Origin of the sequence: Mariniphaga sp., assembly GCF_041687215.1 — a bacterium.
Classification (GTDB): Bacteria; Bacteroidota; Bacteroidia; order Bacteroidales; family Prolixibacteraceae; genus Mariniphaga.
In genome coordinates this window covers 1-57,671 of record NZ_JAWLCI010000008.1, presented here as the reverse complement: position 1 = coordinate 57,671, position 57,671 = coordinate 1, and the positions used below count along the sequence as shown (strand labels likewise).

The window sequence follows — 57,671 nt, the reverse complement described above, 5'->3', positions numbered from 1 at the left end:
TTTTTCTACAAGAATAGATTGTAACTTCGAATCTGTAAAATAGGAATTGACAATTAATACATCCAAAATATGGAAAAGTTTATTAAAAGTTTTATGAGCTGTATTACAGGCTGTAATCTCGAAACCGGTGATTTTCCTGGTCCGGTTGTTACCATTTCAAGGCAGTCGGGTTGTTCTGCCCAGCGAATTGCTATCAAACTCTCAAAAATCCTTACCGGATACAGTTACATGATGGACACTAAAACCGATGCAGAATGGAAATGGGTGGATAAAGATATTATTGAAGAAGTGGTGAACGATATGATCGAAGAAGCCAAGTCGGGTGATTACGATGATACCGAAGAAGCTTTCAAAATGCTGAGACAAGTGGCCAAGGCATTTTCCAATGAAACCATTTACGATATTTCAGATGACCGAATTATTGATACGTTTAAAGGAGTAATTTGCAGGCTGGCATGCAAAGGCCGCGCCATCATAGTAGGACGTTCCGCAGGAGTTATTCTCAGAGAAGTACCCAACAAACTAAACGTCAGGCTCGAAGCCCCAATGGAATGGAGAATTAACCGTATTATGCAGCTACGTGATTTTACGCAGGCAGAAGCAGTGAAGTATGTAAAGGAGATGGATACCAAACGTGACACTTTTATTGAAAGGATTATTGGCAGGAAAGCTACTAACGACGATTTCGATGTCATTTTTAATTATGCCTCTATGCATGACGATGAAATTATTGACGCCATTGTGAATATTTTGAAAAATAAAAAAATAATTGCTTATTACGAGGATTACTAACCTGATATTTTTATTTTTGAAATTTACTTAATTACAAACTAAATTCTCTCACCTTGCAAAAGCTGCTCTGATTCAGGGCAGCTTTTTTTACAACTTTTTAAACCACGCATCGGCTTCCCGGAGTTCAGAGATTTCAGATGTTTTCACTGCGTAATCGAAACCCGGTTGCAGGCAGGCAGCACCAATTTCGCCAGATTTGCTGATGGCAATATAACCAATCTGGTGTTGTTCGTAATCGGGAATTTTTTTGGTAATCCGTTCAATGGCAGCGTTACATGCATCGGTTGGCGACAATCCGTTTCGCATAAACTCCACCACCAAAAACGAACCCAGCGTTTTCATCACCAGTTCGCCAGAGCCGGTTGCGGCAGCACCGCCAACTTCACCATCCACAAACAAGCCTGCGCCAATAATGGGCGAGTCTCCAACCCTGCCGTGCATTTTAAACGCCATCCCGCTGGTGGTACAGGCTCCGCATAAACGCCCGGCGTTATCGATGGCCAACATGCTGATGGTGTCGTGGTTTTCCTCCAACTGGTTTTCAATATTTATTTTCGTACTGAACTCCCTTTCTTCTTTTTTCCACTGTTTCCAGTGTTTCCGCATTTTTTTTGTCCGTAGTTTTTCTTTTTTAAAGCCGTTTTCCAGCGCAAACTTTTGAGCGCCTGTTCCGCTAAGCATCACATGCGGTGTTTTTTCCATCACCAATCGGGCAACGGAAACAGGGTGTTTAATACATTGCAGGTAAGCCACACTGCCTGCATTTCCTTTTTCGTCCATAATGCAGGCGTCGAGCGTTACTTTTCCCCTGGCATCGGGAATTCCGCCATAACCGACAGTAATCACATCAGGATCGGCCTCGGCAACTTTCACTCCGGCTTCCACAGCATCAAGCGAATAACCTCCTTTTGACAGGATTTCCCAGGCCGCTTCGTTGGCAGGCAGTCCGTGCTGCCAGGTGGAAATTACAACCGGGAAACTTTCAGTGCCGGATAAAAATCCGGCATGGGTGTATTTTGATAAACCAACACCGGCAATGCCCAATGTAGCTTTTGCAATAAACGAACGACGAGAATTTGAATTCACGGTAACAAAATTTTAATTATTCAATTGCAAAGAAATTAATTAAAGGCAAAATACCTTTCTTAATCGTGTGAAAAATCCTGCACTGTTTTTCGGTATTTGGAGAAGGCAACGGCACGTGAAATGAACCCAAGGTATTTTCCATTATCAATAACCGCCAGGTTGTAACGGCCCGAAGTTTCAAATTTTTCGACAACCTTTTCCATACTGTCGTCGGGTGCAATATAAGATTCCGGCATATACATCAAATCTTTAACCAACACCTTATCGTAAAGGTCATGTTCGAAAATGAGTGAACGCACATCGGAAAGCTTCACCATTCCAAGCAACGTATTGTTATCATCCACCACAGGATAAAGGTTGCGGTGCGAAACAGAAATTGCTTTTACCAAATCACGTAACGTTGCATCAGGCCGAAGAACCTCGAAGTCAGTTTCAATCAACTTACGCACGTTCATCATGCGAAGGGCCACTTTGTCTTTGTGGTGAGTAAGCAGGTCGCCTGCATGAGCAAGGCGCTTGGTGTAAATCGAGTAAGGTTCGGCTTTCATTATGGTTACATACGCCACCGTGGCTGTTATCATTAGCGGTACAAATAAATCGTAGCCCTGTGTAAGTTCGGCAGCTAAAAAAATACCGGTTAGCGGTGCATGCATCACAGCAGCCATCATACCAGCCATGCCGGCCAGAGCAAAATTATCTCCCGGCAGTTCCACTCCTGTTATTTTTGTTACCAGCACTGAAAAAAAGAAACCAGCAATGGCACCCATAAATAAAGTCGGTGCAAAAATACCTCCCACACCTCCCGAACCTGTGGTAGCCACCATGGCAATTACTTTAAATATGAGGATTCCAACTAAAAAAATCAGCAGTAAATACTCATTGGTTTTCCAGTTATAAAACAAGGAATTATTCAGTAATTCGGTTCCTTTTCCGTTAAAAATGAGGGCAATTTCCCGGTAGCCTTCTCCCCAAAGCGGTGGAAAAATAAACACCAGCAAGCCCATTATCAATCCTCCGATTAAAAGCCTTATCCCCCATCCTTTAATTTTTTTAAATCCGGCCTCCAAAAACAACGTCATTCGGGTAAACCAAATTCCTACAAACCCGGTAAAAATCCCCAGTAAAATGTAAAACCAGACTGTTTCGAGCGTAAAAGGATGTACTTGCATAAACTGCAGTAAAACATCTTCACCCATAAAAAAATGGGTTAACATGGTTGCTGTAACAGCCGAAATAAGCAAAGGTATAAGGTACGCCATGGTGAGGTCGAGCATCAGCACTTCGAGGGTGAAAACAATACCGGCAACGGGTGCATTAAAAATTCCGGCAATGGCACCGGCTACCCCACATCCAACCATCAGGGTAACATATTTATAATTCAGCTTAAAAATCTGCGCCAGATTAGAACCAATAGAAGCCCCGGTAAGTACAATAGGCGCTTCGGCTCCCACCGAGCCACCCATTCCGATGGTTAACGAACTGGCTACCATCGACGACCAGGTGTTGTGTGGTTTTATACGGCTGCTCTGCCGCGAAATGGAATAAAGAATTTTGGAAACCCCGTGCCCGATATCGTCTTTAATAACAAACCGAACAAAAAGTACAGTAAGCAAAATTCCCCCAAGCGGATAAACCAAAAAAAGGTAACTGATTGAATCCACTTCAATCCAATCGGTGAGTTGTCCTGCTACCAAATGAATAAGGTTTTTAAGTGTCAGCGCTGCCAATCCGCTGAATATTCCAACCACCAAACTGAGTATATAAAGAAACTGCCGTTCGGGAATACGCGCAATTCGCCACAAAACAAGCTGGTGCAACCACTGCCGCGTGTTTCTTTGCCATATAATACGAATTTTTCGGAACATCCAGTTTTATTTACAACTTGCAAAATTAACAAAACAAAGGTGTTTGGCGGTGAATGGCCGGTAACTTTTCTGTTTTTTGAATGAACCTTCCTAAATTAAATCAAAAAGTTAACAATAACCATTCCTGCCGGTTAGTTTATTTTTTAACCACAGAAAGTTACAAATCAGAAATATTCTCGTAAAAATGCAGGATATAATTGTTAAATTACAAAAAAATTACTGACATGATTATTAAAATGACCGGTGCATCCGGTTACCTGGGAAATATAATAACTGCTGAACTGAAAAGGAAGGGACATAAAATTTCGCCCATTCAGCGGGAATTGCTTTACGGGCCGGCAGAAATTCTGGCCGGCGAACTCAAAAACACCGATGTATTGATAAACCTGGCCGGCGCACCTGTTTTGCAACGCTGGACAACCAAAAACAAAAAAGAAATATACGACAGCCGTGTTTTAACGGTTGAAAACCTGGTTAAGGCTTTTCAAATCCTGTTTCCGGAAGAAAGGCCTGCAAAAGTCATTTCTGCATCGGCCATTGGAATTTATGAAGAAGGAAAAACACACACCGAAGAGAGTTTCAATTTTGACCGGGGATTTTTGGGCGAAGTGGTAAAAGACTGGGAAAAGTCGTGGAAAGGCCTGCCAAAGGAAGTCGGACTCACCATTTTCCGTATTGCCGTGGTATTGGGGAAAGAGTCGGCTACCATACAAAAACTGCTGCCTCCGTTTAAATTGGGTATTGGCGGGAAAATTGGCAATGGCAAACAACCTTTTCCGTTTATACACGAAACCGATGTGGCACGCGCTTTTACATGGGCCGCTGAAAACAAAAAAGCCAAAGGAGTTTTCAACATGGCTGCCCCGCAGGAAATTACAAATGCCGGTTTTACCCGTGCACTGGCTAAAAAATTAAACCGTCCGGCATTTATTCCTGTACCGCCATTTGCTCTGAAGCTTGTGTTTGGGAAAGCATCTTCCATGCTCACCAAAAGCCCGGCGGTATTGCCTCACAAAATTACAGAAGCCGGGTTTGAATTTAAATATCCCACCATTGAAGAAACGCTGGAGGAGATTTTTGGGGAACAAACTGAAAATTCCAAATAACAATTTTCAAAAATCAAATAAATACCAAAGAGTGAAATACAAATCCCAAAAACAAAAAAGGCTGTTTGCACTTGCTTTTTAAGCCTGCAATTTCTACTTTAGTTTCCTTAAAATTTTGACAACCAGTAAAAAATCAAAAGACTATGTTGAAATCAGAACAAAGCAAACCACAACAGATTCCTTCCATCCTCAACTTCTTTTTCCAATTTAAAGAAGAAGCGCGATGAATTTTTAAATTATAAAGGTTGTTTTTATTTCTGGTGGATGGAAATATTGTATGATTTTGGATTACAGACAATAGAGTTATGCCAATGGATATAATTAAAAGGAAAAATTAGAATTACAAATAATATAATACATTAAATTTTAACTCTCTACAAAAATGGATGTATTTAAAGAAATAAAGAACAGAGATGCTTGGAGCGTTATTAGAGGATTTGTTTATCAAGTCGACACAACTATCTTACGCTGGTTAAGTCTTGTTGATAACGAATTATTAGAACTGGAAAAAGGGGAAGATATTGATATCATTACAAGAGATATTGAAAGTAATGAATTAACTAGAGAATTAGAGCAAGTAAAATATCGGGATACTAAAATTACCCTAAATAATGATCTTTCAATAGAATTACTATTTAATTTTTTTTTACATCGAAATAATAATCCTGAACATAAATTGTATTTCAAATTTGTTACAAATACTAATTATGGTATTGAAAGACCTGCATTATTTATAGACGGTAGAGGTTGTATTGAAGTTTGGATTGAATTATTTAATTCAATAAAAATAGACAAGAATGACCAACGTTTTTTAACAATAAAAACACAACTCCTTAAAAAAATAAAAGAAAAAATAATAGACGACTCAATAGTTAAAAGAGAAGAAAAAAATAAAAATGATGAATGGAAGTTATTTTACGCTCATATAGAAAATGATAATAATTTAATCCAAATAATTTTAGATTTTGAATGGAGTTTTGGAAATGAAGACCATATTAACCTGAGCAAAACAATTAAAAGCAAGTTGATCGAATTGGGTATCTTATCAGATTTCAATTCTGCAAATATTATATATACTAGATTGTTCTTATTTGTTTTTAAATTATTGTCTAGTAAGTCACAAAAAACATTAGACAAAAAAGAACTTCAAAAACAAATTGTTATATCAGGATTAAGTCCTTCAGATGAACGACTACTTAATTTAATTGATACTCTTCTCAACGGTTTAGATAATAAAATAAATTATTTAGAGGAGAAAATAAGTTTTAATTCGACTCAAATTTCTCAACTGATTGATGATGTAAATTTAATTAATAACGCTGATACAATATTTGATCTCAGGTTAAAAAGTATTTCTGTAACTCCACCTTCCCTAATAAAAGGAGGTTCACAAAGAAAGGAAAAAGTAATTGAAGTTAATAACATATTTTTAAAGTATGGTTGGATTCATTTCCAGGGAATTAATGGTACTGGAAAAACTCAACTTGCCGCATTAATTTGTCATAAATTTAAAAATTTTTGGTGGCTAGATTTAAGGTCATATAATCAGGATATTGAAAAGACAACTTTATTGATCCAAGCTTTCCTATCAAAAATTTCTAATTGTCCTATATCAGAAGATCTTGAAATATGGATTAAATCAGTTTTGAATTCCCTGCCAAAGAATGCTTTAATAATATTGAATGATTTGCCAAGATTGGATAAAAACTCATTTTTGAGTGAAATGCTTATTTCTTTAGGTAACAATATCACTAATACTGGGAATAGACTTTTAACAACATCTAATTATAAAATATTGAGCGATTTAAAATCATTTCTCAATGAGCAGGTATTTTATGAATATTATGACTTTAATTTATCAGACAAAGAAATCCTTGAAATGCTTGTCAATAATGGCGCTACAGAATCCGACCCGAATTTTATAAATCTAATTAGTGCATTTTCTCAAAGAAATCCGAGACTTGTTAATACTATTATTCAACGACTAAAAACTATTAATTGGGGTAGTAATTCGGAGGACATAATTGAAGTTCTATTGAAAAATGAGTTTAATGCTGAGCTATTGGAAGATGCACAGTTAATGATTAGTAAATATATACCAAAAGTAAATTCCCGAGAACTTTTATACAGATTGAGTTTAATTCATTGGAGTTTTAGAAACAACGAAATTTTGGCAGTAAGTAATGTTGAAGAACGAATAAAACATCCAAATGAAAAACTTCAAGATTTGCTCTATACTTGGATACAAGTTAATGAGAATTTATACCAAGTTTCTCCTATTATTAAAGATATCGGTATAAATAATCTATCTCAAAAAACTATTCAAAATATTTATTTAGCAGTTGCAAGATCATTATTATCTTCAAAAAAGGTTGATCAAATTGAAGCATCAAGAATTATCACTTCTTTCATTAAAGGAAAAGACTACAATAATGCAGGTCTTGTTCTTCTAAATCTTTTTCTATCAGTAAAACTAAAAGAGGAGATTACAATATTAGATAGCTGGGGATACTTAGATTATTGGAAAGACATAGATATTCCCAAAGAAATGAATATTATATTAAGATCATTTATCCGAAAGGAACAAATAAGATTAAGTCAAATATTAAATAAAGATTTTTCAGTTTTTGAAAGTAGATTAGAGGAATATGTAAAAGAAGAATCAACTTCTAATGCAGACCTTTTCATTATACATTTTATTATTCTCATTAATTTTAATGTAATTAAATTATCAAAATTTTGGGATCATTTAAATTATGTTTTTACAAATTGGGAAAAGGTTGATACTCCATTTAAAGAAACGATAGATCTTAAAATGTATTCAACCATCCTTTGGTCACCAATTCAAAATTTGTCAAATGAGCATGATATCGTCACTTGGCTTAACAAAATTGAATTTCTTAAATCAAAATATGGAATTAATATTTTTAACGAAGAAATAGCACAAGTAGCAGTAGCCATAATTTGTGAAAATATTGCAAACGTTGAATCACAACAAAAACAAGTTAGTTGGGATATTATTGTTTCAAATTTAAAAATTCTCATTACATATTTTAGAAAGCATAATCTTGAGATATTAGAAATAGTCGTATTGAAACAAATAATTTCTTTAGAATTTAAAGTTTTCAAAAATCAAAAGAAGGCACTAGAATTAACAAAATCATCTTTGTCAAAAGTGAAACTAAACGAATCAAAATTCTTATTAAATGAAAATATAGGAAAATTATATTTTGATAGTGAGCAGAAAGAAAAAAGCAGAGATTGGATATTGAATGCAATTAATTATGATTGTATCCATCAATCAACTTATATAGACACCTTATTACTAGGAGCCTCTATTATCTCTAACAAAAATAGTAATTTGGCAGTCCAATATTGTAAAAAAGCTGTGTCAATCGCGAATAATGACAAAAACTATCTTGAATTAAACTATATACAACTATTAGGAGAACTTGCAATAGCTTATTGGATTAATAAAGACTATATTAATAGTTTAGAAAACTTTGAGGATTTTATTAGTAGACTATTTAAAACCAAAGAAGAAAACTTTGGTCAAAATTGGATTAGATTACTTCTTTGGTGTGGTCACTCCTTAGGATATATATCTGCAGAAGTTGCAAAAGATCGTGTTCCACAATTCATTAGTTCTGGAGAAGAATATTTTAAACCATATCAAGGAATATTTACACTCAATAATAAAGATCTATCTGATTATTATAATCCTAATAATGAACCCATTATTTTTGCACATTTAGCGATATTTTCTGATGGAATAAATAACATTGCCAAGGCATACGAATGGTCAGTTAAAGCATTTGACCTTGCTCGAAAGAATGGGGACCAAAAGATATTTTTGTTAATCTCGAGTGTTTGTAGTCAATATTCAATTATTAATTTTAAGATTGAAGAGGCGTTTGAATCTTTTCTTCTGTTTTCAGCCATTACAGGACATTTAGAAGGTACCCCTAATGAAAAAATGGGAATTATGGGAAAGGTTAAAATTTCAGATCTTCTGACAAGTAAACCAAATGAAAAGTGGGATAAAGCGGAAGACGCTTCTGTAGAATTTGTTATAATACCAGTATTCATAATGATACTTACATCTTACTTGGTAAACTCAGAGTCAAATTTGGATTATGTAGAAAAATTTAAAAAGATGCTCAGTGATTATTCTCTTATTGCATCCAATAAATTATTATGGGAACTAGTTTCCGAGTTGACTTCGCGTATTTTGTCAGGTTCTATATCTGAAAAAGAATTAATTAATAGAAGTAACACTTTTGGGGAGCAACAACGAAAGAACCTTCAAATAATTTGTATCCTTGGAATTATTTATCTAAGCAAGAATGGTGAAACCAAATTAACTCAAATAATAAATATAATTCCATATCTAACAAAAATATATAAGGTTGCAAACAGTTTGATAAAATTCTCTTTAATACCTTTCGTAAAAGTCAATTGTATTATTATTCTTGAGGAGGATTTTATAGGAACTAAAATTGAGTATGAGAATTTGTTACATAAAATTATTAGTGTTGACATGTTGACGAAAAATGCAATCCAAAAAATGCTATTAATAGTAGTTAATGAATTTGAAATAGAAATTTTAGAAAATAGGAAAGCTTGGCTCTATGAGTTTAAAGAGATCGAATAACTCTTTTTATAAAAAAAAAAATTCTAAACAGTCATAACAAATAGAAGTTTAAAATAATATTGATAATTACTTAGCTAAATATTTTCAATGTAAAGGCAATAATAGAATAGATGACCAGTGAGCTAAAGACTCATTAGAGCACCTCTCACAACACTTGGCATTCGGGTCTTTTATTCTACGAATAAAAAAAAGAAACTATGGAATACCGAATTGAAAAAGACACCATGGGCGAGGTAAAAGTACCTACCGAAAAATACTGGGGCGCACAAACCGAACGTTCGCGCAACAATTTTAAAATTGGTCCGGCGGCCTCCATGCCTAAAGAAATTATATCCGGGTTTGCCATTCTGAAAAAAGCCGCAGCTTATGCCAATTGCGAGTTGGGAGTTTTGTCCGAAGAAAAAAGGGATTTGATTGCACAGGTGTGTGATGAAATCCTGGAAGGGAAGCTGGACGACCAGTTTCCGCTGGTGATTTGGCAAACCGGATCGGGCACACAGAGCAACATGAACGTGAATGAAGTGATTGCCAACCGGGCGCAGGTAATCGCCGGAAAAACACTGGACGAAGGCGCAAAAGTACTGCAGGCCAACGACGATGTAAACAAGTCGCAGTCGTCTAACGACACTTTCCCAACAGCCATGCACATTGCGGCATATAAAACCGTGGTGGAAAAAACCATTCCGGGCATCGAAAAACTGCGCGATACGTTGCAGCAAAAATCTGAGGCGTTTAAAAATGTTGTAAAAATTGGCCGCACGCACCTGATGGACGCCACTCCCCTCACCCTTGGCCAGGAATTTTCAGGATACACGGCGCAACTCAACCACGGATTGAAAGCGCTAAGAAATACGCTGGATCATCTTTCGGAACTGGCCCTGGGCGGCACTGCCGTAGGAACCGGACTGAACACTCCGGCAGGATACGATGTGTTGGTGGCGAAAAAAATCGCTGAACTTACAGGGCTTCCGTTCGTGACCGCACCCAATAAATTTGAGGCGCTGGCGGCTCACGATGCCATTGTGGAATCGCATGGCGCGTTAAAACAACTGGCCGTTTCGCTCAATAAAATATCCAACGACATCCGGTTACTGGCTTCAGGTCCGCGCTCGGGAATTGGCGAACTGATTCTGCCGGCCAACGAACCCGGTTCTTCCATTATGCCCGGAAAGGTGAATCCCACACAAAGTGAGGCCCTCACCATGGTTTGCGCCCAGGTGATGGGTAACGATGTGGCCATTTCGGTGGGTGGTATGCAAGGCCATTTCGAATTGAATGTGTTTAAACCCTTGATGGCTGCCAACTTTCTGCAAAGCGCCCAACTGCTGGGCGATGCCTGTGTTTCGTTTAACGACAACTGCGCCGTTGGCATCGAACCCAATTACCCGGTGATTGAAAAACTGGTGAATATTTCGCTCATGCTGGTTACGGCGTTGAACACCAAAATTGGCTATTACAAAGCAACGGAAATTGCCCAGGCAGCCCATAAAAACGGCACTACTCTAAAAGAAGAAGCTGTTCGGCTGGGCTATGTTACACCGGAACAATACGACGAATGGGTGCGACCGGAAAAGATGACCAGAACCGACTGAAACTTCAAGCTGGATGGCTGCATTTTAATTCCGCTGATAAATGCTAATTTTGTCCTCTTCTGATTGGTACAAGATAAAATTTTATGAACTGGACAAAAAAGCAGATTTCCATTTTAGGTATTGTTGCCATAACCTCGTTTATGGGAACTTTTCTAATATCATCGGTAAACATTGCATTGCCGGCCATCGAAAAAAGTTTTGGACTTAACGCGGTGGAGTTGAGCTGGGTAATTACTTCTTTTTTACTGGCCACTGCTATGTTTTTGTTGCCAGTGGGCCGTTGGGGCGATTTAACCGGAATCCGGCGCGTTTTTAAAACCGGCATCACCATTTTTACCATTTCATCTATCGTTTGCGGCTTTGCACCTTCCGGTTTCTGGCTTATTCTGTTCCGGTTCATTCAGGGAATTGGTGCAGCGTTTTCCAGCACCACCGGACCGGCCATTCTGGTTTCTGCATTTTTGCCTCAGAACCGCGGCAGAGTATTGGGTATGTCGGTTTCAGCGGTTTATCTCGGCCTGGCATTCGGTCCGTTTGCCGGTGGATTTTTAACTCAGTATTTGGGCTGGCGTTCCATCTTTTTTGTCTCTTCTGCTTTGGGAATACTCACCATTATTGTTGCTTTCCTGTTTTTAGGAAAAGACAACCATGGTGATTTTTCAACGAAAAAACCAGACCTGAAAGGAACCCTGTTTTATATGGCTGGTTTGGTGGCTATGGTTTACGGATCTTCGCGTATTCCTGCCATTTCAGGCTGGTTGCTGATGGGTGGAGGTTCTCTGGCACTGGTTCTTTTCTGGTATATTGAAAGCCGGTCAGTTATGCCTGTTTTGGAAACAAAACTGTTTACCCGTAACCGACTGTTTGCTTTTTCCAACCTGGCTGCGCTTATCAATTACAGCGCAACTTTTGCTATTGTGTTTTTGCTGAGTTTGTATTTGCAGAAAGTTCAGGGTTTATCGCCCCGAAATGCCGGTATTATTCTGGTTGCCCAGCCAGCCATGATGGCCATTTTTTCGCCTGTTGCAGGCAGGCTTTCCGACCGTATTCAACCCCGCTACCTGGCTACTTTAGGCATGACCATGTGTACTATTGGACTGGCAGCTTTTGCTTTTCTTACAGGCACTACATCTTTGTGGTTGATTGTAGCTTTGCTGTTTTGGGTGGGCCTGGGATTCGCCTTTTTCTCTTCGCCCAACATGAATACCATTATGAGTTCTGTGCAAAAAACCCAGCTCGGGCTTGCATCAGGTTCGGCAGCAACCATGCGGGTTGTGGGGCAAATTGTTAGTATGACTATTGCCACCCTTTTCTTTGCCGGAATGATGGGAAACCAGGCCATTGAAACAGTTCCCGACCATTTGTTTTTGAAAGCTATGAAATGGGGATTTATAAGCTTTTCATTTATTAGTATGGCCGGAATTTACTTTTCATATAACCGCGGTAAAATAAACCGGTAAATCATTTTGTTAATTATAAAAGTTAAAAAAAAGGCTCCGCCAATTCTGACGAAGCCTTTCGGTATTATGATTTTGTTTTGATATTATCCAAGTTGCGGACCAGCAGCAACCAGTGCTTTACCTTCCTGGTTATCGGTGTATTTTTCGAAGTTTTTAATAAAACGGCTGGCCAAATCTTTGGCTTTTTCTTCCCATTCTTTCGGATCGGCATAAGTGTCTCGGGGATCAAGAATATTCGGATCAACATCGTGCAATGCAGTGGGAGCTTCGAGGTTAAAAACCGGAATTATTTTGGTTTCAGCTTTTTCGATTGAACCATCCAGAATGGCATCGATAATAGCACGCGTATCTTTAATGGAAACTCGCTTACCTGTTCCGTTCCAGCCAGTGTTCACTAAATAGGCAACCGCACCGTGTTCTTCCATTTTTTTCACCAGTTCCTCGCCATATTTGGTTGGGTGAAGCGAAAGAAATGCAGCGCCAAAACATGCCGAAAAAGTAGGTTGCGGTGTGGTTACACCACGCTCGGTACCGGCCAGTTTTGCTGTAAATCCTGAAAGGAAGTGGTATTTGGTTTGTTCCGGAGTCAGTTTCGATACGGGCGGCATTACTCCAAATGCATCAGCAGTAAGGAAAATCACCTTGTTGGCGTGCCCTGCTTTTGAAACCGGTTTTACAATATTTTCGATGTGATAAATGGGATAGGAAACACGGGTATTTTGAGTAACAGAACCATCGCTGAAGTCTATTTTTCCATTTTCATCAACAGTAACGTTTTCAAGCAATGCATCACGTTTGATGGCGCGGTAAATATCCGGTTCAGCTTCCGGATCGAGGTTGATGGTTTTGGCGTAGCAACCTCCTTCAAAATTGAAAATCCCATTATCATCCCAGCCATGCTCGTCGTCGCCAATCAATTTGCGTTTCGGGTCGGTTGATAGAGTCGTTTTTCCGGTACCTGAAAGACCGAAGAAAATAGCCACATCATCTTTCTCTCCCACGTTTGCAGAACAGTGCATAGATGCCATTCCGTTCAAAGGAAGATAATAATTCATCATGGCAAACATTCCTTTTTTCATTTCACCACCGTACCAGCTTCCGCCAACAACGTGCATTTTTTCAGTCAGGTTGAAAACGGTATAAACTTCGGAATTTAGCCCCTGCTCTTTCCAGTTCGGATTGGTTGTTTTTGAAGCATTTAACGAAACGAAATCTGGTTCGCCGTAGTTTTCAAGTTCTTCCTCTGTTGGTCTGATAAACATATTTTTTACAAAATGTGCCTGCCATGCCACTTCCATAATAAACCTTACTTTCAGTCTTGAATCGGGGTTTGCACCGCAAAAAGTATCCATAACAAACAACCTTTTACCGGAAAGCTGTTTTACCGTTAATGCTTTTAATTCATTCCATACATCGGTTGTAACTGGTTTGTTGTCGTTTGGCGATTCCGGGGTTGTCCACCAGATTGTGTTTTTGGTTGTGTCATCTTTTACAATGAATTTGTCTTTGGGCGAACGACCGGTAAACACTCCGGTCATTACATTTACTGCACCCAGTTCGGTTAGCTGGCCTTTTTCGAAACCTTCGAGTCCGGGATTCATTTCCTCCTCAAAAAGTTGTTCGTAAGAGGGGTTGTAAACAATCTCCTGTACGTTTTGAATGCCGTACTTCGATAAATTTAAATTTTTCATAACTACCTAATAATTAACTTGATATAACTGATAATCTCAACGAATTCTGTTTACAAAAATAGAATATTTTTCTGCTAAAGGCAGGGAATTGGAATGTTTCAACCTTATTTAGCAGCCAATTAAACATTATCTTAACAAATTCAAAAAAAGCATAAGCACAAAAAAGGGCTGAATTTTCAGCCCTAAAAATATATTATGTTTAACACTACGACCTTGGATGAAATTGGTGAATTGTATTTTTAAGATAATCCCTATCCAGATGCGTATAAATCTCTGTAGTTAAAATAGATTCATGCCCCAGCATTTCCTGCACAGCACGCAAATCTGCTCCACCATTAATTAAATGAGTAGCAAAAGAATGTCTGAACGTATGGGGACTGATTTTTTTGTTCAGTTCAATTTTCTGAGCCAGGTTTTTAATAATGGTAAAAACCATTACACGGCTCAGTTTTTTACCCCTTCTGTTCAAAAAAAGAATATTTTCACTGTCTTTGTGAATTTTAAGACTTTTGCGATAGCCATTCAGGTATTTATTAATTTCTGTTACGGCCCGTTTACTAACAGGCACCAGCCTTTCTTTTCCAGCCTTTCCTTCTATTTTAACAAATCCCTGTTCAAAAAATAAATTGGTAATTTTCAGGTTTACCAACTCCGAAACCCTTAAACCGCAACTGTACAAAGTTTCAAGCATGGCTTTATTTCTTTGCCCTTCCGGTTTTTCCAAATCTACTGCGTCAATTAGTTGATCGATTTCTTCCATTGACAAAATATCCGGAAGTTTTCGGCCAATTTTAGGCGATTCAAGCAATGCTGTGGGATCGCTTGAAATTTTCCCTTCAATTAACAGGTATTTGTAAAACGATTTGATGCCTGAAATAGTCCGGGCCTGAGTTCGGGGACTTACTCCCCGCTCGTTCAACCATTCCACAAATTTTTTTAAATGATTTAGTTTGACCTTTTCCGGACTGGTTTTTTTAAAATTTTTGCCCAGAAATTCAATCAGCTTGTTAATGTCGTTAATATAAGCTGCAATGGAATTTTGCGATAACGACTTTTCCAGTGTAAGGTAGTTCTCAAAACCTTTTTTGCTTTCCTCCCATTTCATAACTTTCAATTTTTATTTTTTAAATCCGATGATTTAAATACTTTTGAAAAAACTAATACGAATTAATATTTTAATTATTATGATATCAATTACGTTTTAATGACTTTAAAGTTACTATAAAATATATTAAAATCGAAATAAAATGAATATATTGATTATCAACGGCCCAAATTTGAACTTACTGGGGAAAAGGGAAAAAAGCATTTACGGTTCGGAAAGTTATGAAGATTATTATGAAAAGTTAAAATCTGTTTTCCCAGAAGTTAAATTCACTTACTTTCAATCGAATATTGAAGGCGAACTGGTTGATAAAATTCATGAATTTGGTTTTTCTTCTGATGGCATCATCATCAATGCAGGAGCTTACACTCACACGTCAATTGCCATTCGTGATGCCATTGCTGGTGTTACTACTCCGGTTACCGAAGTGCATATTTCCAATACACTTACACGGGAAGATTTCAGGCACAAATCTGTTATCGGGCCTGTTTGTAAAGGCTGTATAATGGGTTTCGGGCTCGATTCTTACAGGCTGGCTGTATTAAGTTATCTTACCTGAAATCAATGATTTCAACATCGCCATAATCGCCGGTCTTAAACACAAAATAAGAATCAGGCAGTTCGGTTTGGGTATCCATCTTTTTTATTTCAATGCCATACAAATTTCCGTCTGTTCCGTAAAGCAAAGCTGATTTTATCATTTTATCTGATTTACCAATTGAAAGCAGAATTTTCGAAACTTCATGTTCATCTGTATCAGGATAAAGTTCTATTTGGTGCACCATTGCGTTTCCGATAGTTTTTTCACCTGCATATTTAGATTGAAACCCTTTTTCGTAAATTGTAAAAACCGATGACGGGTCCATGAGTTCACTGCCTCCGTCTTCCAAATTCGAAATAGTTACCTGGTTGCCATCTTCCATATAATTCCAAAGTGTTTTTCCGTCAGAAAAAACTTTCACTCCAATGTCCGGCAAGTCAACCACATATTTTTGTCCCTTCAGCTTAATAGTACCTTCGTTTCGTTCATTTATATCCATTTCTTTGTTTTCCATGGAAAAAACAAACTCTGCAGAAATGGTTTTAAACGACCGTGTATTTTCGCTCACTTCGTCAAGAATCTGTTTGGCTTTTGGGTCTTGCTGTGCAGAAGCAAAAAAAACAGACGCTAAAAAAATTCCTAAAAGAAAAATATGTTTCATTATAATATTTTAGTTAAAGCTTTTCAATAATTGTTCCAAACTGTAATCATCCTGAATAAGCACCTGCCGTGCCTTGCTTCCCTCGCTCGGACCAACCACTCCGGCTGCCTCAAGTTGATCCATAATGCGGCCGGCCCGGTTGTACCCGATTGAAAATTTACGCTGAATCATGGAAGTTGAACCCATCTGGTTCATAACCACAACCCGGGCAGCATCGTCAAACAATTCATCGCGGTTATTTAAATCCACTTCTCCGGGTCCTGCCTCATCATCCCCAACATATTCAGGCAACATAAACGCACTGGGATACCCCTGCTGTTCTGAAATATACGAACATATTAGTTCCACTTCGGGTGTATCGATAAACGCACACTGAACACGGGTCATGTTGCTACCTTGTGCAATGAGCATATCACCCTTGCCGATGAGCTGATTAGCACCCGGTGTATCGAGAATGGTGCGTGAGTCAATCATGGAAGCCACTTTAAACGCAATACGCGCCGGGAAGTTCGCTTTAATTACACCTGTAATAATATTGGTGGAAGGACGCTGTGTGGCAATAATCATGTGAATACCCACGGCTCTTGCCAATTGTGCAATTCGGGCAATCGGAAGTTCAATTTCCTTACCGGCAGTCATTATCAGGTCGGCAAATTCGTCAATAACCACCACAATATACGGCATAAACCGATGCCCTTTTTCAGGGTTCAACCTCCTGCTGATAAACTTTTTATTGTATTCCTTCACATTACGGGCGTGAGCCTTTTTCAGCAGATCGTAGCGCTGGTCCATCTCCACATTAAGTGAATTCAGCGTATATTTTACTTTTTGAATATCGGTAATAACTGGTTCATCTTCGTTGGGCAGTTTGGCCAGATAATGATTTTCCAGCACTGAATATAGGTTCAGTTCCACCTTTTTGGGGTCGATAAAAACAAATTTCAGTTGCGACGGATGTTTTTTATAAAGCAGCGAAGCTATGATTACGTTGATTCCCACCGATTTTCCCTGCCCCGTAGCACCTGCAACCAAAATATGAGGCATTTTGGTGAGATCGAACATATAAGTTTCGTTGGAAATAGTTTTTCCCAAAGCGATGGGCAAATCGGCCGTACTTTCCTGAAATTTGCGCGAGCTCAGAATAGACCGCATGGAAACTACTTCCGGATTTTGATTTGGCACCTCTATGCCAATAGTTCCTCGTCCGGGGATTGGAGCAATTATTCGAATTCCGAGAGCAGCCAGGCTCAGGGCAATGTCATCCTCCAGGTTTTTAATTTTGGCAATGCGAATTCCAGGCGCCGGAACAATTTCATACAATGTTATTGTTGGCCCAATGGTTGCCCTTATTTTGGTAATTTCAATTTTATAGTGGCGAAGCGTTTCTACAATTTTATTTTTGTTGGCAATCAATTCCTCGTTACTCACTTCAGCATTACCAGAATTGTGGTCTTCAAGCATTTCAAGCGTAGGAAATTTATATTTCGACAGTTCAAGTGTTGGATCGTAATCTTCCATTCCTTCACCAGTATAATCTTCATCAACCTCCTCTTCTTTTTTCTTATGGACAGTTAATTCCAGGTCATCCTCATCTTCTTTTTCCCCGTTTTTTTGAGTTTCAGGCTGAATCTCATCTTCAGCCCGTTTAATTTCCATTTGTTCTTCTTCTTCATCCGGTTCAAAAATAGCCTGAATGTTGTCATCTTCGTCAATCACTTTTGATATGGAATCGTCAGAAACCAACTGGTCTGCAAGTTCCCCGGAAACAATATTGTTTTCCTCTTCCGTTTTTTCTTTTTTCCTGAATAGGTTTTTAAATAAGGCGTATGCTTTTTCAAACCGAATAATCAAAATGGATAAAATGAAAATAAACAATATTATAACCAGCCCTGCTTTGCCCACCAGAGAACTCAACCAGTTGCTTAGTACAAAACCGTATTGTCCACCGGGATAAATGAAGGAAGTTGAATTCGTTTTCGGAAAAACAAAACCTAATGTTACTGAAATCCAAAGTATTAATAGTAGGCTAAAAACCAATGCGCGCCGGTATTTCACAAGATTTCGCCCTAAAATTTTTAAACCGGTGATTACCAGCAAATAAACAAACAGAAACGAAGCAATTCCAAAACCACGGTTCATAATGTGTTCCGAAAGAAACGCACCGGTTTTCCCAGCCTTATTATCCACCTTAATACCTGATTTTAAAACCAGATCTTTCCAGGGTAAATCGAGTTTGCTTTGGTCGGCTGCGCCATAAAATAAATAGGAAACAAATGCGATAAGCAAATAGGCCGATACCAGTAATACAAAAATCCCTAAAATGAACCTGAATTTCTCATTCAGAAAAAAATGCTGTGTTGATTTTTTCTTTTTTGTTTTCGAACCTCCGGGCTTTTTTGCTTTGAATGCCATGTTGCTTCGCTTGTTTTTTAATAATCGGCAAATTTAACCAAAAAAATGAGGTTAACGGGGTCTTCTTCTTTCAAAAAAAATACGATTTCAAAATAAAAATGAAAATTCCATACCACCTTTTCTTTCGGTTTAAAACTAAAACACACCACTTTATTTTCAGTTTTTACTATTCTGATAAAATATTGTTTTATAACAATATATGAAGATTTAAAGATGTCTTAAATTCATTTCTTTTTTTCATCGTTTTTTTTATGTTTGTTGCCTTTTCAAATTTGAAACTATGGAAAAACTGGCAGTGGTAGCTTTGGGCGGAAATGCCCTGCTGCGCGACAATGAGGAAGGAACCATTGAACAACAGGAACAAAATGCAACCGACACGGTCGAAAACCTGATTCACCTGATTAAAGACGGTTACGAACTGGTGATTACCCACGGCAACGGCCCGCAGGTGGGAAACATTCTGATGCGAAACGATGCCGGCGAAAAAATGTACAACATTGCCCCCATGCCGCTGGATATTTGTGTGGCCGACTCGCAGGGAGGAATCGGGTACATGATTGAACGCATCATTCGCAACGTGCTGAACAAACACGGTATTAAAAAAAATGTGATTACTATGGTTACTTTAGTTGAAGTGGACCAAAACGATCCGGCCTTCCAAAATCCGTCCAAACGAATCGGAAAAAGTTACACCAGGGTAGAAGCCGACAAACTCAGCAAGGAAAAGAACTGGGTTTTCAAATCATCATCCAAAACAACAGACGGTTACCGCCGGGTAGTTCCCTCGCCTGCTCCAATAGATATTATTAATAAAGAAACCATTGAATTGCTGGTGAATAACGGCAATATTGTGATTGCAACCGGCGGCGGTGGAATTCCTGTTTATTACGATGATGAAGGCAATGTGCGTACAATTGATGCAGTTATTGATAAAGACCGGGCTTCGGGGTTGCTGGCCAAAAACATTGGTGCCGATGAGCTATATATTTTAACCGACGTGCCATTTATTTACAAAGATTTCGGCTTGCCTACCCAGCAAAAACTGGAATTTTTGAACTATGCCGATACCGTAAAATACCTCGAAATGGGTACTTTTGCCGAAGGATCCATGGAACCGAAAATCAGGGCCTGCCTCGAATTTATAAAAAGCGGTGGCAAAAAAAGTGTAATTACAGAGGCCAAAAAACTGGAAGACAAATCATTCGGTTCGAAAATTACTATGGAATACGATGAAAGTGACAGAAGCAGGAAGTAGGAAGCAGGAAGCAGGAAGTGGGAAGACAGATGACCGGTGACAGGTGACAAGTGACAGATGACCGGTGACAAGTGACAGATGACCGGTGACAGGTGACAAGTGACAAGTGACAGATGACCGGTGACAGGTGACCGGTGACCGGTGACCGGTGAATAGCAAGTAAAACTTTACAAAAAACTAATAAATTAAAATAATATAATAAACTGAATGATATGGCTTTCAATTTAAAAAACCGGAATTTTTTAAAGTTGCTGGATTTCTCAACACAGGAAATTAAATATTTGCTTGAATTGTCAGAAACATTAAAAAAAGCAAAATATGCCGGCACCGAACAACAAATGCTGAAGGGCAAAAATATTGCCCTGATTTTTGAAAAAGCCTCTACACGCACCAGGTGTGCTTTCGAGGTGGCTGCTTTCGACCAGGGTACGCACGTAACTTATCTCGGTCCGTCGGGTTCGCAAATCGGGCAAAAGGAAACCATGAAAGACACCGCGCGTGTGCTGGGCCTTATGTACGATGGCATTGAATACCGCGGCTTCGGGCAGAAAATTGTGGAAGAACTGGCCAAATATGCCGGAGTGCCGGTTTGGAATGGTTTGACAAACGAGTTCCATCCAACTCAGATTCTGGCTGATTTCCTCACTATGAAGGAGCATTCGGACAAGCCTTTGTCGCAAATTAAATTCTGCTACTTGGGCGATGCCCGCAATAACATGGGCAACTCGCTCATGGTGGGCGCAGCCAAACTGGGCATGGATTTCAGGGCTGCTGCTCCAAAACAGTGCCAACCCTCTGATGAATTGCAGCAAAAGTGCAGGGAAATTGCCAAAAAATCGGGAGCAAAAATTTTAATTACCGAAGATGTGGCTGAGGCAGTGAAAGACTGCGACTTTCTTTACACCGATGTTTGGGTTTCCATGGGCGAACCGGACGAAGTTTGGGCCGAACGCATTGAATTGCTGAAACCTTACCAGGTAAATGCAGAAGCAATGAAACTCACCGGCAATCCCAATGTGAAATTTTTACACTGCCTTCCGGCATTCCATAACCGCGACACCAAAGTTGGCGAAGAAATTTATCAGAAATTTGGCCTTGAAGCGATGGAAGTTACCGATGAAGTTTTTGAAAGCGAAGCTTCGGTGGTATTCGACCAGGCTGAAAACCGGCTGCACACTATTAAAGCGGTGATGGTTGCTACGCTGGGTTAATCCGCGCCTCATCCATCGCTTTCAGATTTTCGGGCGGTGTTAAAACGGTAATTTCGCAACCGGCAGACAGGATAAACCGTTCGTTTTTGTGTTTTTCCACCAGGCTGCGGCATAGACTGAAAACCTCGTCGCGGGATTTGTCCTGCACCAAAACCGGATTGATGTTGCCGGCAAGAATTACAGTATCGCCCAGCACAGATCGGGCATGGCTGATATCCACCTGCCAGTCGAGATCGAGAACATCGAGGTTCAAATCTTTGTAATGCGGCAACAGGTGATTCGTGTCGCCGCATATGTGCAGTTTGATTTTTCCACCCAAACTATGAATGAATTCAATCAGTTCTTTATGGCGTTCCTTTATAAATGTTTCATAGGTTTCTGCATCAATTTGGGAGCAAACCGCATCGCCCATTCCAATAATTTCGCAACCGGCTTCAATTTGGGCTTTGGCAAAATCTTTTGCAGTAACCATACATCTGTCCATCAGCCGGTTGGCAAAATCGGGTTCCATCATCAACTGCATCATTATGTTTTGCACGCCGGCCAAATCGCACGCTTCGGCAAGCGGGCCTTCAATCCAGCCGATAATGGGAACGTTCCCCTGTGTTTTCTTCGAAAGAACTTCGCCAGCCTTGATTCGGTCACGTGTTCGTTCAGCTTTATAGACATCCGGATTTTTCAGGTTTGTCACATCATCCATACTTTCCACCATGTAATTCAGACAACGCGGCACACCATCAGGAATGTATTGAATTTTGGCGCCAAACGCACTGGTTTCCCGGTATGGATCGGAAATCAGACCTACCATATCGAGGTCGAATTCGTCCATACAACGCAAATTAGCTTCCACCAAAACATGGTAATCGGAGGCGAATTCGCCATAGGTTTTCCCGATAAACCGGGCAGCAAAATACATTAAAATGGGCCTGAAAAGTACTTTTTCTGGCAATGTTCCATGTTGCAGAAGCGAGCGGAATTGTTCGGTTTTTGTCATCGGCTGTTTTTAATTTCTAAAAATAAACAATTTTTAATGAATTTTTCGCTATGCTTTTTATCCCGAATAATCCAAGAATTATTCCTGTCTCCGACAGCGACTAAGATTACGTAAAAACTTTTTTCAAAAGTTTAATTCCATCTAAGTCGGGATTAACCTGCATTTCATTCATCACAAACAAAATTTATGAATAAATGCAGGTTACAAAACAAAATGCCCCGCCGAAAATGACGGGGCATCTGTGTATGAATACATTCATTTCCTTATTCCGGTTCTTCTTCAGTTTCATCCGGTGGGCAGCACCGGTATTCCTGAGATTTCTCTAAAAGCTCAATTTGCTTTTTAAGCATTTCGTTTTCAAGCTTTTTGCGTTCCAAATTCAGTTCAATTTCCTGTTGAAGTGCCGGTTCGCAGGTTTCACATTCATCAAGACAACCCCTGACAATTATTCCTGGTGTTGGCAAAACTTCAGTCCGTTCCCACGATAATTCAGCAATAATTTTTTCCGTGGGTTTTCCCGATTGTCTGTCGAGTAATCCGGCTTTTACAAGATCCTGATCTACGGCTTGCAATGCAGCATTCCGAACGGCATCACTATAAGTGGGTTCACTTCTTTCCAAAACCAAATTAGCAGTTTTGTAAGATGTAGTGGCAGAAAATGCCCTGGCCGAAAGCCCGGAACTAACAAAATTTGCCTGTTGCCGTTCGGCAGCGCTTGTCCGCGCCATACGTTCAATATCCAAACGGTTCTTGCTGGTAGCTGCAACTGCTTTTGGTACCACTGCAACACGACCGGTAGTATCAACCGGAACCCGTTGGGTTGCACCTGTGGGCACCTTGAGATCTGCAATCCGGCGTTCAATAGCAACAAGTTTTAACCGAACGGTTTGCATCTTGTTAATTTTATGAAACAAATAGGTTACCGCTCTGCACTTGTTGGGATTACTGAACATACGGGAAGATGATTCATAATGAGCCTCTGATTCGCCTTCCTGATGTGTTCGCTGCTCAACTTCACCAATTGAAGTAGAACTTTTTGCCCGTACGCTGGCAGCAACATATCTTGATGCAGATTCGGCATGTTGCGATAAACTGCGGCTAAATTCACTTGCCGATTGTGCATCGTAGCTACCGCCACCACCACCGCCACCAATTTCTACAATACCAAAAAGTGAGACACTTGCACCGCCTCCGCCTTCTGCCCATGATTCTTCATAATTTGAACTTGAAGAACCACTTTCATTAATTGTTAAATCGCTCATTGCCTGTGCCATACCAGCCGTATAAAACGATTCTTCAGAAGTCGTTTCATGGCGGTAGGACAAATTTGATTCACTGTCGTATGACCAACGACTGTGGCGATCACTTGTAAACAACCGAACTTTTTCACCAGGAAGAAGCGTGGTAGAATAAATTGGATCGCCTACTACCAGCGGGCCTGTACACCGTTCAAGCCGGAAATGCAATTCCACTTCAACTGGAACCTGCTGACGGTTATCTCCAACCCTTGGCCGAAATGGCAGCCGGTAACGGAAATTTAGCGTGTCACAAACAGGTACTTGTGCTAATTCAGGACAGCATCCTAAATCCGGAATTTTAACTTTCTCTGGTAATTTCTCTTTTACTTTTAATTTTTCATTCATTTTTTTACCTCCTGCATTTTATTGAATTTATTTATTAAAAAATAGTGATTTGAATCCAAATTGATGCATCCAATATTTATTCAAGGTAAGTTATATCTTAATAAATATCAATAAATTAGCAGACCAATCTAACATGCTCGCCTGGTATTCAAAAACTGGCAGATTCTATAATTTATGCTTGTTTGGGATGCAAATACAGACAGTACCTGCATTTGAACAGCAGTTAACTTGCAACATATACACTTAATTACCAGAAAAATATAAATATTTTTTATCTGAAAATTAAAAGGGATATTTTGGTATTTTTTTGTACATTGTATGCAATATTTATTTACCAAATGGATGTTTTATAAATAATCTCTTAAAAAATGCTTAAAGATTCTGAAATTATGAACCGGGTTGAAAACGTTATCCGGCACAAACAATACAGTAATAAAACAGAAACAGCTTATACCGACTGGATTTACAGATTTATTACATTTACCGGCCGCAAAAATCCAAATAATTTAGGTGAACAGGAAATTAAAAACTTTCTTAGATTCCTTGCTGTTGAAAAGGGAGTTTCAGAATCAACCCAAAACCAGGCATTAAATGCCATAGTGTTTTTCTATAAATACATACTTCAAATTTCAATAAAAAGCAGTGAATTGATGAATATTCATTCCGGGAAAAAATTGCCTTTGGTTTTGGAACGCGATAAAATTCAAAAAATATTAGACCAGTTAAACGGTGAAAAAAGATTGATGGTTTCCCTTTTATACGGAAGTGGATTACGTTTAATGGAATGTCTGAATTTGCGGATAAGAGACATTGATTTTAAATTGAATAAATTAATTATTCGCGATGAAAAAGAAAATACGGAAAGAAAAACCATTCTTCCGAATATATTGAAACCGGCTTTAAAAAGACAGGTTGAAAAAGCAAAAATAAAGTTTGAAGAGAACAACACGCTCAAAGAATTTTCGGGAGCACCAGTATCTGAAAGCAATAAAAAAAAATACCCAAAAGCCTGTAAAAATTGCGATTGGCAGTTTATTTTTCCCTCGGTAAAACTTAGGGAAAATCCATTTACTAAAAAACTGGTACAATACCATAAACATGCAAGCTATTTGCAAAAAGCAATAAAAACTGCAGTGAAAAAATCAAAAATTAACAGGAATGTTTCCTGCAATACTTTTCGTCACTCTTTTGCAGCTCATTTACTTGAGGATGGTTATGATGTGCATGCAGTTCAGGAATTACTTGGGCACAAAGATGTTCGTACTACAATGAAATACAACCAGATACTTAACAAAAACAGGTTAAACGTACACAGTCCGCTCGATTTTTAAAATTGTTCTATTGAATTTTAGCGCCAATCGCGCTGATTTCGAGATATGGGTTGGAAATCAGACCCAGCATATCGAGGCCGAATGAGTCCATACACTGCAAGTTGGCTTCCACCCAAACGTTGTAACAGGAGGCAAATTCGCCATACGTTTTTTCGATAAAATTAGCAGCAAAATACATTAAAATGGGCCGGAAAAGGATTTAATTCTGAACCGAACCCTTTTGCAAAAACTCGCGGAATTGTTCGGTTTTTGTCATCGTTTTTTGATTTTACCCCAAGAATAACAAAATATATGTCAGTTAAATTGCAATCCGGTCAAAATTCAAATTCCCGGCTTTCGTCTTCGAATAAAAGAACCTCTTCGCATGAAAGCGATGCTTTACTTTTACATTTTCCTGCATTCACTCCCTGAATTTTTCCCTGACCGATTTTAAGCACTACACCTTTCAAAATCAATTCAAGATGAACATCGAAATCAATGGTGGCCAAATGCATTTCGCCTAAATTAACTTCAATTTTCGGATGATGTTCTGAAACAACGGTGTGTTCCACCAGCGGAATCAGAAAGGTATTTTCGTCTCCGTATTTTTCCATGTCAAGGTATTGACTTACTTCTTCATACTTTTCCCAGGCTTTCTCCAGGATAGTTTTCAAGGGAACATTCAAAAGTTTTGTGCAGTTTTCAGAAATTTCATCCTGTATTTTCTGCCACTGAAAAATTTTTTCCTTCCGTTTGATTTCCTGTTTAAGGTTATCAAATTTTGCATTTTTTTCCAATGCAGAGAATTTTTCAGAAAATATGTTATTCTCCCCGAGAAGATGGTTGATGGTTATTTCTTCGTATTTCATTTTTTACGGCTTTAATATGGTTGACGAACCTAAATCCTGAATGTATTTAATCCGAAGTGATGAATCAGCAAGTTTGTTTCCATGCACGTTCAAAATTTGCCTGCCCGCTTCCCAAACAGGCTTATACGTCACAAGATTTTTCTCCGGCAAGCGATTTCTTCCGGTTTTTGTTTTTTTTAACCGGTAGCCGACAAAACCCCCAAAAATTGCAATAGCGAGGAATCCGCCAAAAAATAGCAAAAGCGAAAATTGTTTTTTCCGGGAAACGATTAGGAAAACCACGTCACCCTCATTTACGCGGGTTCCGGGAGGCGGCTCCTGCTTAATTACAGTATTTTCGGGTCGGCCTGAATTTTCATAATTCAGCTCATAATTTAACCTGTTTTCTTTTAACACACGAATTGCTTTTTCCATCTTCATGGAAATTAAGTCAGGGACCGTTACCCTAAAATCACGAATTGAAACAACCAAATCTACTCCGGTGTTTTCCATGACCACTGTTCCGGCCTGAGGCGATTGTTCCAGTACGGTGCCAGGTTCCCTTTCATCAGCCAACCGCTCGGAAATTTGTCCGGTTCCTAAATTTGATTCTCTCAATATTGCCTCGGCTTCCGCGATATTCATTCCGGTTACATTTGGTACTTCCACCCTTCGCCGGGGCGGAGGACCAAGGGAAACTTCCAGGTTAATTTGCGTACCCGGATCTACCAGCATTTCCGCTTCGGGAAACTGACCAACAACCATTCCCGGGGAATCATCAGAGTAAACTTCATTTATTTGGCCCGGAGCGAGCCTGTCGTTAGGCATGCGCGAAACAGCGCGATCCAATTGCATTCCAACGTACTGAGGCACGGAAACCAATTCAGGCTGATAAACGATTTCAGCAGAAATAAACTGATTAGTATTACCAGAGGAATAGTAAAATGAGAAACAAGCAAAAAGAAAAAAAAACGGGACTAGTTTTAATAAAACTGGCCATGGAGTTGGTTTTCCGGCTTTATATTCAGCCTTCATTATAAACCAAATTTAACAACAATACAATTTCGGGAAAAAATTTATTCCAGCCGCATCATTTTCCCTTCTTTTTCATATTCTTTCTGAATGCCTTTCAGAAGGTCTTCCTGCGAAATGGTTTTCGATTTCTTTTGCAATGTTTGCAACCCGGCAAACTGAATGACATTTACGATGTTGGCGCCGGTTAAATGATATTTTCGGGCTATTTCATCCATGTTCACTTTTTTGTCGAGTTTTGCAATAGAAGGAAGGTAATTTCTCCAGAGTTGAAGTCGTTCGGAAGTATCGGGATTATCGAATTCAATGACGGAATTGAACCTGCGGGTAAATGAGGCATCAATATTCGACTTCATGTTGGAAGCCAAAATGACCAACCCAGCGTGCGATTCAATACGCTGCAGCAAATAGGAAACCTCCTGGTTGGCATATTTATCGTGGGCATCCCGAACGTTGGTGCGTTTTCCAAAAATGGAATCTGCCTCGTCGAAAAACAAAATCCAGTCTTTGTTGGCGGCTTTATCAAAAAGTTTCGAAAGGTTTTTTTCGGTTTCGCCAATGTACTTTGAAACTACCATTGACAGGTCTATTCGGAACACATCGCGCCCTGTGTATTTTCCCAGAAGGGAGGCAGTTAAAGTTTTTCCTGTACCCGGGGGACCATGGAACAATACACGGAATCCTGGCTTGATTTTCCCACGCATTTTCCATTCATTCAGCAATTTATCATTAAATTTCAGCCAGGTTTCAATCTCTTTTATTCCGTCCATAGTTTTTTCTTGCAGAACCAAATCGGCCCAATTGAGATCCGTTGTAATGCGTTCGGCAGGAAAATCATTGCTTAACCGGGGTTTTGAAATTTTGCCATTGATAAATAAATCTACATATTCCTCATCCATTATCAGGCGTCCGCTCATTTTGGGCTCTCCGTGTCCGGCAGGCTCAATGGATAATACACTTTTTTTGGCAAACAAATGAACTTCTTCAAAATAACGGGAAATTTCTGTGCGTTTTTCCACATCATTCCCGGCCAGGATAAATAGTACAGTTTCACCGGTTGGCAATATGCCACGGTGGTTTTTGCCTTTAACACCGCCAAACTCGGGAAAATCGCCGCCATTAGGCAGGTAATAAGAAATTACCGAGCGAAAAAAACCGGGATCGAAATGTGGTACAAGCGCCAGCAAAAGGATAATTATTTCCTGAGTGGAAAGATTGTATTCCCTGATAAACTCATTCAATCTGGTATTGCCTGAATTTTCGAACCTGAATTCAGGAATTTGGGATTTGTTGCCTTTCAATTCTGTTTCAAGCCGGGCATTAATTACATTACGTAAAAAATGAAGCGCTTCAGAGTTACTCATTTATTTTCTATTGAAATCATTCTTATTTTTTATTTGGCTGATTCACGCGTTGTATTTATATTCTTAATCGACCTTTTGATTAAAAATGATTTTACTTTGGTGAGATCATTTGTAACTTCCATTTGTTGTAAATCTTTGGTTTGCGGATTCACCATCAACTTTGCCGTATCATTTCCAGTCTGGGGGATGGCTGTAACTGCTGGCGAATCTGTAATTGTATTTGCCTGATTATAAGGAATTGCGGATAAATTTGTTTCTTCCCTTGCCGGAGTGGCTTCTTTCTCTACCGGCGCAGCATTTTCCAGTACCGGTTTATTCTTTATGCTTTCCTGAACTCTTGCCATCTGTTTAATATTGAGCGCTGCTGTGCTGGTCTTATCCTTTTCCAATGCTTTATCGGCTAAATTTTCAGCCTTTTCATTGTTTCCCAACAACAAATTCGAGGTACTTACCTGAACCAGGTCTTCAGTTGTGGAAGCCCTTTTTTCCAATTTTGTAGTTAATTCTTGCATTTTCTGAACCGCCACAGAATCTTCAGGATCATCTAGTACCTGATTTTGCCACTTTGTCAATTCAATTTTATCGTTTGATATGGTGATTTGCGTAATGCTAGGGTAACCAATCATTACAATTGGAATAAAAAAGAAAAAAAGCAGTTTTGCAATCTGTTCTTTTTTAATGATGTAATACAGCAATCCGATACTCAAAATCAGAAATAAAATTACACCAAGGATGAGGAGGGTTATTTCGTACAATAGTAGTCCGTCTAATAAATTTTCCATTGTTATAATATTTTATATTTCAATTAATTAATAAAAAATGAAATTTTATGTATCATTTTAATACCACAATCTGACAATCTCCTGATTTAATTTATATTATTTCCGACAAAACAAACAAAACACTGGTTCTCAAAATGGTAATTTATTCTTCTCCTGAAAAAGCAGATACCAAATCATTCAAAATGTATTTTGATCTTGAATCACCTGTTTTTTGATAACCCCAAAAAAACAGGCCGCCGTTTGAACTTGTTATTGAATTTTCTTTTTGTGCAGCTTTATTATTTTTTAATAGTTTTAGCGCAGTTTCATGTTGTTTTTGATTTTCATAAATATAAATTGTACAAAGAACATCTTCATCTATGACTTCATAACCAATAGCATACAAAGCAGACATTTCAGTTGCAGAAGGTATTGCTTTAATTTCTTTTAGAGGTTTGGAGAAGCTTCTCATTAAGTGTTTCACTTTCTCTTTTTCATGTTCTAAATAGTTTGACATTTTATTTGAATTTAATTTATTAGGTTCCGTATTCCCCTTTATCTTTTGTGAACAACTAATAAGCAATAAGCTGATCATAAAGCAAAATCCAATTTTTTTATAAGTATCCATCAGCTGCAGCCCAGTCTTTGTTTTTTGTTTCTGTTATAAAATCAGTCCAATCGGAAGCACTTTTAGCAGCAACAAATGTGTTTTCCAGTGTTTCCATATCGCCATCGAAATAAGCACCTGCTACTACAGCTTCTCCGACTAAAGTAACAAGTTTTGTAACAGTTGTCCAATTATTTTGATAGTTTGTTCGTCCTGCAATATTTATCCCATCTGCATTACAAACAAGTCGCGTAAAGTATTCTGTAACTCCTTCGTTTAAAGGTTGACTAACACCTATTAATTGATCAGAAGAATATTTATGTGTTGCTTCGTGTACCATAGTACCCGGGTTACCACTATTTTGTTCAATCCAAACACGACCTGCACTATCTACAAAACCATTTATACTTTTTGTTGCCCAAACAGTAGCTCCATAATGATGTTCTCCGGCAATATTCCAATTTGTTGTATCAACAACAGCAACAAATCCTTCAATTTTTCGGCCGGCTGCAACCCCACCACTTACATAAGCCGAGAGATGAGCCTGAATTGCAGCATCTGCATCTAAAGCTGAGGTATGTGATACGGTGCCAACAAATAACATTCTCAGCTTAACAATTACCCATAAATAGTAATCATCTCCCACTTCTGAACGCAGCGTATTTAAGTATGCAGCATCATTCCAAACTACATCCCTATCGGCCTGTGTTGCCAATTCGATAACCTGTTTAACCTCTTCTAAACCTGCTTCGGTTCGAACCCACTCAATTTTAGTTTTCAGATCAAATTGCAAATCATTTACGGCTTCTATGATTGTAACATTTGTACAAACATTGATAAAAAATTCTTTCCAGGTTTCTGTTTTTAATGCATCTCTTTCAGTTTGTGTTGTATTTGCATGAATTATCCAGGGCTTTATTGTTGGGTAACTAAGTTCCCAACTGGTAATCGTCATTTCTGCATTTAACCACGTAAGCTTGGTGATTAGATCAAATTGAAGATCATCGAGAGCAGTTACCATAGTAGCGTTTGTGCAAACGTCAACAAAAAAATCCATGCCTACAATGGTATTCGTTTTTAGTGAATCCCTTTCAGTTTGTGTCGTATTGGCATGAATTATCCAGGGCTGTATTGTTGAGTAACTAAGCTCCCAACTTGTAATCGTCATTTCTGCCTTCAACCATATGAGTTTGGTAATGAGATCAAATTGAAGATCATCGAGAGCAGTTACCATGGTAGCGTTTGTGCATACATCAACAAAAAAATCTCTCCCTACAATAGTATTGGTTTTTAATGAATCCCTTTCAGTTTGTGTTGTATTGGCATGAATTATCCAGGGCTGTATTGTTTCGTAACTAAGTTCCAAACTGGTGATAGTCATTTCTGCCTTTAACCAAATGAGCTTGGTAATTAGATCAAATTGAAGATCATTTAAAGCTTCAACCATGGTCTCATTGGTACAGACACCTACAAAAAAACTTTTTCCTGCAGTTGTACTTGTTTTTAAAACATCCCTTTCAGATTGAGGCGCCCCCGTTACCATTGCCTTAATCTCACTATACTCAATAAATGTAGTGCCAAATGTAGCACCTGCCTTTACCCAATCTAATTTTGTCTCTAATGGAAAACCTAAATTGTTTACTGCGCGAACCATTTCACCTACATTTAGGGCATTTGCCATTCTTGTTTTGTATGTTCTATTGGTCCTAACAGTAGCTTTCTCTCTGTCATCTAGTTCAGTACAAATCGAAATAACTTCTTCTTCAGGCACATTCCATCTATCAAGCATTTCATTTAAGCGGTCCAAATTACTCTCCTGGCCTTCTTGTTTTTGAACTGAATAACTTGGCAACGCCTGCTGCAACGTATGTGTCAGTTCATGCGCCAACAAATGTTTTCCAGAATTTGAATTAGTGTCATACTTGCCCTCATTAAAATATATATCTTTTCCGTGAGTAAAAGCTTGAGCCCCAAGTTGACGACTCATTTGAACAGCATCAGCCCCGGTATGGATATTTACTTTGCTAAAATCAGCTCCAAATCCAGCTTCCATAGTTCTTTGAGTTGCGATATCCATTTTCCGGCCACTACCTTTTGAGTTGGAAAGTTTTGATTCAATAGCAGGAGATGCAGAAACGTGTCCTTCAGATTTTGCCTGAATATCCTCCTCTTCCTGTTCTGCCAACATTTGTAAAGGTTCTTCCTCTTCTTCTTCCTGCATTTGTACTGGTTTTTCCTCAAATTTTTCTTTAACCTGTTTTTGAACAAAGGGAGACACCGAATCTTCCAGAGGTTTTTCACTAATTTCTTCCTGTTCCGAAAATTCTTCCACCCCGGAATTCTGAATAGCTGAAGTTTGAGCAGAAGGGAAAAAGGAAGAAGCGGAAGATGTATTTAGAAAAGAATCCTGGTTTTGGGTTCTTTCCATTACCTGGTCGGCCACTTTATCGGCTTCAAGTTCATATTTGCCGCCGGGTGTTCCAATATTTAGCTTTGGCTGAAAAAAGACCGAATTCCATCCGCTTCCCCGAAAAGAAGAAGAATGTGAATTCTTTTTTGTATTTTTTTCTGCATGCATCAAAACTATCCTTTAAACTAAAAATTTATACATAATTTACTCATTTACCGTCACCTCCTGCACTTCCACCATATCTACCCACCGGAGTTCGAGCTTATATTTCCCCGCTTTTTCAAACAAAGCATTACCTAATGGCCATAGTGCCGTTTTACTTTTTCGGGGCCGGATTTTCAGGTTAATTATGGTCCCGTTTTGCACCGCCAAATCCCATGCAATACTTTTCCGGTTGTTCACATATAATTCCGTTTCCGCAATTTCGAAATGAACCGGGTTGTCGCTTTCATTGGTTAAATCCAGGCCAACTTTAAAATCAGTGACCTCATTTAATTTTATGGTGCTGGAGCTCACCAGAAGTTCAATATTTAGCTTATCGTATTTCATTAAATAACTACATTGTTAATAAACCGCATAACTACAGCTCCCGCTTTGGTAATCATCATTGTTCCGCCAGGGAACATAAAAAAGGCCTGCACCGTGTTGGTGAATATCCTGCCCTGTGCGTCGGATTCGCCATCGATTTTATAACGGTTGGGAATAACCCACTCGAAGGTTCCGAAAGAGAAAGGTGCAGGCACGGCATGCCACGATGCATGATCCCGCAGACCGGTATTGTTATCGTTAAACGGAAGGTAGTCGGGGTTTGGGTTGTGGAAAATAGTTGCCCCTGCAAACCGGTTAAAGTAGCCCGATACATTGGTTGCAGGCCCCGGAACCTCGAGCCACTGGGTGCGCCCGAAGTTCACATTCAGCGGGTTCACCACTACATCGGTAATCATGCAGGCCCCGGCGGTTCTGGCAGGAATTGCATCATTCCTGTTCACCGTCATGGACAAGGCATTGGGCGCAATAACCGTCATAGGCACAACGCGTGTTCCGCCCGGTGTGGTTACCGTAATGGTGGGTGCAGTTGCTGTGGGCGGCGCTTCCCAAACAATATTGGAGCCGGTATTTAGTCCGATGATGTGGCCGTGGGAAACTGTCCACGTGCCCGAAGTGTTGGCCGTGAACCGGACGCGCTCTCCCACCCCAACCGTTGTAAGGGTATCGGGCGTTCCGTCAGGAGCGCTTTTAATGGTTTCCGATGTTACCACAGGTGGCGCAGTGGGTGGCGGCACAACCGGTACCGGCGGCGGAAGTACAGGGGCTCCGCCTGTGTATAAAGCATTCAACGCCGACATAGTATTCGGGCCCAAAACCCCGTCAGCCGATAAAGATGATGCACTTTGGAAATCCATCAAGGCGCGGCGTGTTTCATTTCCGAAAATACCGTCGGCTCCAAACTGGGGGAGCAAAAAACCGGCATCTATCAAAGCTTGTTGTATTAGAGAAACGGCAGCGCCAGAATCGCCAACCCGCAATAATCGTTCATTATCGTAAACGGCTTCCAAATCGGCATTGCCCGAAAAACGCGCTGCTGTCAAATCGTGTCCGTCGCCGATGGTCATCTGCAATTTGGCGGGTATCATTCCCTTTTGCTGAATGGTGTGTGTGAGCTCATGCGCCAAAAGGTGCTTGCCCTCTTTCGACTGTGGATTGAATTTTCCTTTGTTGAAATAAATATCATTTCCGTGGGTGAACGCCTGAGCGCCCAGTTCTTTGCTCATCTGTTCCGCTGTGGAGTCGGTATGGATATTTACATTTCTAAAATCGGCGCCGAAGCCACTTTCCATTTCATTGCGGGTAGCAGTATCTAATTTGTTTCCACTTCCTGGGTTGTTTTTTAATTTGCTTTCTGTGTATGGATTAACGGCGGTTTGTCCGTTCAGACTGGCCTGCACTTCTTTCTCCTCTTCCTCTGTCTGTCCGGCAATATAGGCTTCATCTTCGGGCTCTTCCACGGCCTGTCCCTGCTTTGCTTGGAGTTCTTCCTCTTCTTCAGCAGGCTGCATCTGCGCCATTTCTTCTTCCTCCTCCTCTGCCTGGGCCTGCACCGCTTCCTCCTCTTCTTCTACCTGAGCCTGAACGGGTTGTTCTTCCTCTTCCACCTGCATTTGGATATTTCCCCATTGTTTTGCCTGCACTTCTTTCTCCTCCTCATCCAGCTTCTGTACCAACGGAGTTATTTCACCTGCAAGCGGTTTTTCCTGCACCAGCCCGTATTGGTTTGCAAAAAAAGCAGAATTTGATGCACCGAAAAACGCGCTGGAACCGGATTCGGTATGATTCACCACTTTATCGGCAACTGCATCGGCTTCCATCTCGTATTTATCGCCCAGCTTCCCAACCGACAACTTTGCCTGCAAGCCTAAAAAGCCGGAACTCCTGCGAGACGAAAAAAAGGGCGATTTTCTTTTTTCCCTTCTCGTACGTCTTCTAACCCTATTTACTTTTGTGCTCATAACTCATTACCATTCAATGTACAACAACTCATTCAACCAGGGTATTTTTACCAGCGAAATATTCCACGCCAGTTTATCCAAAAGAATATCCTGTGCTTTTCGTTCCACAATCAGTTTAAAATTGCTGTCTTTTTGAACCAGTTTTCCGTTGCGTTGGAAGAACATTTGCCGCACCCCTTCGGGTGACGTATTTTTCAGGGCCGCCCACTGGCGGATAACTTCTGCTAATAATTGCAGACTTTCTGCTTTTACTTTTTCCGAAAGCAGACTTTCCTTTTCCACAGACATTTTCAAAGGCATTCCGCATAAAAACTTTTCAAAAACAAGGTTACCTTCAAAAAAATCATCGCTACCAGTTGCCAAAAAATGAAGCGTTTGAATAGCCACATGCACTGCTGAATTTTTAATTTGCCCCTTCTCATTTAAAAAGTCAACCGCTTTAAAAAAGGTTTTCAGAAACGGATGGATTAAAACCAGCCCGGCATTCTGAACTGCGATTTCACCTTCCTGCTTTTCAAAAAATGATTCCAATTCAATCTCATTTTCCTTGAGCGATTCATCCAAAAAATCCGCTTCCTTTAAATCTGTTTTTTTTAAATCTGCAATATTAAATGGAGCAAAAATAATATCAGTTAACTTTTCCTTATCATCGTCTGAAATCCAATCTGTTTTATGAAAGAGGTCAGTTAAATGGGCATGTAGCATACTCGATGATTCTTCATTTATTTTCTGAATAAATTTTCCCAGTGAATCTTTGAAATCATTTGCAGCCAGCAGTAATTTTCGCTTTTCTCCGGTGGTTGAAATTAAAAATAAAAGCTTAAAAAAGTAGTGACGCGATATTGAAGGCAGCCTTTGTAATAAAGTATTAAAATGTGCTTCAGCATTTTTAATTTGAGGGTTCAATTTCAGTAAAAAAGCTTTTATCAGAATATTATCTAACTGAAAAACAAAACGTTCAGATGCCCGGTTATCCGATTTCAGCAATTGGGTTAAGCGTTTAAAAAAAATCTCGTTATCGAGACCTTTTTCCCAGTTTGAAGGTTGTAAAAATTCACTTACTTCCTCTTCGGTTCCAAACCACGGAAGATGGCCGTTTTCAAGGAAAAACAAAAAAACTTGTTCGCGATTTTTATCTGTTGGAAGGATTTCAACATTTTCGTTTACATAATCATTACTGATTTTTCTTCCTGAAAAACCAATTTCTGATTCAATTTTTGCAGCAAACTGCTTAACAATTTCTGATTCCAGGGTAGAAAAATAATCATCCCGGAGGGTGGCAATTTTCAAGTTTAACGAATCAATGCGCGCCACCCTACCGGTTTGATTAAAGTCATCAAGTGTCTGTTCAAGTTTTGGAAAAACATTAGTCTCCAAAAATCTGCCGATTTTATTTTTGATAATATTTGCAGACTCAAGGCTACCTGTGTTTACCTCAACAAACACCTTTTCTATTCTGTGAGTAATTGCGTTCAAATTATACCAGATTATTATCTAAAATTAATCTTACATGTTCTTCCAGAATTGCTTTACCGGCAACTTTTTCGACCCAGTTTTCCATAAAAGCACGCAACGATTCAGGCAATTTTATTTCGCGCTCCCTGAACTGCTGCAAAATGGATATTATTTGCTCAAACAATCTTGCCAGAATTTCTTTTGAATTCTCCAGAACCTCATTTTCCTGGCAGCCCAAAACGTTATAAAACAACTGAAGTTGCAAAACAAACAACTGCAACAAATGCTGATACTCTTTACTGTCCCGATTCCCGGAAAGCTCAATAATCATATGTGAAGTTTGAGTCAACAGCTCGACGAAAAGTCCAGGTAATTTTTCATTATTTTTACCTGAAAGGAAATTTTCCAAATCGTTCAGTACGCCTTCCTTAAATTCATCGGTGCCTCCATAAATCTGACTGGTTGACATCCAAATGGGAACCACAAAATTGGAACCTGGCAAGTTCAGTCTTTGCAGGGTTTCCAAATCCTTCAATATAGCTTCCCTGGTTATTTGCATGCAATTTTCAACCGGTTGAGTATTGAATGAAACCACTTCGGTTTGGTCTGAACCGCAGAATTCACTGTTTGCCTGTAATGCCAAACGCCAGGTTGTCGGGCTGTCAGGCCGGAGATCAATTACAAACGGTGTGGTACCGGTTCTTTCGAATTTTTCACCGTTTATGTTCCAGACAAAAGTGTTTGCTCCGGTTGACTGGTTTGTCAGAATCAACTGGTTTCCAACCTGATTAGGTTCAAATTTGGCAACCGGCACTTCATGCACAGTAACCACAATTTCCGAAGGTTTGCCGTTTACAATAAATGTGTGTTCACCTTTTCCGGCCTTAGCAGGAATGAACACAAAATTTCCGTTTTCATCCTTTTCTACTCCCGGTCCTTCAACAGTTGCAGTTGCACCAGCGGTGACCACATTAAACTGATGCGGAGACTCGTCATTTTCACAAAAGTCACTGCCATCCAGATGCACTTCTATAATAATTTCAAAAAGTTGAATTTTGCGTTCTGCTGTGGCTGTACATACACCATTTGATGCTCTAACCTCCAGCTTTACTGTAACAGAATTATCCTCATTGTCAGGCAACTCCGTGTACCTGTGTTTTGGACTTTTCTCGGTTGAAGTTGGACTTCCATCGCCAAAGTCCCACAAAAAGAAAGCTCCATCAATTTCTCCAAACGGTTCAAAGGTGATTTCCAGGTTTACCGGAGCTCTTTCAGGTGCTTCGAAGCCAACCTGCGGAGCTTTAAAAACCGTCAGTTCAGCTTCAGTAACCTGCTGGTTCACGGTAAATGTAATTTTTTCACCCAGCAAATCTTCGGGGAACACAGACGGATCGAAAACCAGTTTTTTGTCTTCGATTGTCATGCCCGGAACTTCCGGGTTTGACCGGATTTCACCATCTTCGGGCGAAACATCAAAGCGAACTTCGGTGTCCTGCCCCAGGCAAATTTTATCTTTTTCGAGTCGCAGTTGGGCTGGCGGTTTCTGAATGATAAAATTCACAGGAGCGCAATCGGAACAGCACAAATAAGGCAATGAGAAATCGGCAATTACCGTATTGTTTGGAATTTCTGCAACAGCCTGAACTTTTCCAAAAAGACTGGAACGTTCTTCAGCAATCAGTTTTTCGATTCTCGTAATTTCATCTTTTGACCGATTTTCCTTTCTAAGAAGGTCGGTATATTTTTCCAGTTCAGTTATGCGATTCGAAGCATCTTTAACCGAAAAAGCTTTGGTTTCGGTAATTCTCAGGCTTTCAACCGAACTTAAATGGGTTAGATTTTCAACCCTGCTTAAATTGCTCAGATTTTCGTCTCGTACAATTTCGTTCTGAATTTTGTTCAGGTAAACCAGAATAAACGTTCCTCCCGGTTCAACCCCGGCTTTGTGTTCCAGTCCGTGATGATGTTTAATAAATTCGGATAACCTGAGCCTGACAATTATATTTTCCTTTCGTTTGTTGATTTCTTCCAGCAAAATTTCAAGTTTTTTGGCCGAGCAGCAAATCCCGGAAAGATGTGTAATCAAAACTCCCATCAGCGATTTCAGGTTCGATGAAAGATCGATGTTTTGGTATCTGACCTTGAGCTTGTCAACCAGTGCACACAGTTCTTTCAGCGTTAATTTGTATGTATCAACCTGTGCAACACTCACATCAACCAGCACATTTGGCATACGTTGCGAAAGCACATGTGTGTAAGCCATTAATTCTATGGACTGGTCTAATATAAATTCCTTCATATCAGGCTGTTCTGCCCAAACGGCCTGATCTACATTTTCGGTTACCAGCTTATTTGCTCTGGCAATAATATCGTTTACCGAACCTCCCTGTGTTTCCTCGAAAGCAGTTTTCATCAAAACTCCCAGGGCATTTTCTTCGGTTACCAGGTTGTCGGGAATCACGTTGCTCTTTGCAGAATAGGCACTAAATATTTTCTGATCTTTCGATTGTTTTTCGGCAGTGGTTTTTGAGGCATCCAGATTGGTAAGTATTCTTCTCGTATCCGATGTTTCGCGTGTCGCACCGGTAAGCAAATTTAAAGTGGATTCATGCGTTTTTCTTTTTGCAACCAACGATTCTTTCACATTTTTTCCCGGCTCAGCCGTATTAAATCCTGAAAACAATTGTGAAACTTCGGCCAATACACACTCCTGTTCGGCAGTCCAGGCCCGCAGCAGCATGTTCAAATCTTCAAATTCACATTCGTAATCGTCTATATTCAGATTTTCAGTATTCACATTTATGGAAAGTGCTTTTACATCGAATGCCAGTCCGTGACTTTGTCTTAAATCGATTATTTCTTCCAGCGCCGTTTTGTAATTTTTCCCCTGGTGGCCTTCAATTCGTAAAAAGTCGAACCGGTCGGTATTGAAATTCAGCGGCTCCTGAATTTGCGGAAGGCCGGACAAATTCTCGCGGTGGTAGCTCAGGTTTTTGGTATGACTGAACTTTTCGGTTTTCAGAAAATCCCACACTTTTAACAATTTTTCATCCACTCTAAAATAGAATGGAACTGACCGGAAACTCAGTTCGGGCAATTTGTTGGAAGGCGTAATTTTAACTTCGCCTGATTTTGAACCGTAACCGCCCACCATTTCAAACAAGCGCTGAATCAGGCTCCGGCATTGGTTCAGTTTGCTCAATCCGCAGGTTAGTGCCGGTGATTTGTAAAAAAGATGGCGGTTCTGTTTTGGCTCAACATTCACCTCGTCAAGGTTCCCCAAAAGCAAGTGTTTTGGAAATGCATTGATGTCGGGAAAACACTCTTCTTTTAACGAAAGCAGCAAACAACGGATTTCATTCCACGTATCCACCAAATCTTTTACCAAATCGTACCGGTACTGAAAATCGAACGGAACATTGGCCTGCGTAAAGCCAACCCATTTTTTTAGGTTTTCGGGGAGTTTATTAAATTGGTTTTTAAGCGGTTCAAGTTGCAATAAATTACCAAATCCGGAATAGAGGTCAGCCATTCCGTTTATCAGATTTGTCGGCAGATTAGTGCTGTTTATTGCCGAGTGATAAGCCTGTTTCAGTGCACTGTAATTGGCCGTATTCAATTGGTTCAGCACCACCCGGCGCACTGCCAGTTCAGGTAAAATAGTAAACTTTTGGGCTACATCATGTTTCGAGAAAATGGAGTCGTTATTGGCAATATAGTCTGCATCATTTTTGGAAACCAGCAAAATACGCAGCCTTGCCACCTGTTCCACACCCTGGTTGTCGCAATCAACAGTTGTGCATAAATCTCCCTCTTTGGCATACGATTCAAGGTAAAGCAGAACAGTTTTATCTTTCAGGTTTTCGAAAGATTCCAAAGGTGTGGAATTATCAACCCCTTCGGGGAACAGTTCCCACATTTCAATAAGTTCCGTTGTTGTTTTGCCGTCAACGGTTTTTACCCGCCGAAAAAACGGATAGGCGGCAAATTTGTCTTCAAATTTCCGGAAATGGGTTAAAGTCTGCTCTTCCAGTTCAATGGATTTCAACCCGCCAGCCGAAACCGGTTGCCTCAGGGTAATCAGGTCGCCATCGGTAGTTACGCCCACTCCCTGTGTGATGGTTATACTTTTTTCAGTAACATTTTTTAGTTTGAAACCGCAAACAGTTCCCACTCCGTGAAGAAAAGCACGCGTCATCCGGTCCTGGTCCTCAAAATAGCTGATGAACCCATTTAACTGGTCCTTCGTTAAAACCTGATCATCCACAAATGTATGGTACCGCGTAGTAATTTCGGTTAATTTTGCTGCCATAGCTTTTACAATTAAAGGTTTCCAATGTTGGTGCGGCCAAGAATTATCCTGCCTTCTAACTTTTCATCTTCATCGTCGCAATCAATCAACCTTCCCGAAGGATAGATCGAATTGAGTTTATTCATTTTATCAATAAGCTGTGTTAATTTTTCTTCGTTCTGTTCCTGTTCGAGGTTTGTTTTTGATATCAGAAATTCACGGTAAGTATTTTCAAACTGAAGCATATCGTTTTCTTCATCAGGAACCTGGTTTTTGCGATGCCCCACCCAGCAAATCCGGGCCAGCACATGTGCCGGAAGTTCCTTACGAATCAGGTTTTCAAGGTAATTGCGGAAGTCGCTGTCGGCAAAACGGTATGCCCAGCCGGGCAAAACCACGGTTACACGGAAAGAATAGGGATCAACCGGATTACATCCTTCACAATCGTCGTCACAAATTGGCATAAACTGAGCAAATGGAACCGAATCTTCTGTCACATCTGGGCGAAGTAAAATATGTTCAACCAAAAATATTCCTTCTTCGCTGAACACATAAATCATAAAAAGGAGAAAATCCAGCATGGCATTTTTCAGTTCTTCCGGCGAATCGTAATACAAATACTGCCGTGCAATAACCCATTGGGCGCTGTTGGGATCGGCTTCCCGGTTAATGACATTAAAGGAAAATTTTCCGGTTTCCGAAAGCTGAACCTGCAAATTTCCGAAAATGGTTTCATCCACAATTTCTTCTTCGGCAAAAACTTTTTCAATAATTTCTTCCGTGGTTTCAATGATTTTTTCTACCGATTGGTGTAATTCCTTTTCAGCCAGCCGTGTATTGGGATAGTTTTCAGTGGCTGTTAAAATAATCTCATCCGCTTCATTCCGGATGCGCCAGCGGTAAACTTTTTTTCCGTCAGCATCCAGAAAATCATAGATTTCCACAAAAGATTCGGATAAATTTGTTCGATTGTAATTTTTGATTCCCACGAGCCGGGAAATACGCTTTTGAACACCGGACACATTTTTTGTATTCCACAGATTTTCATTGGGTTGCCGGAAATAATTGAATGCACTGCCACGCTTCATGCTGGTTTGGTCGTAATCTTTCAGGAAAGATTCTTTTGTTTGCAGAATCACTTTTTCAGCATGGACCCCATATAATTGTTTCATCAGAAAAGTATAATCGCTGAACTTTTCTGCAAAACGGGAAATGAGATGGTCCAGAATTTTGTTTTTACGTTCCACTCGGTTATCAAGGCCTGAAAATAACAGTTCGGTCAGCGCTTCATCGTCGTTTTCAGGATAGCCGGAGACCAAATCCGAAAATCCTTTGATGTCTTTTACTGCCTGTGTGAAATACGTCTTTTTCAGCTCGTTGTCAACTGAAAGCATATCTTTCACTTTTCCCAGATGGGCAAAATATGTAGCCAGCATCTGGTCGAAAAACAAGAGGTAACCTTTCAGTTGTTTGGCCTGTGCTTTCCTTTTGGTTTCCACACGCGAGGGCAGTCCGTTGGGGCCAATTCCGTAAGTGTCCGGGAAATCGTTTTGAATGGTGGTTGCTTCGCCGGTATTTAAAAATTCGCCGGCAGGAATTTCAGGTTCCATGTTAAACCGCGCCTGCTCCTGTTCGGCTTTGGCTGCCTTTTCCATTTCATCCAGGTAAAGGTCAACTTTATTGTGGTTTACATTAACCGGCAACACACTTTTGTAGTAGCTGTATGCGCTGTCGGAACAACGCACCGGTTTTTTGCCATCCTCCACACAAATGATCCATTCATCGCTGTCGTCATCAGGATTGTGGCAATCATTAATGGTAATATCTTTGATAACTTTCACCCCGTCGATGTTCATTATCAGGTTCATAATGTCTGATAAGCGAACCTCGGTGCGGAGTTGGGCATTTTTAAGTTCAACCGGATCGATAAAACCGCTTTCCAAAACCGGGCCGTCAAAAATCTGGTCGGAAGTATAACCTTTTTCAACCATCTGTTTCAGGGAATAAAACTTCAGTGACGGCGAAAAGTAGTTGTCGATGGTTCGCAAAACTTTGGCATGAACCAGTTCCTCGTCAGCCTCAGGATTCAGTTCAATGCTGGCGCAAACGGCAATGGGATGTGTCAGTACTTCGGAAATGTCCACCAAATCTTCACAGAGATTCCGATTGGCGTGGTAGCGGGTTTTTATCTCTTCGTAAATGCGATCTTTTTCATCATTAATGGCATCCTCATCAGGGAATTCATCCGGATCGAAATCATCGAAATCAACAATAACCGAATACAATCCCTGCAACTGAAAATCGGTTTTGAATGCTGCATCAGTATCTTTAAAATCATCGGAATTATACGAAAGCTTGTTGTTTTTGCAATCCACAAAAACCGTTTTTTTATACTTTTTCAGCCAGCAGTTTTTTACCCCTTCAATATCAATAAACAATTTGCGGTAATCGGCTTCGGTAACCGGCTGCGAAGGTAAAATTTGCAGGGCTTTAAAAAACTGGTCGCCAATGGCCGGTGCATTTTCGTCTTCGGGAGCCAAAATGTTTTCAAGCGGCATTTCCAGCCGGGCGCCCAAATCGGTAAGGGCATAAGCCAGCATTTCCAAAATGGTTATCCCGGGATCGTGACTGTTGTAATCGGTCCATAAATCACTGGCTAACTGCTCGATGTATTCCAGCCCTTTTTTCCTCAAAAAAGCATAATCGAGGTCGTCTCCAGTGGCCACGTTTTTAGGCAGGGTAATATGTTTGTTTATTTCTGGCATATTTCTTCGGTTTCAACGGTTTCCTTACAACTATCCGAGGCAAGTCTGAGGCCGTGCTGCCTGGCTGAAACGAGAATCGCTATCGGAGTTTCAGGGCTCACAAGTGTAAAGGATTTTTCCCCTTTTTTCATTTTTACATCCTCAACGTAATCAACATATTGCAACTTTTCGATATAATGGATGAGTGTACTTCGGTGCAGCGTAGTCCCAAACTCAATTTTGGCAGTTTCTTTAAATGCCCAGGGCGAAAGCAAACGGGTAATGTCTTCGTTCAGCTTTTTCAGGTAATAACTTTCATCAAAACCTTTTCTGAATTTCACGCCCAATTCAACGGTAACTTCCTCGTATTCTGGATTTGCCACCACGGCATCTACATGCAGGGTGTTCCGTTCGTTAACAAAGTTCTGAATTTCGTTGAGCGTAGCTTTGCTCACCCGCGGCTGGTAAATATCGAATACATTATTGTTTTCAATGTCTGGAATTACAATAATCAAAACGTGTCCCGGAGCAAGAAACCGGGTTATTATTTCATTTTCACCATTTGCCTTTTGTTTAATGGTGTATGATGTGTGATTCAGGCATTTTACCTTGTAAATTTTCGGGAATTGCTGAAGTATAAGGTGTTCATAATCCCAGATGGTAATTGCCCGGTTTTTGTGACGCAGCCGCTCACTTAAGCGACGGTAATATGCCGCATCCGACTCCTGTGGTTTACCGCCAAACGAAGCATAAGGTTGGGTAAGGCCTTTTACTGTGGAAACGCGCTGAACCGGCTTGGTAATGGTTTCGGCCTCCAAACCATCCAACAAATGTGATAATTCATTGCCATTATCAGAAAATTGGGCTGTAACTGCTTGTGCATGAATGGCAATGGCTTTACTCACTGCAAAGTAATTTTTATGGATTTTTGCCTTCACCCAAATAAAACCCGAAGCCAGCCGGGTGTTGTTTTTATTGGCCACTTTTGGTATTGAAAACTTTACAATGCCCGATTTCAGGAAATTATCGGTTTCGTTGGCAATCATAAAATCGCTGGTCAGCGGTTTCCAGTGGTTCTGGCACAAAACCGACCATTCCACTTTTTGTTTTCCGGTAAACGATTCGGCTTCCGGATTTTCGCTGCCCTCAAGCACCTGAACCAACAACGAAACCGTTTGGGTGGGTTCTGCTTCTTCCAATCCGATGTATAATTCACCGCCTTTGCAATAATCCGGTAAAAGGAATGTTTTTTTCTCTTCATCATCCAGAAAATCAAGCTGGTTTTTCAGGTAAAGATGTTCTTCCGCCTGCCCGAAAGGATGTTCGTGAAAAAGTTTCACATTGTTAGTCTGAAAATCTTTTTCTGTAGCACCCAGATTCATACTTGCCGAAGCCGTGTAATTGAGGCTGATGGTCTCAATCATCGGGGTATATGGCTCATTGGGAATCAACGCATCTTCATTCTCGCTGCCAAAGGCAAGGGCGTAAATCCGTGGAAAAAGGTCGTGGTAAAACGACTGGTTGAGCGACATGCGCACCGGGCCGTTTTTGCCGGTTTCATAATTTGTATTTTGAACGGAGAATTCACTGGTATAACCTTCATCAACTTTGGTAAACAGAATATGGTTGTTCTGATTAACATCCTCCCATTTAGCCTTATGCTGAATTTCAATTTTTGCTTCAAAATGGCTGTCTTCTTTTACAATCAGGTTGGCCGGTTCAGGATTTACCTGCCCCCAATTGAACACCGGCTCAACAGGTTCAATTTCCGGAATTTCAATAGTTAACATTCCTTCCAAAAATCCAAACGAACTAGCTTTGTAAATGTAGTCTGTCCGGTAGGCATAATACAAATCCACAAAACTGTCAGGTGTATTTTTCCAATTGATTTCCACATCTAATTGATCCCAGAACTTTTCAAAAAGTTCGGGGTAATTCACATAAAAATTGGAACGTTTTACCGGCTGTGTTCCAAACGGATAAAATGGTTTTTCGGCATTCAGTACCCCAATATCACTTTCCAGTTCCAGGCTTTTTACTCCTCGAACATCCACATGTATGGAGAGTGTTTTAATTTCTTTATCGAGCAATTGGCGGTATAACGAATGCCCGGCGGTTTCGCCTGTGTTAATAAGCACCCGGCAAACGGGCTGGTCTGTGTCGAAGTTTTCGCCGTGAACCTCTGAATCGTAAGCCACTACCGGTTCTTCGTCGCGGGGAATTTTAAATGCCAATTTTAATCGTGTTGAAGATTCTGACAACCCCGATGTAAAAATATCATCACCTTCATCGTTTTCAACGGTTGATTCCACAGCAAACGGCCCGAGCCAGCCTTTTTCTCCGGTGCACCAAACTTCGAGATTGTTAGTAAGCTGGCCAATATTTACAGAGGAAACTGCTTGCTGAAATTTTACATCAAGTTGCACAAAACGTTCACCCTCCTGCAGTTTTAAAACGTTTGAAGAAACAGCAAAACCAAGCCTGGCATCCTCCAATTCCGGATACTCCGCCTCTTTTCCGTTTTTTTCCACTTCGAAATACCCAAAAGGCCACCATTTAATATCATCGTTTGGGAAGTCCTCACCTTTTCCATCATAAGAATTAGCAACTTCAGCAGTTTTTATTTTGCTGTTTTCGTGGTCGTTGTAAACGCTTTTTAGTTGGGCGACTGCGGTTTTGTTGGCAATAAGTTCTTCGTTGGTTTTATAAATCCGTTTTTGTCCGTTGGCATCTTTACCGCCGTCCAGTTCGGTTCCTTCGCCTATTTGTTCTTCTGTTACTTTTTTAGCCAGTTCAAAAAGGATGTGCACCTTGTCGGGCGTTGCCGGAAGTTTTTCAATTTTCAGGATTTCGCGGTAATAAAAATCGAGGTGGCGTTTAGTGAGCCGGTTAAAACGTTTTTTTGAAAATTCGAGCAACCACACAAAACATATAAAAAGCGCCAAATGGGGCGTAATATTCTTTTCTTCGCCAACACGTTTCAAAAAATCTTCCAGTTCAATTTCGTTTTTGAAAAAGAACTCCCAGTTTCCTGAAGGATCTTCAAAATCGTGGTTACTGAAATAATTCACATGCGCCGCAAACCGATAAGCAAATTGCATCCATTCTTTCAGACTGAAATCGTTCAGTTTAACAGAACCGGGCTCCAGCGCTTCGATGAACCGTTTGTTCTGGTCGCTCCCTTCACGGGTTAGTGCAATATCTTTTCCGCAATTAGCCATAAATTATTTCCTTACAATTCGTTGCCTTCTTCTTTATAAAATGGAAAAACCATATTCATTCTCGAGTTGGTGGAACGAATGATGTAGTCAATGTTAATGAGCAAAACGCCGTTCAGTTCCTCGGTGAGATCGATGTCTATTTTTTTGACATCGATGCGCGGTTCGTGATAAAGAATAGCGGTTTTAATCAAATCAATCACATACGTTTTTAGCGTCAGATTCAGCGGACTGAAAAGCAATTCTTCGAGGTTACACCCGTAACCTGGCAGCATCACCCGTTCGCCCAGCCGTGTTGACAGTAGAATTTCCAGGCTGCTTTTGATATCCACCTCGTCTTCCAGCATTTTCACCGCCCGGCTTTCCTTGCTGAACTCCGGTGGAAAACTCCATCCTCTTCCCAAAAACGATTGATTCTCATTCATAATTTATCCTCCGATTAATACTGTTGGACACCCTGCAACTATGGTCCCGCCATGTGCAGTTACATCGCCCATCCGGGCTGCAGGCATTCCACCAATGAAAACAGTTGCCGAACCCATGGCAATACTATCGGGCGGGCCTGTGCAGACAGCCATATCTCCCACCCTTGCAGCCGGCATTCCACCAATGAGCACCGTTGGTTCTCCCGGCGGCAAAACCGGGCCCCCCACGTGGGGAACTGTTCCCGTCACCATCGGACAGGTATGCATATCTGTTATTCTCGCTGCAGGTGGCATACTTTAAATATTAATTGATTTGAACCATTGAACCTTTTACCACTGCAATGGCGCTGGTAGAAACCTCCGCACCAGCCGAACCTTCGGCCTTAAATTGTGCACCGGCTTTCAGCTCCATGTTGGTGCCGCTTTCCACCTTCATATCCGTTGACGATTTATAACTGATTTCAGTAGCACTTTCTATGGTAATTCCATTGGAATCCATCTGGATAAAATTGCCGTTTTCATCTTCCATTTTAATCCCACCGTCTTCATCGCTGATAACCAGTTTGTTTCCGTTCGGCGTTTCCACCGTCACGCTCACCTCATCGTCATTAAAGATGAACTTCATTTCGCTGCGGGTAACAAAACCCTTTTCGTGATTGTCATCGGCTGCAGTGAGCGGAGCAGGTTTGGTACTGCTGTTCATCATTCCCAAAACCACTGCATCGTTTGGATTGTCATTAATAAATCCCACAATCACTTCATCTTCAATTTCGGGTCGGAAAAATGAGCCCCGGTTTTCTCCGGCATCGAGTGTTGCAATTCGTGCCCAGGTTCCTTCTCCTAGGCTGTCAACCACAGGAAGGCGTACCAAAATACGATCTTCACCGTCCGGGTCGTTTTCCAGTTGGGTAACAATACCGATTTGCAAACCACTCACAGCCGCCGCCAATCCTGCAGCAGGTAAATCGTTAATTTCGAATGTTTCGGAAAACCATTTAGGGTTAATACCAAACTGGGCATCCACTGTCCAGTTTCCTTCGGTAACCTGATGGCGAACAGCAGAAATAAATACACTTCCGTTAAACCGTTCGCCTACGCCTTCCATATTTAATAACGTATTAGGCTTCACTGCCGGAATTCCCTGGAATTTCACCCGGCCCCTTATTTTTGCCAACTGATTAAACAAGGCTTTTGAATTGGCCCATTCCTGCAATGCAGAACTGTCTCCGCCACCGTTTTTCAATTCCAGGTTTTCCAAACCAACCACCTGAGCCAAATCATCCGGGGTGAGGTTTCCGTTTAGTTCCACACCCGGGTTGTCGGCTTCCGCTTCCAGAAATTCCTGGTCGGATGCGTTCCAGCCATAGGAAGTCACTTTCTGAAACTGGTTGCGGGCATCTATTTCTGCATCAAAATCGAGCAGTGTGGCGCCAAACGCAACCGTTTCAACAGGTTCCTGTCCTACATCCGGTTTTTTAATCGTAATTTTTCCGTCGTCCACCACACAGATTTTGCCGTTGGCCTGCGCCCTGGTCACCAGGAAATCCCAGTCGGAAACATTGTACTGAACCAGTTCCTTGTGCGTCACATTTGTGCTTTCCACATCCTTTTCCAGTCCGTAACTGTCAATGATTTCTTCAAAAACATCGCTGTCCGAACTTTCGTAGAAGTATTTGCTTTTCCGGCCAATGGTAAGTTTTACTGCCTTGTCTTTACATTCCACAATTAGAAAAGCCTGGCTTGGCCTGATTTTCAGACTGTGTTTTATTACAATGCCCTTAAATATGGTATCCTCTTCGGAATGGTAACCGGCTTTTATTTCGATTTCCTTACCCGGAACAAATAAATCCTGGTTGCTCAGTTCAAAATCCTGCGCAGACGGATCACCATCGCGCAACACAATTTTTGCCGTTGGAATGCGATTTACTTCCTTTTCAACCACAATGTTCAATACATGGTAGCTGCGTGAAAGTTCTTCACCTTCCACCAGGATTTTGTATGTTGCCAAATCCGCCGAACGTGCAGTATTTATAACTCTTTCGGGCATAATCAGGAACTTTTTTCAATGGGTGGAAAAAATATTCTTTGGCCAACTTCCAACTTTCTGAAATTGGTTATGCGATTGGCTTTTGCCACCTCAAGGTAATATTTCGAATCGCCGTAAATGCGGTAAGACATAAGCGGAAGCGTGTCGCCCTTTTTTACTTCCCTCACATGGGTTAAATCGGGCGAACTGTTGTTTTCCATGGCCACGCGAAGGTCGTCTTCAACAAAACCTTTGAATTTGGCTCTGGCTGTTGCACGCAGTGGAGTACCGTCGGGTTTGAACAGTTTGAACGTGATATCCATTTCCGAGAGGGTTCCTTTAAAAAGCAGTGTTCCCCAGGAAATGATAAGGTAGTTTGGTTTGTGTTCATCGCCGTTATAATCGAACACCACTTTTTTAAAGTGTTCAATGTCGTCAATCACACCTCTGCCTTCGTCTTTAAAAGTTTTATCATCAGACGTTCCTGCCGAGCCGTAATCGGTTAATACCCCAGTTCGATCAAACACAAAATCAAGTTCCAAATCTTCGGGCAATGCCCGGTTAAACCTTGGTGCCGTTGCGCTGGTTCCCGAGGCCTGATCGTCGTTCTGTTCAATTTTATATTTATACACATAATTCTCAGGATTCAGTAAGGTTCTGAATTCCCCGTCAGCCACTTCTTCCGAGAATTGTTCGTCGCTGAAAGCCTTTATTTTCAACTTTGTAAGTTCTCCGCTCATTTTACCGCTCCTCCTTTTTTGAAAGGATTTCAAGTACCTGCTCCACGCAAGCTGCAATCAAATCATCGCGTTCGCTCCGTTTTATTTTTTCAGGATTTTGGGAACGCGGCTTTTCATCCACATTAATTTTGATGTGCAACTCTTTAATTTCGATGGGCATTTTTACTGAATATTAAAATAGTTGTAAACCAGCTCGATGGTTTCGATGGCAATTTTGCTTTCCTCTGCATTCAAATCGCCAACTGCCCATTTTACCGGCCAGGCGTGTACTACATTCCAGGTTATCAGCGGTTCGTGTTCTTCATTCAACAGACTGATGGTGAGGTCTGTAGGCATAATATCAAATCCTTCCACAGCGTCTCTGCACCATTTAATCAAATCGGAATTTACGAGTACACCGCGTTTCAGCACCAAATTCGGAAACTTGGTGCGTACCGGCAATTTATGCTTAAACCTGTTTTCACCCCCTTCGGCTATCTGTTCGGTTTCGAGTTCAATGTTCAAACCTGCCACCGACTGGAATTGAAATTCGCCTTTGATATTGTTGAATTCAACCCTGAAATGATAGCCTAACGGAGGATAGTAGTTAGCCATTATTATTCATTTTGAATAGTTAAACCTTCGTGAACGATTTCCATGCTTTCGATGGCCACTTCGTTGCCGTCGGCCTTTAAATCGGTTGATTGTACTTTGGCCGGCCAGGCATTTTTCACTTTCCAGGTAATAACCGGTTCATGTTCTTCGTTCAGCAAACTGATAGTAATATCGCGCCGCTCTATGGTATTGAGTTTTACGGTATTCCACCAGTTAAAAAACTCGTTGTCGGTAGCAAATGTGCCCCGTTTCAGCGTAATGTTGCTGTATTTTTGCATTCCGGGCATCTTAATTTTTGAATACTCAGGGCTGGCTCCGTCGCGGTATTCCACAACTTCGCTTTCAACATCCAACCCCGACACTTCAGTGAACCCGATTTTTGTTCCGCTCCACTCCACCTGGAAATGAAACTTAACCAATGGATATGCTGTTGCCATAATTTATTGTTTTAATAGTTTACATTAATTGATTAGGATTCCTGCATTTTGTGAGAAAATTTCAGGATGATGAATTCAGCCGGACGAACCACTGCCATTCCGATTTCAACATTCATGTAGCCGTTAAGAATGTCTTCGGCAGTCATGGTTTGTCCCAGGCCAACCCGCACATAAAATGCCTGTTCCTGTTTGGCTCCGGCCAGCGCACCTGCCCGCCACTGCAAAGTCAGGAAGTTTTCAATCATTGCCCTCACTTTCACCCATGTGTTGGCATCGTTTGGTTCGAATACAAACTGGGAAGTAGCTTTTTTAACCGATTCTTCCACCATGTTAAAAAACCTGCGTACAGGAACATAACGCCATTCGTTGTCGTTTCCGGCAAGCGTGCGGGCGCCCCAAACCAGTGTTCCTTTTCCGGTAAAAGCGCGGATAGCATTTACTGATTTTCCAGCTTCGGTATCCACATTCAGACTTTCCTGATCTTCGTGTGTTACATTAACCACTGGAGCCTTAACGGCTGTGATACTAACATTTGCAGGAGCTTTCCAAACTCCGCGCTCGCGGTCAACCATGGCATAAATCCCAACTACGGCTCCACTGGGCGGTAAAACCACTCCCTGTTTCCCGATTGCATTTACAATTCCTTTATAAACAGCATCCACTTCCTGCAAATTGTCCGTTCTGCTTTTTCTTACAGCCTCCAGTTCAGCATAAAAATCAGCAACAAGTTTTTCAGCTTTTCCAAATAAAGCTTTAAAATAAGGTGCTGCACTCAATGCCGTTGAAGGAGTGACATAAATATCATTTTTATGATCTGCTGGATCGGAAAACGTCAATGGACTGAAATCCGTTGTAAAGTCATCAGAAATTAAAGGATTGTCCCATGCCGGCGATTCCAGTGCTGCATCGCTTTCTGCTGCCTGACTGTAAAAATTGTAATCGTACAGTATTTTTAAAAGGTTATGGAATTTTGAGTCGGCTTTAACCTGCTTTTCATGAATGCTTTCTGCCGAATTGCTGGCAGTATCGCTGGTAAATGTCAAATCGAAATAGCTTTTAAAATAATTGTACAATTCGGTGGCATAAGTCTGAAGCAATCCACGGTTATTAATTGTTCCAGCAGTTGGGGCAACCAGTGTTGATTTGGTTGCAATATCAGCATCCATATTGTCAATGGAATCAACAATTTCACTGTTAAATAATGATTTAATATCACCTACCGGACTTCCATTTTGGGTAAAATCACCATTTACAATGGCATCGTAATCGATTTTGTAAGACAAGGTGGTTTTAAGCCACGGATAATAGGCTGCTCCGTATTTCAGGAAATTCATGCCCACGTTGTTTCTGAAATCGGAAACCGGATCAGCAGACGGTGTGATTTCCTCGTCGCCGTCAACAATGTCGAGCACGGCAAAACGGTCTTGCAGTTTGTTGCATTGGGCCAGCATAGCAACGTGCACTTCAGCAGCATTCGCCACATCAAGGTGAACCGATTCGGGAACAACAAGTAAAGTTGGCAGATCCATTTTTTCGAGCGAAGCAAGCCCGTCCAGCAATTCCTGTTTATCCACATCAGAAGCTTCGTCGTTGTACCCTCCAACGGAAACGATAAAACAATCGCCGCCGCCGTTTGAATAAAACATTCGTACCGAATCGTAAAGCAGATTGACACCGTTCACCACAGTTTTTTTCACTGTGTTGTCCGGGTTTAGTTCAATCTCAATAGTTGTAGGATCGGGCGCCCCGCCGAAAAAGAATTCGTAATCGGGCAAGGAGCCGATTTTAATGGGTTTGATAATACTTTCGGCATGGTAATCCACGCCATCGACAACTGCCTGTTCCGTGTAGCCCACAAAGGCCGGGATGGCAGTTTCAACTTGCGCTACCGAAGGCGGAAATTTGGAAATTTCCTCAACGTAAACGCCTGGTGTTTTGTAAGCTGTTGCCATAATTCATTGGATTTTAATGTTACATGTATATTTCAGAAAATATTTTGTTATTTGCCGCATCAGGTTTAATTAAAGCCACGCCCGGATTGGGCAGTTCAACGCCGCCCAGTTCAACGGAAATAAAACCCGATTTGGTTAGCGGATGCTCATTTTTCGTAATCAAAACTTTTGAATTTCCATTCTCTCTTTTTACATCGTCGCCTCCGGTAACCTGCTGATTGGAGTCGAAAAGGTACCGCCAGATGGTGCTTCGGTTTTTAAACACCACTTCAAAAATTTTTGCAGAAGACGGGATTTTGCCCTGTGCATTTGTCAAATTCAGCGAACTATTATCGCCTTTCATGTAAATACGGATAAGGCCTAAAAGTCTTTCTTTTTCACCTGCATTTAATGACGCTTTTTCTACTTTTTCCCCTTCTGCGGAAAGAATAAAATCTTCATCTACATGAAAATTGCCGCCGGATTTATCCAGCAGGGGAAAGTTATTCGGTTCGGAATCAAGTCCTTTATTTGACAAATAGTACAATTTCCCGGCGTTTTCCAATTGCAGGTCGGTGTAATTGTAAAAAACCGAATCCTTAATTTGAATCAGAAAAGTAAAATTCAAATCATCATCCAGCGAAATAAATGGCTCACTGTCATCTGACTCAGAGACCTTTGACCAAACGGTAAAACCTGAATCCAGTGTTTTAAAAACCAGGTTGTGTCCGTTTAAATTTTGAACTGTTTCTTTTGTTGGTACAATTTTTACAACACCCTGAAAATTGTAATTATTAAGTTGCTTCACTTTTTCTGTTTCGTTCATGGTTCTGAATTCAACCGAACCCTTATCAAGAAAGTAGCGGTGAAGAATTTTCACCCCGAAAAGTTCTTTATATTGAATAGAATAGCTCATTGTTTCAAATCATTTAGGGTTCCGCCAATGTGTGTAATAACTTCGGATGCAGCCAGTTTTTTATCGCGCTCAATTTGAATGAGCTGAACTTTGTAAATAACCGAAGGCAATTGTCTGCCTCCCAGAGTACCCCATACATTATTAAGTTCTTCAAAAGTTGGAGTGTATAACTCCAAAATGAATTTGAAATGGTCAAGTACATCGAATGCCACATTTGTACGGTTATAGACCGTATTTGCCGATGTGAACACTTTTTTTCCCTGAAAAAATTCAATCACCTTCGAAATACTCCTGAGCGACTTATCGTAAGTGTCGCAGTTGGCAGCAATTAAAAGATAAAGATTCAGGTGAACAGGTGGATTTTTATATTCGGTTTTCGTATCCTTTACCTTAAAATGTGGAGTGTTTCTCAATACCACTTCCTCTTCAAGTTTCAATAATGAAACAACAACCTTGTCATCAACACGGGTAGCATCGTCACTTCCCGATTCCCAAAGGGCAATGTTTTCAAGAACAATTATTTTTCCCAGACCTATATCTGAAAAATAATTTTCAAGTTGTTCCTTTATAATCTGGAGTGTCTCGTAAATCATCTATTTTCGCTTAATCTTCCGTATTAATAACTTAATTCGCCCAATTTTAATCAGTAAATTTAAGACCTTTTTATCTTCTATAACCTTAAACTTTCATTGTGCAAATGAATTACTCTGATTTATTTTTTCAACTTAATGGTTTTGTGCGTATTTACCTTTTAAATGGTTTCATACGACTTAATGGTCTTGCTATGCAAGTTACGGCAAGAAATAATTCAAGTCAATGATTTACTGAAAAAATTTCAAGAAAAATTATTACAAGCTAAATAACAGATACTTACATTGAGTTAATAATTTTCCCGAATGGCCAAAAGAAGATTTTCCATTTCAGAAATGAGTTTTTGAAGGGAACCTGAAAAATGATTAGCCATGATGCAAAAAGTAAGGTTTTTACCTGATTTTGAATGAATAAAACCGGCATAACAACGCACCCGGGACATGGAACCGCTTTTTGCAACAAGTGATTTTTCCGGGAAATTTTGAGCACTGAAATGGTTCAGCGTCCCCTGCCCTGCTGTTGGCAGCGATTCTGTAAAACTGAACGAATTTTTGCTCGCATTTGCCATTTTTTGAAGAACCGAAGTTAGAAATGCAGGTGAAACTGCGTTGAAATGTGACAACCCGCTGCCATCTTCCATAAAAAGCTGCCGGATGTCCAAACCTTCTTTTTCCCAAAACTCTTCAATAATTTTCAATCCTGTTTCACGGGTTCCAACCCCGGTCTTTTCAGCAGCAATTTGTTTTACCAAATGCTCAGCAAACAGATTTACACTTTCATAATTGAGCACTTTTACAATTTCGGCAAGTGTTGGAGATTCAGTTAAATAAATCTGATTAAATCCTGAATTATCCTCCCGGTTAAAAACAATTTGCCCATTGAGAAAAACCCCTTCATTTGCCAGATGTTTCAAAAAATCATCGGCCAGCAGATTCTCGGGAAACGGGTTAGAGGCTTTAATGGTAAAAGCTCTCCGGTTTTTGGGAATGGTTCCGCGTATTACCCGGTTCCTATCAATAGGACTGCCAAACACATAAGCCTGATCGCTGTTAATATCAGAAGACAAAACTTCATTTTGAAAACTCATGCCGGCCACTTTGGGATAAACAGAAATGATTTCTGTTGGCAAGCCGGCTATTGCCGGTGATCGAAAACTTATTCGGAACTGGTTGTCATAAACAGTTAATGCACTGGTCCCGGCACCGTAATAATTTCCCATGTCTTCCCAAATCCAGGTGGTTGGAATTTTTTCTGAATCGTAAAGAGAACCGTTGAGAATCAGATTTCCCTGAATCCGCTTTATACCGGCAGCTCTGATTTGCTGAACCCAGGATTCCAAAAAATGGGGTGCAAAATAATGATCTTTGAAATATTCCGAACCAAGAGCGGGGTCACCCCCACCAACAACAATTAAATTGCCATGCAATGTTCCGTTTACAATTTTTCCGGAATATCCGACATTCGTTTTAAACCGGTATTCCGGCCCTAAAATTTCCAATGCCGAAGCAGTTGTAACTAATTTCAGTACCGATGCCGGAATGAATAATTTACCGGAGTTTGTTTCAAATACGGTATTTCCTGTTTCCAAATCTGCCACATGAATTCCAATCAACGCATTCCTGTATTCAGGGAGCTCAGTAAATCGCTGCAATTGTAATTCAAATGCTGATTGCCCAAATAAAATTGTACTAAAAAGAAGAAATGCGAAAACCAAAAAATACCGTACCTTCATTTTTGCTATTTTTAGCATTCAAAAATAACAGATTGCAGGAAAACTAAAAACATTCAGATGTTGCGAACAATATTATTGATAGGAAGCGGTGGATTTATTGGAAGTGTAATGCGCTACCTGGTGCAGTATTACATGGAAAAAAGCCTCACAAGCACCTTTCCGTGGGGAACACTAATTGCGAACGTTGCCGGGAGTTTTATTATCGGGATAGTTTTTGCACTTGCCGAAAAAGGCAACCTGATGAGCGCTGAATGGCGAATTTTTCTGGCAGTAGGCGTTTGTGGCGGGTTTACAACATTTTCAGCGTTTGCCTACAACAACTTTACCATGATTAACGAAAAGGCATGGAGTTCGCTTTTTCTGAATACTGGAGGAAACTTATTCTTAGGAATTTTAGCTGTTTATTTGGGAATTATTCTTATTCGTTTAATTTTTTAAAACCGAAAACCATGAAAATAGAAGGCAGAGCAGGAATGTTAAAAATTTATGTGGGCGAGTCAGACAAAGTTCATGGCCGCCCGTTGTTTGAAGAAATTGTTTTTGAAGCGCGAAAAGCCGGCATGGCAGGTGCAACCGTTTTCAAAGGCATCATGTCGTTTGGCGCCAGTCATTCGGTGCACACCATGAAAATTTTTGCCTTGTCGGGCGATTTACCGGTTGCCATTGAAATTGTGGATACCATTGAAAAACTGGATGAGTTTACTACGCGTATAAACGAATTAATGGACCAAAGCAAAAAAGGCGGGTTGATTACATTTCAGGAATTAGATGTATTACGTTATAAGGTTGGTGAAAAATATACGGTTAAAACATAAACGGTTAAAACCAAAATTTTTTCGGATAAATTTCAATTCAACTGCATATTTGTGCATAAAAAAAAACATCCTTGCAGGCTCTGAATACCCTGCAAGAATGTTTGTTCTTTAAACGCCTTCCTGCTCACCAACAGGTTCTTTTGATGTTCGAATACTGTTCCAGCCAGGATTTGCCGAGTTCAGGTAAACATAGATTGGCTTTTCGTTTCTTACCAGCTCAATATAGTTATGTAATTCTCCAAATGGAATAAAAATTGCACCAACCTTATTGGCTTCAATATACACTGGGTTTGGCACTTTACTGGCAGGATGAAGACCATACACTATAAAGCGGAAACCGTCGGCACTATGACAAACCAAATGTCCCTGGATAAGAATCTGAACCCCTTCCCACGTGGCTGTGTTTTTAAATCCCAAACCTACCTCATAAGTAGTTACTTGAAAAGTTTTTATTGCCATAACGTTTTAATTAAAATGACACCTACTCTTTAAAGGATTTTCGGTATTTTCCTTACAAGTGCTATAAACCTTTCGGCTATATTTTTAAACGGATATAAATAGTTATATTTCAGTAAACTTAATGGTAATACAATTTACATCATTTTTATTTGATTTTGATTAAAATGATAATTTTTTTTACGAGAATAAATCAATTCCCAAAAAATGATATTTTCTGAAGGATGTCAGGGACAAAAAAGGGAAATAAAAAAAAAGGATTAAGCTGACATTAAACAACTTAACCCTTTAAATGTGGGGAGAGGAGGATTCGAACCTCCGAAGGCACTGCCAACAGATTTACAGTCTGCCCCGTTTGACCGCTTCGGTATCTCCCCCCGATATTTTTTAAGA

44 protein-coding genes and 1 tRNA gene are annotated in these 57,671 nt (G+C 40.3%); 11 read left to right on the top strand and 34 right to left on the bottom strand.

Annotated features, from left to right (window positions below; all coding sequences use genetic code 11):
* Positions 1 to 93 precede the first annotated feature (93 nt).
* Positions 94 to 792, top strand: a complete 699-nt coding sequence (locus tag ACESMA_RS05165; protein ID WP_372947708.1) for an AAA family ATPase — start codon at positions 94 to 96, stop codon at positions 790 to 792.
* 87 nt (positions 793 to 879) lie between these two features.
* Here the strand turns inward: ACESMA_RS05165 and ACESMA_RS05160 are convergent, their stop codons facing one another.
* On the bottom strand, positions 880 to 1,878 hold the full coding sequence (locus ACESMA_RS05160; protein WP_372947707.1) for a N(4)-(beta-N-acetylglucosaminyl)-L-asparaginase: 999 nt from the start codon (positions 1,876 to 1,878) through the stop codon (positions 880 to 882).
* A 59-nt stretch (positions 1,879 to 1,937) separates the two neighbouring features.
* The gene (locus tag ACESMA_RS05155; protein ID WP_372947706.1) at positions 1,938 to 3,743 is read right to left on the bottom strand and encodes a chloride channel protein; all 1,806 of its coding nucleotides are present in this window, start codon (positions 3,741 to 3,743) and stop codon (positions 1,938 to 1,940) included.
* Positions 3,744 to 3,967: 224 nt separating this feature from the next.
* On the opposite strand from ACESMA_RS05155, the gene ACESMA_RS05150 reads away from it, so the two are divergent.
* The 4 genes from ACESMA_RS05150 to ACESMA_RS05135 all read left to right on the top strand — a co-directional run bounded on the left by ACESMA_RS05150 (position 3,968) and on the right by ACESMA_RS05135 (position 12,555).
* Complete coding sequence (locus ACESMA_RS05150) at positions 3,968 to 4,849, top strand: TIGR01777 family oxidoreductase (protein WP_372947705.1); 882 nt, start codon at positions 3,968 to 3,970, stop codon at positions 4,847 to 4,849.
* A gap of 382 nt (positions 4,850 to 5,231) precedes the next feature.
* Positions 5,232 to 9,503, top strand: a complete 4,272-nt coding sequence (locus ACESMA_RS05145; RefSeq protein WP_372947704.1) for a hypothetical protein — start codon at positions 5,232 to 5,234, stop codon at positions 9,501 to 9,503.
* Positions 9,504 to 9,700: 197 nt separating this feature from the next.
* Positions 9,701 to 11,095, top strand: a complete 1,395-nt coding sequence (gene fumC / locus ACESMA_RS05140) for a class II fumarate hydratase (RefSeq protein ID WP_372947703.1) — start codon at positions 9,701 to 9,703, stop codon at positions 11,093 to 11,095.
* An 83-nt stretch (positions 11,096 to 11,178) separates the two neighbouring features.
* The gene (locus ACESMA_RS05135) at positions 11,179 to 12,555 is read left to right on the top strand and encodes an MFS transporter (protein WP_372947702.1); all 1,377 of its coding nucleotides are present in this window, start codon (positions 11,179 to 11,181) and stop codon (positions 12,553 to 12,555) included.
* Between the two features lie 83 nt (positions 12,556 to 12,638).
* Here ACESMA_RS05135 and pckA read toward each other — a convergent pair whose 3' ends face one another.
* Both pckA and xerD read right to left on the bottom strand, forming a co-directional pair.
* Positions 12,639 to 14,246 (bottom strand): phosphoenolpyruvate carboxykinase (ATP), encoded by a 1,608-nt coding sequence (gene pckA / locus ACESMA_RS05130; RefSeq protein ID WP_372947701.1) that lies wholly within the window; start codon positions 14,244 to 14,246, stop codon positions 12,639 to 12,641.
* Between the two features lie 205 nt (positions 14,247 to 14,451).
* Positions 14,452 to 15,351 (bottom strand): site-specific tyrosine recombinase XerD, encoded by a 900-nt coding sequence (gene xerD / locus ACESMA_RS05125; RefSeq protein ID WP_372947700.1) that lies wholly within the window; start codon positions 15,349 to 15,351, stop codon positions 14,452 to 14,454.
* A 142-nt stretch (positions 15,352 to 15,493) separates the two neighbouring features.
* Here xerD and aroQ point away from each other — a divergent pair, with 142 nt between their 5' ends.
* Entirely contained in the window at positions 15,494 to 15,910 is a 417-nt protein-coding gene (gene aroQ, locus ACESMA_RS05120; RefSeq protein WP_372947699.1) for a type II 3-dehydroquinate dehydratase, read from the top strand.
* On the opposite strand, the gene ACESMA_RS05115 is transcribed toward aroQ, so the two are convergent.
* On the bottom strand, positions 15,903 to 16,553 hold the full coding sequence (locus ACESMA_RS05115; protein WP_372947698.1) for a LolA family protein: 651 nt from the start codon (positions 16,551 to 16,553) through the stop codon (positions 15,903 to 15,905). The genes aroQ and ACESMA_RS05115 overlap by 8 nt on opposite strands.
* A 9-nt stretch (positions 16,554 to 16,562) precedes the next feature.
* Positions 16,563 to 18,965: an FtsK/SpoIIIE family DNA translocase gene (locus ACESMA_RS05110; protein ID WP_372947697.1), complete on the bottom strand. Its 2,403-nt coding sequence runs from the start codon at positions 18,963 to 18,965 to the stop codon at positions 16,563 to 16,565.
* Between the two features lie 280 nt (positions 18,966 to 19,245).
* Here ACESMA_RS05110 and arcC point away from each other — a divergent pair, with 280 nt between their 5' ends.
* Together arcC and ACESMA_RS05100 are read left to right on the top strand one after the other, a co-directional pair.
* Positions 19,246 to 20,220, top strand: coding sequence for a carbamate kinase (gene arcC, locus ACESMA_RS05105; protein ID WP_372947696.1), 975 nt, complete (start codon positions 19,246 to 19,248; stop codon positions 20,218 to 20,220).
* 212 nt (positions 20,221 to 20,432) lie between these two features.
* Positions 20,433 to 21,431, top strand: coding sequence for an ornithine carbamoyltransferase (locus ACESMA_RS05100; RefSeq protein ID WP_372947695.1), 999 nt, complete (start codon positions 20,433 to 20,435; stop codon positions 21,429 to 21,431).
* Here ACESMA_RS05100 and ACESMA_RS05095 read toward each other — a convergent pair.
* Both ACESMA_RS05095 and ACESMA_RS05090 read right to left on the bottom strand, forming a co-directional pair.
* On the bottom strand, positions 21,418 to 22,425 hold the full coding sequence (locus ACESMA_RS05095; protein ID WP_372947694.1) for a uroporphyrinogen decarboxylase family protein: 1,008 nt from the start codon (positions 22,423 to 22,425) through the stop codon (positions 21,418 to 21,420). The genes ACESMA_RS05100 and ACESMA_RS05095 overlap by 14 nt on opposite strands.
* Positions 22,426 to 22,688: 263 nt before the next feature.
* Positions 22,689 to 24,068, bottom strand: coding sequence for a hypothetical protein (locus ACESMA_RS05090; RefSeq protein WP_372947693.1), 1,380 nt, complete (start codon positions 24,066 to 24,068; stop codon positions 22,689 to 22,691).
* Positions 24,069 to 24,436: 368 nt separating this feature from the next.
* On the opposite strand from ACESMA_RS05090, the gene ACESMA_RS05085 reads away from it, so the two are divergent.
* Positions 24,437 to 25,399 carry an integron integrase gene (locus ACESMA_RS05085; RefSeq protein ID WP_372947692.1) on the top strand — a complete coding sequence of 321 codons (963 nt, stop codon included), beginning with the start codon at positions 24,437 to 24,439 and terminating at the stop codon, positions 25,397 to 25,399.
* A 7-nt stretch (positions 25,400 to 25,406) separates the two neighbouring features.
* Here ACESMA_RS05085 and ACESMA_RS05080 read toward each other — a convergent pair whose 3' ends face one another.
* The 24 genes from ACESMA_RS05080 to dacB all read right to left on the bottom strand — a co-directional run bounded on the left by ACESMA_RS05080 (position 25,407) and on the right by dacB (position 56,007).
* A complete protein-coding gene (locus ACESMA_RS05080) occupies positions 25,407 to 25,577 on the bottom strand; it encodes a hypothetical protein (RefSeq protein ID WP_372947691.1) in 171 nt (56 codons plus the stop codon).
* Between the two features lie 136 nt (positions 25,578 to 25,713).
* A complete protein-coding gene (locus ACESMA_RS05075; RefSeq protein ID WP_372947690.1) occupies positions 25,714 to 26,247 on the bottom strand; it encodes a hypothetical protein in 534 nt (177 codons plus the stop codon).
* A 3-nt stretch (positions 26,248 to 26,250) separates the two neighbouring features.
* A complete protein-coding gene (locus tag ACESMA_RS05070) occupies positions 26,251 to 27,261 on the bottom strand; it encodes a PASTA domain-containing protein (protein WP_372947689.1) in 1,011 nt (336 codons plus the stop codon).
* A 41-nt stretch (positions 27,262 to 27,302) separates the two neighbouring features.
* A complete protein-coding gene (locus tag ACESMA_RS05065; RefSeq protein ID WP_372947688.1) occupies positions 27,303 to 28,622 on the bottom strand; it encodes an ATP-binding protein in 1,320 nt (439 codons plus the stop codon).
* A 29-nt stretch (positions 28,623 to 28,651) separates the two neighbouring features.
* Positions 28,652 to 29,404, bottom strand: a complete 753-nt coding sequence (locus ACESMA_RS05060) for a hypothetical protein (RefSeq protein ID WP_372947687.1) — start codon at positions 29,402 to 29,404, stop codon at positions 28,652 to 28,654.
* Positions 29,405 to 29,546: 142 nt separating this feature from the next.
* Positions 29,547 to 29,900 (bottom strand): hypothetical protein, encoded by a 354-nt coding sequence (locus tag ACESMA_RS05055; RefSeq protein WP_372947686.1) that lies wholly within the window; start codon positions 29,898 to 29,900, stop codon positions 29,547 to 29,549.
* A gap of 97 nt (positions 29,901 to 29,997) precedes the next feature.
* Positions 29,998 to 32,568, bottom strand: coding sequence for a DUF4157 domain-containing protein (locus tag ACESMA_RS05050; RefSeq protein WP_372947685.1), 2,571 nt, complete (start codon positions 32,566 to 32,568; stop codon positions 29,998 to 30,000).
* 36 nt (positions 32,569 to 32,604) lie between these two features.
* On the bottom strand, positions 32,605 to 32,949 hold the full coding sequence (locus ACESMA_RS05045; RefSeq protein ID WP_372947684.1) for a hypothetical protein: 345 nt from the start codon (positions 32,947 to 32,949) through the stop codon (positions 32,605 to 32,607).
* Positions 32,949 to 34,907 carry a DUF4157 domain-containing protein gene (locus ACESMA_RS05040; RefSeq protein ID WP_372947683.1) on the bottom strand — a complete coding sequence of 653 codons (1,959 nt, stop codon included), beginning with the start codon at positions 34,905 to 34,907 and terminating at the stop codon, positions 32,949 to 32,951. Before ACESMA_RS05040 ends, ACESMA_RS05045 begins: the two co-directional genes overlap by 1 nt.
* Before the next feature lie 6 nt (positions 34,908 to 34,913).
* Positions 34,914 to 36,383: a contractile injection system tape measure protein gene (locus ACESMA_RS05035; RefSeq protein ID WP_372947682.1), complete on the bottom strand. Its 1,470-nt coding sequence runs from the start codon at positions 36,381 to 36,383 to the stop codon at positions 34,914 to 34,916.
* A gap of 1 nt (position 36,384) precedes the next feature.
* On the bottom strand, positions 36,385 to 40,674 hold the full coding sequence (locus tag ACESMA_RS05030; protein ID WP_372947681.1) for a PKD domain-containing protein: 4,290 nt from the start codon (positions 40,672 to 40,674) through the stop codon (positions 36,385 to 36,387).
* Positions 40,675 to 40,685: 11 nt separating this feature from the next.
* Positions 40,686 to 43,418 carry a hypothetical protein gene (locus tag ACESMA_RS05025; RefSeq protein WP_372947680.1) on the bottom strand — a complete coding sequence of 911 codons (2,733 nt, stop codon included), beginning with the start codon at positions 43,416 to 43,418 and terminating at the stop codon, positions 40,686 to 40,688.
* Complete coding sequence (locus ACESMA_RS05020) at positions 43,406 to 46,618, bottom strand: baseplate J/gp47 family protein (RefSeq protein WP_372947679.1); 3,213 nt, start codon at positions 46,616 to 46,618, stop codon at positions 43,406 to 43,408. Before ACESMA_RS05020 ends, ACESMA_RS05025 begins: the two co-directional genes overlap by 13 nt.
* 11 nt (positions 46,619 to 46,629) lie before the next feature.
* On the bottom strand, positions 46,630 to 47,040 hold the full coding sequence (locus ACESMA_RS05015; RefSeq protein WP_372947678.1) for a GPW/gp25 family protein: 411 nt from the start codon (positions 47,038 to 47,040) through the stop codon (positions 46,630 to 46,632).
* A gap of 3 nt (positions 47,041 to 47,043) precedes the next feature.
* Positions 47,044 to 47,334, bottom strand: coding sequence for a PAAR domain-containing protein (locus tag ACESMA_RS05010; protein WP_372947677.1), 291 nt, complete (start codon positions 47,332 to 47,334; stop codon positions 47,044 to 47,046).
* 10 nt (positions 47,335 to 47,344) lie between these two features.
* Positions 47,345 to 49,087, bottom strand: a complete 1,743-nt coding sequence (gene vgrG, locus ACESMA_RS05005) for a type VI secretion system tip protein VgrG (protein ID WP_372947676.1) — start codon at positions 49,085 to 49,087, stop codon at positions 47,345 to 47,347.
* A gap of 2 nt (positions 49,088 to 49,089) precedes the next feature.
* On the bottom strand, positions 49,090 to 49,806 hold the full coding sequence (locus tag ACESMA_RS05000) for a CIS tube protein (RefSeq protein ID WP_372947675.1): 717 nt from the start codon (positions 49,804 to 49,806) through the stop codon (positions 49,090 to 49,092).
* 1 nt (position 49,807) lies between these two features.
* Entirely contained in the window at positions 49,808 to 49,966 is a 159-nt protein-coding gene (locus tag ACESMA_RS04995; protein WP_372947674.1) for a DUF5908 family protein, read from the bottom strand.
* Positions 49,967 to 49,968: 2 nt separating this feature from the next.
* Positions 49,969 to 50,400 (bottom strand): phage tail protein, encoded by a 432-nt coding sequence (locus ACESMA_RS04990; RefSeq protein WP_372947673.1) that lies wholly within the window; start codon positions 50,398 to 50,400, stop codon positions 49,969 to 49,971.
* A gap of 2 nt (positions 50,401 to 50,402) precedes the next feature.
* Entirely contained in the window at positions 50,403 to 50,837 is a 435-nt protein-coding gene (locus ACESMA_RS04985; protein ID WP_372947672.1) for a phage tail protein, read from the bottom strand.
* Between the two features lie 32 nt (positions 50,838 to 50,869).
* Positions 50,870 to 52,789: a phage tail sheath family protein gene (locus ACESMA_RS04980; protein ID WP_372947671.1), complete on the bottom strand. Its 1,920-nt coding sequence runs from the start codon at positions 52,787 to 52,789 to the stop codon at positions 50,870 to 50,872.
* Positions 52,790 to 52,808: 19 nt separating this feature from the next.
* Positions 52,809 to 53,684 (bottom strand): hypothetical protein, encoded by an 876-nt coding sequence (locus ACESMA_RS04975; RefSeq protein WP_372947670.1) that lies wholly within the window; start codon positions 53,682 to 53,684, stop codon positions 52,809 to 52,811.
* Positions 53,681 to 54,277 (bottom strand): DUF4255 domain-containing protein, encoded by a 597-nt coding sequence (locus tag ACESMA_RS04970; protein ID WP_372947669.1) that lies wholly within the window; start codon positions 54,275 to 54,277, stop codon positions 53,681 to 53,683. Before ACESMA_RS04970 ends, ACESMA_RS04975 begins: the two co-directional genes overlap by 4 nt.
* A gap of 287 nt (positions 54,278 to 54,564) precedes the next feature.
* Positions 54,565 to 56,007 (bottom strand): D-alanyl-D-alanine carboxypeptidase/D-alanyl-D-alanine-endopeptidase, encoded by a 1,443-nt coding sequence (dacB, locus tag ACESMA_RS04965; RefSeq protein ID WP_372947668.1) that lies wholly within the window; start codon positions 56,005 to 56,007, stop codon positions 54,565 to 54,567.
* Between the two features lie 57 nt (positions 56,008 to 56,064).
* On the opposite strand from dacB, the gene crcB reads away from it, so the two are divergent.
* Together crcB and ACESMA_RS04955 are read left to right on the top strand one after the other, a co-directional pair.
* Positions 56,065 to 56,445, top strand: coding sequence for a fluoride efflux transporter CrcB (gene crcB / locus ACESMA_RS04960; RefSeq protein ID WP_372947667.1), 381 nt, complete (start codon positions 56,065 to 56,067; stop codon positions 56,443 to 56,445).
* An 11-nt stretch (positions 56,446 to 56,456) separates the two neighbouring features.
* Complete coding sequence (locus tag ACESMA_RS04955; protein ID WP_372947666.1) at positions 56,457 to 56,822, top strand: DUF190 domain-containing protein; 366 nt, start codon at positions 56,457 to 56,459, stop codon at positions 56,820 to 56,822.
* A 108-nt stretch (positions 56,823 to 56,930) separates the two neighbouring features.
* On the opposite strand, the gene ACESMA_RS04950 is transcribed toward ACESMA_RS04955, so the two are convergent.
* Both ACESMA_RS04950 and ACESMA_RS04945 read right to left on the bottom strand, forming a co-directional pair.
* The gene (locus ACESMA_RS04950) at positions 56,931 to 57,281 is read right to left on the bottom strand and encodes a hypothetical protein (RefSeq protein ID WP_372947665.1); all 351 of its coding nucleotides are present in this window, start codon (positions 57,279 to 57,281) and stop codon (positions 56,931 to 56,933) included.
* A gap of 292 nt (positions 57,282 to 57,573) precedes the next feature.
* Positions 57,574 to 57,655 (bottom strand) — tRNA-Tyr (locus tag ACESMA_RS04945).
* Between the last annotated feature and the right edge of the window lie 16 nt (positions 57,656 to 57,671).

What these genes read in the sequence shown, in the direction of transcription:
- ACESMA_RS04970 (WP_372947669.1), bottom strand. Translation starts at nt 54,277, where the DNA reads ATGATTTACGAGACACTCCAGATTATAAAGGAACAACTTGAAAATTAT.
- aroQ (WP_372947699.1), top strand. Translation starts at nt 15,494, where the DNA reads ATGAATATATTGATTATCAACGGCCCAAATTTGAACTTACTGGGGAAA.
- ACESMA_RS05020 (WP_372947679.1), bottom strand. Translation starts at nt 46,618, where the DNA reads ATGGCTAATTGCGGAAAAGATATTGCACTAACCCGTGAAGGGAGCGAC.
- ACESMA_RS04980 (WP_372947671.1), bottom strand. Translation starts at nt 52,789, where the DNA reads ATGGCAACAGCTTACAAAACACCAGGCGTTTACGTTGAGGAAATTTCC.
- ACESMA_RS05100 (WP_372947695.1), top strand. Translation starts at nt 20,433, where the DNA reads ATGGCTTTCAATTTAAAAAACCGGAATTTTTTAAAGTTGCTGGATTTC.
- ACESMA_RS04990 (WP_372947673.1), bottom strand. Translation starts at nt 50,400, where the DNA reads ATGGCTAACTACTATCCTCCGTTAGGCTATCATTTCAGGGTTGAATTC.
- pckA (WP_372947701.1), bottom strand. Translation starts at nt 14,246, where the DNA reads ATGAAAAATTTAAATTTATCGAAGTACGGCATTCAAAACGTACAGGAG.
- ACESMA_RS04995 (WP_372947674.1), bottom strand. Translation starts at nt 49,966, where the DNA reads ATGCCCATCGAAATTAAAGAGTTGCACATCAAAATTAATGTGGATGAA.
- ACESMA_RS05015 (WP_372947678.1), bottom strand. Translation starts at nt 47,040, where the DNA reads ATGAATGAGAATCAATCGTTTTTGGGAAGAGGATGGAGTTTTCCACCG.
- ACESMA_RS05135 (WP_372947702.1), top strand. Translation starts at nt 11,179, where the DNA reads ATGAACTGGACAAAAAAGCAGATTTCCATTTTAGGTATTGTTGCCATA.
- crcB (WP_372947667.1), top strand. Translation starts at nt 56,065, where the DNA reads ATGTTGCGAACAATATTATTGATAGGAAGCGGTGGATTTATTGGAAGT.
- ACESMA_RS04955 (WP_372947666.1), top strand. Translation starts at nt 56,457, where the DNA reads ATGAAAATAGAAGGCAGAGCAGGAATGTTAAAAATTTATGTGGGCGAG.
- ACESMA_RS05055 (WP_372947686.1), bottom strand. Translation starts at nt 29,900, where the DNA reads ATGTCAAACTATTTAGAACATGAAAAAGAGAAAGTGAAACACTTAATG.
- dacB (WP_372947668.1), bottom strand. Translation starts at nt 56,007, where the DNA reads ATGAAGGTACGGTATTTTTTGGTTTTCGCATTTCTTCTTTTTAGTACA.
- ACESMA_RS04975 (WP_372947670.1), bottom strand. Translation starts at nt 53,684, where the DNA reads ATGAGCTATTCTATTCAATATAAAGAACTTTTCGGGGTGAAAATTCTT.
- ACESMA_RS05095 (WP_372947694.1), bottom strand. Translation starts at nt 22,425, where the DNA reads ATGACAAAAACCGAACAATTCCGCTCGCTTCTGCAACATGGAACATTG.
- ACESMA_RS05090 (WP_372947693.1), bottom strand. Translation starts at nt 24,068, where the DNA reads ATGAATGAAAAATTAAAAGTAAAAGAGAAATTACCAGAGAAAGTTAAA.
- ACESMA_RS05010 (WP_372947677.1), bottom strand. Translation starts at nt 47,334, where the DNA reads ATGCCACCTGCAGCGAGAATAACAGATATGCATACCTGTCCGATGGTG.
- ACESMA_RS05085 (WP_372947692.1), top strand. Translation starts at nt 24,437, where the DNA reads ATGCTTAAAGATTCTGAAATTATGAACCGGGTTGAAAACGTTATCCGG.
- ACESMA_RS05060 (WP_372947687.1), bottom strand. Translation starts at nt 29,404, where the DNA reads ATGGAAAATTTATTAGACGGACTACTATTGTACGAAATAACCCTCCTC.
- fumC (WP_372947703.1), top strand. Translation starts at nt 9,701, where the DNA reads ATGGAATACCGAATTGAAAAAGACACCATGGGCGAGGTAAAAGTACCT.
- ACESMA_RS04985 (WP_372947672.1), bottom strand. Translation starts at nt 50,837, where the DNA reads ATGGCAACAGCATATCCATTGGTTAAGTTTCATTTCCAGGTGGAGTGG.
- ACESMA_RS05025 (WP_372947680.1), bottom strand. Translation starts at nt 43,418, where the DNA reads ATGCCAGAAATAAACAAACATATTACCCTGCCTAAAAACGTGGCCACT.
- xerD (WP_372947700.1), bottom strand. Translation starts at nt 15,351, where the DNA reads ATGAAATGGGAGGAAAGCAAAAAAGGTTTTGAGAACTACCTTACACTG.
- ACESMA_RS05145 (WP_372947704.1), top strand. Translation starts at nt 5,232, where the DNA reads ATGGATGTATTTAAAGAAATAAAGAACAGAGATGCTTGGAGCGTTATT.
- ACESMA_RS05080 (WP_372947691.1), bottom strand. Translation starts at nt 25,577, where the DNA reads ATGTATTTTGCTGCTAATTTTATCGAAAAAACGTATGGCGAATTTGCC.
- ACESMA_RS05150 (WP_372947705.1), top strand. Translation starts at nt 3,968, where the DNA reads ATGATTATTAAAATGACCGGTGCATCCGGTTACCTGGGAAATATAATA.
- arcC (WP_372947696.1), top strand. Translation starts at nt 19,246, where the DNA reads ATGGAAAAACTGGCAGTGGTAGCTTTGGGCGGAAATGCCCTGCTGCGC.
- ACESMA_RS04950 (WP_372947665.1), bottom strand. Translation starts at nt 57,281, where the DNA reads ATGGCAATAAAAACTTTTCAAGTAACTACTTATGAGGTAGGTTTGGGA.
- ACESMA_RS05070 (WP_372947689.1), bottom strand. Translation starts at nt 27,261, where the DNA reads ATGAAGGCTGAATATAAAGCCGGAAAACCAACTCCATGGCCAGTTTTA.
- ACESMA_RS05065 (WP_372947688.1), bottom strand. Translation starts at nt 28,622, where the DNA reads ATGAGTAACTCTGAAGCGCTTCATTTTTTACGTAATGTAATTAATGCC.
- ACESMA_RS05115 (WP_372947698.1), bottom strand. Translation starts at nt 16,553, where the DNA reads ATGAAACATATTTTTCTTTTAGGAATTTTTTTAGCGTCTGTTTTTTTT.
- ACESMA_RS05165 (WP_372947708.1), top strand. Translation starts at nt 94, where the DNA reads ATGAGCTGTATTACAGGCTGTAATCTCGAAACCGGTGATTTTCCTGGT.
- ACESMA_RS05075 (WP_372947690.1), bottom strand. Translation starts at nt 26,247, where the DNA reads ATGAAATACGAAGAAATAACCATCAACCATCTTCTCGGGGAGAATAAC.
- ACESMA_RS05045 (WP_372947684.1), bottom strand. Translation starts at nt 32,949, where the DNA reads ATGAAATACGATAAGCTAAATATTGAACTTCTGGTGAGCTCCAGCACC.
- ACESMA_RS05040 (WP_372947683.1), bottom strand. Translation starts at nt 34,907, where the DNA reads ATGAGCACAAAAGTAAATAGGGTTAGAAGACGTACGAGAAGGGAAAAA.
- ACESMA_RS05030 (WP_372947681.1), bottom strand. Translation starts at nt 40,674, where the DNA reads ATGGCAGCAAAATTAACCGAAATTACTACGCGGTACCATACATTTGTG.
- ACESMA_RS05050 (WP_372947685.1), bottom strand. Translation starts at nt 32,568, where the DNA reads ATGCATGCAGAAAAAAATACAAAAAAGAATTCACATTCTTCTTCTTTT.
- ACESMA_RS05110 (WP_372947697.1), bottom strand. Translation starts at nt 18,965, where the DNA reads ATGGCATTCAAAGCAAAAAAGCCCGGAGGTTCGAAAACAAAAAAGAAA.
- ACESMA_RS05000 (WP_372947675.1), bottom strand. Translation starts at nt 49,806, where the DNA reads ATGAGCGGAGAACTTACAAAGTTGAAAATAAAGGCTTTCAGCGACGAA.
- ACESMA_RS05155 (WP_372947706.1), bottom strand. Translation starts at nt 3,743, where the DNA reads ATGTTCCGAAAAATTCGTATTATATGGCAAAGAAACACGCGGCAGTGG.
- vgrG (WP_372947676.1), bottom strand. Translation starts at nt 49,087, where the DNA reads ATGCCCGAAAGAGTTATAAATACTGCACGTTCGGCGGATTTGGCAACA.